The organism is Mesorhizobium sp. M0028 (assembly GCF_040323855.1).
Taxonomy (GTDB): Bacteria; Pseudomonadota; Alphaproteobacteria; order Rhizobiales; family Rhizobiaceae; genus Mesorhizobium.
Genome location: NZ_JAMYVG010000004.1, coordinates 1 through 54,819 on the forward strand (window position 1 = coordinate 1; position 54,819 = coordinate 54,819).

The following is a 54,819-nucleotide window of genomic DNA, read 5'->3' on the forward strand; positions in this document are numbered from 1 at the left end:
AGACCCAGTTCGCCGTCGTCTTCGGCGAAAGGTTCGTCAGCCAATGACGAAACCGGCCTCGCGCACAGAATTCCTGACAGTTCCCCGGTCTTGAGGTGCAAACCATCAAAGTCCCATGATCTCGGCTGTTGGCTCGGCAACTCGCCCAGAGCCGCTTTCATGGGATGAAATTATATATACCAACGTTCACGTCGCGCAACGAATAACGCTGCGCCAACTTCACGGCCGTCTTTTTACATGGACCGTAGATCGGCTCGAAAAAAAGCCAAGGTTGCCAGTCATCGGGTACCAGCCGCGACGACAGGACATCGACACAATGCAGCAGACCAAAGCGCCTTACTTCAGCGCCAACCGCGGTATTGCCGTCGGCTTCTGACCCTTTCAACACCAGATCATCTCCGAGGCTTTCATGACCTCTTCCTTAAACAGACTGCGCATTGCCGTGCTCTTTGGCGGACGTTCCGCCGAACATGACGTTTCGGTGCTTTCCGCAACCAATGTCATGCGTGCGCTGCTGCCTGCCAAATACGATGCCGTCCCAATCTTCGTCACGCGCGAGGGACGGTGGCGGCTGAGCAGCTTTCAGGATGGTAAGCTCGCGAAACCTGCAGGCGGCACGGAAGTTTGCCTGCTTCCGGGTGGGCGCGGACGGATGATGGCGATCCCGGCCGACGGCACGCCCTATGATCTGCCAACGATCGACATCCTGTTTCCCATCCTGCACGGCCCGCATGGCGAAGACGGCTCGGTACAGGGGGTGGCCGAGGTGGCTCTGGTGCCGCTTGCCGGCTGCGGCATCCTGGGTTCAGCAACCGCGCTGGACAAGGATGTCACCAAGCGGCTCCTGAAAGCGGCGGGTCTGCCAATCGCGCGCTCAGTGACGGTCCATGAAGGTGCGGCGCCCGCCCTCGCCACACTCGAAGGCGAACTCGGCCTGCCGTTCTTCATCAAACCGGCGCGTCAGGGATCGTCTGTCGGGGTCAGAAAGGTCAATGCCAGCCAGGAATTCGATGGGGCGCTTGCTGAAGCCTTCCAGCACGATTGCAAGCTGTTGGCCGAGGAATTCGTTCATGGGCGCGAGATCGAATGTAGCGTGTTGGAGGACCCGGCAGGCGACCTGTTCGTCTCGCGGCCAGGCGAGATCGTGCCGGCGGAAAGCCACGGTTTCTACAGCTACGATGCCAAATACATCGACGAGAACGGCGCGGCGCTAAAAGTGCCGGCCGAACTGCCGCCCGAGGTCGAGGCAAGCATGCGGGATGTGGCTGCAAGGGCTTTCAGAGCCGTCGGCTGTGACGGGATGGCGCGCATCGACTTTTTCCTGACACCGGACATGCAGTTCTTGGTCAATGAAATCAACACCATCCCCGGCTTCACCGATATCAGCATGTACTCCAAGGCAATGGCGGCAAGCGGCGTCAGCTATTCCGAAATCATCGACCGGCTCGTGGAACATGGACTGGCGCGGGCCGGCCGAGCAGCCTGAATGCAGCGAAGCGGCTTTCAGATCCCGGCGGATGGAACGTTGGCCTGTGTCGTATCTTACGACATGATCAGGCCGCCATCGACATTGATGGTCTGCCCGGTGATATAGGCCGCATCGTCGCTGGCGAGAAAGCTGACCAGGCCGGAGACGTCCTCGCCGCTGCCGGCGCGGCCCATCGGGATGTTCTCCACCCATTCGGCCATCAGCTCGCCGGGCTTGTAGTCGCCCATCAACTTGCCCCATGCGGCATCGTTATAGGCCCACATATCGGTGTCGATGATGCCGGGGCAGATCGCGTTGACGGTGATCTTCTCCTTCGCCACTTCCTTGGCGAGGCTCTGGGTGATGCCGACGACGCCGAATTTCGAGGCCGCATAATGCGGCGTGTAGATAAAGCCCTGCCGCGCCTGGCCGGATGCGGTGTTGATCAGCCGGCCGCCATCGCCATGCTTGCGGATGCGCGCGATCGCCTCCTGGCAGCACAGGAACACGCCCTTGGTGTTGACCGCCATCACCTTGTCCCATTCTGCCTCGGTCATCGCCTCGATCCTGGCGATGGTGATGACACCGGCATTCTGCACTGAGATGTCGACGCGGCCGAATTGTTGCTCGGCCAGGTCGTAAAGCGCGACGACCTCTTCCTTTTTGGTCACGTCCATGCGCATCCACGCAACCTTGGCGCCCGCAGTCTTCAGATCGGCGGCAACCTCTTCAACGCGCGCGTCGATGGCGCTGACGACGACCGCAGCACCTTCCACGGCGAAGCGCCTGGCCATTGCCGCGCCAATGCCGCCGCTCGCGCCGGTGATGACCGCCGTTTTTCCCTGGAATCGCTTCTGCATTTTTTCTCCTACCAGCAGACGAAGCCGCCATCGACGATCAGGTCGATGCCGGTGACGAAACTCGCGGCGCGGCTGGCCAGGAACACGGTCGGGCCGACCATCTCTTCCGGCGCCGCCATGCGGCCCATCGGCGTGTCGCGCTCGAAGATCCTGACCTGGTCGGCGACCTCCGGTCGCTTGTTCATCGGGGTCAGCGTATAGCCGGGGCTGACGACGTTGACGCGTAGACCGCGATCGGCCCATTCCATGGCGAGGCTCTTCGACATGTGGATGACCGCGGCCTTCGACGAGTTGTAATGCGCCTGGGTCAGGCCGCGGTTGACAATCGAGCCCGACATCGAGGCGATGTTGATGATCGAGCCCTTGCGCCGCGTCAGCATGGCACGGGCCTCGGCCTGGCAGGACAGGAACACGCCGCTGACATTGACGTCATAGAGCTTCTGCCACTTTTCCAGCGACAGCGTCTCTGCCGGCTCAGCTCCGGCGACGCCGGCATTGTTGACTGCGATGGTCAACGCGCCGAGTTCCTGCTCCGTACGCTCGATCGCGGCCGCGAGATCGGCCTCTGAAGTCACCGTGCCGGTCAGCACCAGTGCCTTGCGGCCGCGTGCTGTGATCTGGTGTGCGGTCTCCTCCAGCCCGCCTTTGGAGGCGTGGCCAAAGCAAGCTATGTCGGCGCCGGCCTCGGCCAGGCCGATGGCGATTGCTTGCCCGATGCCGCTGCCGGCGCCTGTCACAAGTGCCACGTCACCATGAAGATCGAATAGTTTCATCGTCGGTCCCTCTCCTCCAACCGCCGTCCTCCGGAAATAAAGGGGCGCCAACTCTGTTGCTGGCGCCCCGCGCGGTCTGGTGCCCGGGAGGATACCACCTGCTGCGCTTTGTTTCGATGGGCTGTCCTAGCTCGTGGCGAGTTCCATGACGGCGACATTGCTCGCATCACTGCGGTCGAGAATGCCGCGCTGACGGCCGCGGCTCAGCACGAGCACGCGATGCGACAGGCCGAGCACTTCCTCGAGGTCGGAACTCACCACCACCACCGCCATGCCGGAACGGGCAAGGTCGGCGATGACATCGTAAATCGCGGCGCGGGCACCAACGTCGATGCCGCGCGTCGGCTCGTCCAGGATAAACACCTTGGGCGGGCGCGACACCCATTTGGCAATGATCACCTTCTGCTGGTTGCCGCCTGAAAGCTTGCTGACCGCCTGGTTCGGCCGGCCTTTGACGCCGAGCCGGCGAATACCGGCCTCGGCGAATTTCTGCACCGCCTTCGGGAACACCCAGCCATTCGGCGCGACATGGTCGAAATTGCCGATCGCCAGATTCTCGCCGATCGTCTGGTCGAGCACCACGCCTTGCGCCTTGCGGTCTTCCGGCACCAGCACGACGCCGGCCTTGATCGCCGCCGCCGGCCCATTGAGATGCACCGGCTTGCCGGCGACGCGCACCGAGCCGGATGAGATCGGGTCGGCGCCGGCGATCGCCCTCACCAGCTCCGTGCGGCCGGCGCCGATCAGCCCGGCAATGCCGAGGATTTCGCCGGCCCGCACTGAAAAGCTGACATTTTGAAAGCTGCGTTCCGGCGAGGACAGGTTCTCGACCTCGAGCAGCGTGTCATTGCGGGGCGCCGACAAAGTCGGGAACATCCGCTCGACGCTGCGGCCGACCATCTGCTCGACGACAGTGCGCACCGGAATATCGGCGCGCTCGTGCCGCGCGACGATGCGCCCGTCGCGCATCACCACCACACGGTCGGCGATTTGGGCGATTTCGTCCAGCCGGTGGCTGATATAGATGAAGGACATGCCTTCCGCCTTGAGCTTGCGGATTTGCTGGAACAGGAGCTCCGTTTCCTCGCCGCCAAGGGCGGCCGTCGGTTCATCGAAGATCAGCAGCTCGGCATTGAGCGTCAGCGCCTTGGCAATCTCGACCTGCTGCTGGGCGGCGATACGCAGCGTGCGCACCTTGCGCTCGGGCGAGACATCGAGCCCGAGGCGCTTCAACTGGGCTGATGCCCGTGCATTCATTGCCGCGCGGTCGATGCGGCCGCCGCGCATCGGCAGGCGCCCGACATAGACGTTTTCGGCGACCGACAGATCCGGCAGCAGCTTCAACTCCTGGTGGATCATGCCGATGCCGGCGTCGATCGCCGCGGCAGGATTGGCGGGGGAATAAGCGTTCCCCCGCCAGGTGATGGTGCCGGCATCGGGCTTGGTCGACCCGGCGATGATGTTCGAGACGGTGGACTTGCCGGCGCCGTTTTCGCCAAGCAGCGCCACGACCTCGCCCGGCCGCACCTCGAAGCTCGCATCGGCCAGGACCTGCACCGGTCCGTAGCTTTTGCAGAGGCCGCTGACGACGAGACCCAGATTGGGGCTGTGCGTGTGGCGAGGTTCGGTGGACATTGTTGCGCTCGTCGACTGCCGGACTGGTCTAAATCAGGGATGCTTGGCGATGAACTGCTCGACATTGTCCTTGGTGGTCAGCGTCGCATCCTGCAGCTGTTCTGCGGGAATGGTCTCGCCGGCCACCAGCTTGATTGCCGCATCGACGGCAAGCCGGCCCATGCCCTGGGTCTGCTGCGTCGCCGTCACGTCGAAGACGCCGTCCTTCAGCGCCTTGAGCGCCGCCACGTCGCCGTCGAAGCCGGCAACCCAGACCTTGTGGCCGGGATTGGCGACCTTGACCGCCTGCGCCGCACCGAGCGCCAGCGCATCGGCCTGGCCGATGACGATCGACACGTCGGGATGCGACTGCAACAGATCCTGCGTCAGCTTGAAACCTTCGTCCTGGTGCCAGCCTTCGCTCCACAATTCGCCGACGACCTTGATGTCGGGATAGCCCTTCAGCGCTTCGCCGCAGCCCTTCGAGCGATCGACCTCGGGCGTCGTACCCTTCTGGCCGTGGATGATGATCAGCTCGCCCTTGCCGCCGGCCTGCTTGGCGATGTAGTCGCAAACCGCTTTCGCCGATGCCACGCTATTGGTGGCGATGAAGGTGTCGCCGGGCGCGCCGTCGGCGTTGCGGTCGACATTAATGACTGGGATGCTGGCAGCCTTGGCCGTCTTGGTCGGCACGGTGGCGGCGGTGGCGCCGGCCGGAATGTAGATCAGCGCATCGATATTCTGCGTGATCAGATCCTGCACCTGGCTGACCTGGGTCGCCGAATCGCCCTTGGCGTCGACGGTGACGACCTCGATGCCCTTTTCCTTGCCGTAGGCTTCGACGGACTGCTTGATCTGGTTGAAGAAGTCGGCCTGCAGATTGGCGACGGCGAGGCCGAGCTTCTTGGCTTCCTTGGCCGAGGCCATGTCGGACAGGCTAAGCAGCGGGATGATGGCCGCGGCGGCAAGCAGCAATGAACGTTTAGTCAGCATGTTATTCCTCCGTTGATGTTCAATCTGTCCTGCCCGCGCATCGCGGCGCCCCGTGGCCGAACAACTCCCAGTTTCGGATCACCGATCCGTTTTCGCCCGAATATCCGGGTGAATCTCATTGAGCCCAATTCTTCATTGTGCCCCATTTTTCATTGTGCTCTGCGCCGCCAGGTGTCGGTGGCCACCGCCAGCGCGATCACCACGCCGATAACCACTTGCTGGATGAAGGGCGAGACACCGAGCAGGTTCAGTCCGTTGCGCAGCACGCCGATGATGAGGACGCCGATGGCTGTGCCGCCGATCGAACCGACGCCGCCCGACAGGCTGGCGCCGCCGATAACCACCGCCGCGATGGTGTCGAGCTCGTAGCCAAGGCCGGAGCTCGGCTGGACGGAATCGAGCCGGGCGGCAAGCACGATGCCGGCGAGACCGGCCAGCACGGCGCAGATCGTATAGACCCAGTTTGTCAGCGACTTGACCGGTATGCCGGACAGCCGGGCGACTTCGGCGCTGCCGCCGATTGCGTAGAGGCTGCGGCCGGTGGCACGATAATTCAGGAAGATCGCGAAAATGACGGCAAGCACGATCATCAGCCCGACGGTGACCGACAGGAAGCCGAAATGGCGGATGATCGACAGGCTGGTGAACCAGTCGGGAAAGCCGACGATCTGCGAGCCGTCGGTGATCATATTGGCGAGACCGCGCGCCACCGACATCATGGCCAGCGTGGCGATGAAGGGCGGCAGCTTGGTGACCGTCACCAGCAGGCCCGAAACCAGCCCGCAAAGGCCGGCGACGACGAGGGCTGCGGCGATGCCGGCCGGCAGGCCGAGATTGAGATAGTCCGGATGGGCGACGAAGCCCATCACCATGGAAGCCAGCGCCAGCACCGAGCCAACGGACAGGTCGATGCCGCCGATCAGGATGACCAGCGTCATGCCGATCGCCATGATGCCGAGTACGGTAACCTGGTCGAGCACGTTGAGGATGTTGCGGATGGTCAGGAACGTATCGGTGGTCAGCGAGAGCGCCAGGCACAGCAGGACCAGCCCGATCAGCGGGCCCATGGTTCCGGCAAAGACAGCCGAAAACTTTGCGCCCGTCGTGGCCTGCGTACCAGAGCCTGCTTTCAACTCGCTTGCGTCGTTGCTCACAGCCACTTCGTCTCCTCCACAGCAATCCGGCGCTGCATCACCGGGCCACTTTGTTCACCAGGCCCCTCCATGTGAACAATTTATCTTTAACATGCAATTTTGTTCAGCTAAACTGTTCGTCGGAAAATTGTCAAGGCCCTGCCGTTTCATTCGACGACGGTTTGCGCTGTCCGCCGGTTTGCCTTACGCAAGGTCTCGGAAATCTTGGGCATTTCGAAGTCGCCGGATTGGAATATCATGAGCAGAGCCGGCGGCTGCGGCAAGGCAAACAGATGACGATCGTAGAGAACGAAAGAGCCTCGCGCTTTCCCGACGCCGAACTCAAGGCCCGCGCCGCCTGGCACTATTATGTCGAGGGTCTTACACAGGAGCGGATTTCCGAAATTCTCGGCGTCGGCCGCATCAAGGTACATCGCATTCTCTCCGCCGCCCGCGAAGAGGGTGTCGTCCAGTTTCGCATCCGCGACAGCGTCGTCGAATGCGTGGTTTTGGAGGAAAGCCTCAAGCAGAGGTTCGGGCTCAGCCAGGCTGTTGTGGTGCCGTCGGCTGCCGACCGAAGCAACGCACCGCTGATGATCGGCCACGCCGCCGCCGCCTATCTGGCCGACCATGTGAATGCCGGCGATGTCATTGCGCTGGGCTGGGGGCGGACGCTGAAATTCGCCATCAATGAGTTGCCAAGGCGGCCTATCGCCAGGACCACGGTGGTTTCGATGCTTGGCGGCCTGACCCATGCACAGCCGCTCAACCCGACAGAAAGCGCCTGGGATTTCGCCGAGAAGATCGGTGCGGAGTGCTTCCTGCTGCCGGTGCCGGTCTATGCCGACCGGCCGGAACAGCGCGACGCGTTCATGAGCCAGCGCAGCGTTCAGGACGTTGTCTTCCGTGCACGCCGGGCAAACATTGCCGTGCTCAGCGTCGGCTCGTTTTCCAACGACAGCCCGATCGCCAATTACGGCTTCATCAAGCCAAGCGAACTCGAGGAACTGCAGGCGGCCGGCGCCGTCGGCGATATTCTGTGTCATTTCATCGACGCCGAGGGCCGCCCGGTCGACCACGAGGTGAACCGCCGCGTCTGTGCCTATCCGCTGCAGGATCTGTCGGATATCCCGAGCATCATCCTGGTGTCGGGAGGGCAGGAAAAGATTGCCATCATGCGGGCAGCACTCGCCAACACCAAGGTATCGGTTCTGATCACCGACGAGGATGCGGCAAAGGGGCTGCTCAACCGCTAGTCGCGTTGAGAGCACTCAGCCGCACGTGGATATCGCGCGTCGCTTGATAGAGATCGCGGTAGATTGCCTTGCGGCCGCGATAGCCGGCAACAAGTCCATCGACCGGGTCGACATGCATGGTGGGAGCGGCAGCCATTGCCTTTGCGGCGGCTTCCGGCGAGGCAAACCAGCCGACCGCGGCGGCCGCCAGCATGGCGGCGCCGAGTGCGGCGGCTTCGTTGACCGGCGAAACCGAGATCGGCCGCTCGAGCACGCTTGCCATGATCTGCATGAGGAGTACGCAATTGGTGCCGCCGCCGGCGGCAATCATCGCCGCCTGTCCGCCGGCTTGGGCTTCCATGGCCTCGGTGGCAACGGCCTGCTCGAAGGCGATGCCTTCCAGGACAGCGCGGAAAAGATGCTCCGGCCGGTGGTCGAGCGACAGGCCGACAATGGCGCCACGCGCGGCACCATCCCAATAGGGGCTCATGACGCCGGCCCAATAGGGCAGGACGAGCAGGCCCTCGCTGCCAGCGGCAACCTCCAGCGCCGCTTTCTCCAGTGCTGCCGCCGACGGCGAACCGGTCGTGCGGACAATCCAGTCGACCAGTTGCATGCCCGAACGCAGCACTGTCTCCAACATGAAACCGGAACCGGTCGGCGAGACCAGCGTGCGAAAGGCGTCCGAGGTTTTCACCTTGCCGGAATAGCAGCCGCTGACCACGCCGGAGCCGAGCGAGAGATAGCTCTTGCCTTCGCCGTAGACGCCCATGCCGAGGCCCATCGCCTGGCCGTCCCCAGCGCCGGCAACGACCGGCGTGCCGGCCCTCAGGCCGGTCAGTTGCGCCGCGGTTGCGGAAAGCCCGCCGCAAATTGCGCCCGGCGCGACCAGGTCGGGCAATTGCTCCATCTGCAGTCCGGCGGCCGCAACGAGGCGGGGATGCCAGGTACCTCTCTCTACGTCGAGGAGCCCGAGCGGATCCGCACTTGCGGTGCTGGTGACCAATCGCCCGGTCAGCCGCTGGACGAAGAAACCGTGCACGTCGACCAGTGCCGCTGCCTGGTGAAGCATCTGAGGCTGGTGTTCGGCAAGCCAGGCGATGGCGTAGAGCGCCGGCGTCGGGTCCGGCGGCTTGCCGCTCCAGTCGCGGATCGCCTCGCGGCCGAGTTCGGCCGAAAGCCTGATAACCTGCGGCCGGGCGCGTTCGTCCAGCCACAGGATCGCCGGAATAAGTGGTTTGCCGGCGCTGTCGACCAGCGTGAAGGTCTCGCGCTGGTGGGCAATGGAGATCGCCGCCACGCGGAAAGCGCCGACCGCCTCAGTGACCTGCTTCAATGCGCCAAGCAGCGCCGTCCACCAATGTTTGGCGTCCTGCTCGAAATGGCTGGGCTTCGGATTTGAAAGCGGATAAGTCTCGCGTGCCTGGAACAGCTCCTCGCCGTCGCGGGTGAAGGCAATCGCCTTCACGGCCGTGGTCGAGGCGTCGATCCCGATTACGATATCGTCCATCAGGCGGAGATCCGGCGGGGTCAAGCCGCGTTGGTAGCGAACCGTCCGTCCGACTGATCGAGACGACGGCGGATCTGGGTTATCACCATCGAATCGTCGGGTACACAATTTTCATAGGTCAGGAAATCGCCGATCTTGAGCGGCTTGACCACCTTGGCCCGTTCGGCAAGGCCGAGCGGCAGCGCGCCCCGGGCGCGTGCATCTTCCCATGTCATGGCGAACCCGCGATAGTCGTTCTCGCCGATCATGCCGAGCGACTGGCCGACGCCAAGATCGCTCTTGGCAACCGCCACCGCCTCGGCGACCGGACGGTCGAGCGGCTCCATGTCGGCCCGTTTGTAGACGACGGCGCGCGCCGCCGACAGCGGCACTTCCAGGCTGGTCAGATGATAGGGCCGGAAGATCGTGAAATAGGGGCCTTTGCCGACCTTGAGGTCGATCATGCGCTCCAGCACGCGCGGATGCTGGGTCTCGATGATGCAGAACACGCCGGGCGCCACGCCCTTGCCGATCGAATAATCGACCACGCCCTTGCGATGCAGCACGCCGCCATCCTCGCGCGGGCAGAGCACGCTGGCGAGCTCCTCCAGCGTTGCGGTTGGGCCGTGCATGCCCGGCACGTCGGGCACCAGGCCGGTGGCATTGGCGATCGCCACCATTTCGATGGCCGTCTTCGAGCCGTCGACGAATTCGACCAGCATGCGCGCATTCATGTTGCGCTCGGCCGCTTCTTTCTCGTAATCGGCCGGCATGGCGTCGATCTTCAGCGGATTGTTCTTGCCCTTGCCGGCGGCGATGATGTTGAAGCCGAGGCTTTTGGCAAAGCCGATGATCTCCAGCGTGCAGGCCGGCTCGTCGCCGGCGGCACCGGTATAGACGACGCCGGCCTTGCGTGCCTCGTCCTTGAGGAAGCGGCCGATCGTGATGTCGGCCTCGACATTGAGCATGACGATGTGCTTGCCGTTCTTCATCACTTCCAGCGCGAACAGCGTGCCGATATTGGGATTGCCCGTCGCGTCGATGATGACGTCGATCCGGCCAGCCGCCGCCAGCGCGTGCAAATCTTCGGTCACCGCAATCTTGCCGGCCTCGATGGCGCGGTCGATCGCCGCCGCATTGCCGGCCTGGACGATGTCGGAACGGTCGTGGCCAGCGAGCAGCGCCGCGTCGATCGCTGCCTGCGGCCTGACCTCGGAAATAGCGCCGATCCGCATGCCCGGCATCAGTGCCACCTGGACGACGATGTCGGTGCCCATCTGACCGGCGCCGGCAAGCCCGATGGTGATCGGCCCCTGCTGTTCAGCGCGCTGCAGAAGTTCCGCTGCAAATTGCGGATGGGACATGTCGCTTCCTCCAGTTCTTGACGCGCCGCAGCGTCCAAATCAACGTTTTGAACATTCCTATTTCCAAATGAAAAATATTTCAACCTGCAATTGGGACATTCCCGCTCTGGAATGGCCGATCGCTTGGGGTCAGCTGCCGGTCAGGGCACGACCTCTGCAGGTAGCCGGACGGCGCCGACCGATGCGGGTTGCTCGACGTTGCCTTGAGGTGGCGCGGTCTCTACCTCAGCTGCCGATCTCGAAGAAGGGCGCGCCGAGCAGGTCGGGAACGACATCGATGCCAAGTCCCGGCCCGTCCGGAATGCCCATGCGGCTGCCCCAGACCGGCGGCATATTGGATGCGGTGCGCACCGTCACCCATTCGTGGAAGGCGATGGCGTGCAGCCGGCGCTCCTCGGGCGTCGACAGCGACAGATGCGCCATGGCCGATGTGTCGATCTCGGCGCCGCCAGTGTCCTCGACGGTGATCATGAAGCCGAGATCGACGGCGAGGTCGCGGATTTGGCGCGTTTTGGTCACTCCTCCGAGCCGCGAGATCTTCAGCGTCAGCCCGTCGGCAGCGCCCTTGCGGTGGATGTCGAGCATGTCGTCCAGCGAGGCGACGGATTCGTCGAGCACCATCGGTTTGTCAAGCGAGCGGCGCACCGACATGCATTCGTCGATCGTCGTGCAGGGCTGTTCGAACGTGTAGTCGATGGTGCGCGTCGCATCCACGAACTGGCGTGCCTGGTAAGGCGTCCAGCCGGCATTGGCGTCGCAGAAGATGACGGTGCCCTTCGGCACCGCGGCGGCGACGGCTGTGACGCGTTCGATGTCGTCATGGACGTTGCCGCCGACCTTGACCTGCAGTCGATGAAAGCCGTCTTTGACGATGCGCTTGGCAAGTGCAGCCATCGCGTCGACCGTGCCATGGGTGACGACCTTGTAGAGTTCGGCCGTCTCGCTCTCGCGTCCGCCAAGCAACGTAACCAGCGGCACGTCGGCGGCGCGCGCCGCGAGATCCGAGCATGCCATGTCGAGCGCCGACTTGACGTAGGGATGGCCCTTGAACACCGTATCCATGAGCCTGTTGATCCCGGCAAGCCCGCGTGGGTCATGGCCCATGAGATGCGGCGCGATCTCGACGACGCCGGCGCGCGTGCCGGCGGCGAACGCCGGCGAGTAAAAATTGCCGAGCGGCGCCATCTCGCCCCAGCCGGTGAGCCCGCTATCTGCGGTGACGGCGACGATCACAGCGTCGAACGCATCGGCGACGCGCCCCTTCGACATCCGGTAAGGTCCGTCCACAAAGGGCTGCACGACATGGTAGGCTTTGATGGTTTTGATCTGCACGTCTTCTGTCCGTTGTCTGTGTTCCGGGATGACCGCCAAACTTGTCGGGCTCAGCCGCCTTTGGGCCGATTGCGCGTTAGGCCGGCACGATCCGCGCCGGCGCCCTTTGAGCCACGCTCTTCCAACTCGCGCGCATAGGCGAGCAGTTCCTCGAAATCCAAATCGATATGCTCCTTGGCGTGGCGCTGGGCAGCGCGCATGTCGCTGCCCTGGAGCAACTGCACATAGGTTTCGTGAGCGTCTTCGGCAGGCACCGGCTCGTTGCGGGCCCGCTGGTGCAGCGCAAAATACATCTGCAGCCGGCTGGCCAGCCGCTGCCAGGTTTCCAGCAGCACCGAGTTGTCGGCCCATTCGTGGATCAGTCCATGCAGTTGCAGCGCCGTTTCGATCTGCCGCGTCGTGTCCAACTCGCGCGTCGCCTGCTTCACCGCCGCATGCCGCCGGTCGATCTCGTCGAAGAAGCGCTGGTCGCGAAGCGGCCAGGTCCGCTCGATGGCGAATTCGTCCAGCACCTTGTTGAGCGAATAGGCATCGTCGATGTCCTTGGCGGTCACCTCGATGACGAAGGTTCCGGCGTAGGGGATGCTGGTCAGGATGCCTTCCTGCACCAGTTCGCGCATCGCCTCGCGCAGCGGCGCACGGCTCACCCGCATCTGCTCGGAAATCCTAAGTTCGTTGAGCTTCTGCCCCGGTTCCAGCTGGCCGGTCAGGATCGCGCGCCGGAGCAGCGCCACGATCTCGGCCCGGCGTGTCGTATCCGCGATCGGACTGAAATCCAGCGTTGCCATCCGGCTGCTCCAGGAGACCAAAAGCAACACAGCAGATTGTCGACAATCTAACAAGAGGTAATTGCGGGTACAGGTTCTCCGCTGGCCAGCTGCTTGCGGCAGACGGGTACGTCACGGCGCGCTCTACTTGCGCCTTCATGGCTCCTGCCAAGGTCGAGTGTGCCGATGAGGCCGATCTTGCCGACCCTGCTCAGCAAAAACGGCGCCCTCGGCGTGGGAGCCGAAGGCGCCGCGGGACCGGACCTGATGGGGGTTATCAGGTGGCCGGTTTCTGGGGTAGCGGCGAGACCGGCATTCCCGGACCGATCTTCTGCAGATTGCCGGTGATCACCTGGTCGCCTTCGGCTACGCCGCTCAAGATGGCCACCTGATCGCCATTGGTCGGTCCGAGCGAAACGATGCGCTGGTCGACGGTGTTGTCCTTGCCGACGACATAGAGGTATTTGCCGAGCTGGCCTGAGCCGAGTGCCGTCTGCGGTACCATCAGCGCATCGGGCTGCTCTTTGACGTGCAGCCGGACGCGGACATACTGGCCGGGCAGCAGGGTGAACTTGCCGTTGCCGACCGTCGCCCGTGCCGTGATCGTGCCGGTCGAGCGATCGATCGTGTTGTCCATGAAGGTAAGATCGCCCTTCTGGCGCGGTTCGGTTTCACCGGGAAGCAGGACGTCGACACTGATCGGTCCCGCGGCCCGAGCTTCCTCGATCTGGGTCAGGTCCGTTTCGCTCGGATTGAAGGTGACGTAGATCGGATCGAGCTGCACCAGCGAGTTGAGCACCGTGCCGGCAACGCTGACCAGCGTTCCGACGGAAGCCTGGCTGCGTCCGATGCGTCCCGCGAATGGAGCACGGATTTCGGTATAGCTCAAATTGAGCTCGGCGGTCCGCAAGGCGGCCTGGTTCACGGCGAGCGAGGCCTGAGCCTCGCGCAAGGTGCTGGTGCGCTGGTCGAACACGTCCTTGGCGAGATAGCCGCTCTTGGCGAGCTCGCTGCCGCGCCCGAGATTGGAGCGCGCATAGTCGAGTGTTGCCGTGTCGCGCTGGATAAGCGCCTTCGCCTGCTCCAGGGCAGCCTGGAAATCCTCCGGGGCGATCTTGTAGAGAAGGTCGCCCTTTGCAACATCGCCGCCGTCGGTGGCGACCTGCTCCTGCAGATAGCCCGGCACGCGCGCCTGCAGCGTAATGCTGCGGATCGGCTCTACCCGGGCGGCGTAGTCGAGATAGATCGGGATCGTCTTCTTGACGACGCTCACCACCGGCACCGGCATGACAAAGGCTTCCGGCTTGGGTGTCGCCGCCCCGGCCGTGCCGGCGTTGAGGCTGAGACTGCCCATGTCGAGCAAGTGAACGCTCGCTATCGAAATCGCCCCAAGGGCGACGGCCGTTCCCAGCGCGATTTTCCATTTACGCATGATCGATTCTCCAGTCCTATTCAGCCGCTTCGGCCAATGGCTCGAAGGCGGGTTCGGCGGTTGGTTGTTCAGTCGTTTCGGAGACCGGTTCGCTCTCGCTGCGGCGCTCGCGCAGCTGCTCGATCACCGCATAGAAGACCGGCACGAACACCAGCGACAGGATGGTCGCCGCGACCATGCCGCCAAAGACAGTGGTGCCGATCGACTGCCGGCTCGCGGCACCTGCACCTGTAGCGAACATCAGCGGCAGCACGCCGAGGATGAAGGCGAAGGCGGTCATCAGGATCGGCCGCAGCCGCAGCCGCGCCGCTTCCATCGCGGCGTCGACGATGCTGAGGCCTTCTTCGCGCCGGCGCCGGGCAAACTCGACGATCAGAATCGCGTTCTTGGCCGCCAGTCCGATCAGCATGACGAAGCCGATCTGCGAGTAGACGTCGATCTGCATGCCGCGCAGCCACAGCACGACGAACGCACCGAACAATGCGAGCGGCACCGCCAGCAGCACCATGAACGGCATCGCCCAGCTCTCATATTGCGCGGCAAGGATGAGGAAAACGAAGACGATGGCGAGGCCGAAGACGACGGATGCGATCGATCCCGCCTTGAGCTCCTGATAGGTGATGCCGGTCCATTCGTAGCCGAAATCTCTCGGCAACGCCGTGGCAGCGGCACGTTCCATTGCCGCCACCGCCTGGCCGGACGAAAAGCCGGGGGCGGCGCCGCCATTGATCAGGGCCGACGCATTGTTGTTGTAGTGCGGCACGGTCTCGGGGCCGACGATGGGCACAAGCTTGCCCAGCGTGCTCAGCGGCACCATGCCACCCGACGCATTGCGGACATAGAGCCGCGAAATGTCGGCCGGACCGGCTCGAGAGTCCTTGTCGGCCTGGATCGTCACCCGGAAGGTGCGGCCAAACAGGTTGAAGTCGTTCACATAAAGCGAGCCGAGATAGATCTGCAGCGTGTTGAAGACGTCCGGCAGGTTGAGCCCGAGCAGCTTTGCCTTGGCGCGATCGAGATCGTAGTTGAACTGCGGCGTCGAGGTCGAGAACGACGAGAACAATTGCTGTGGGTTGAGCTCCGGCTGCTTGCGCGCCTCGGCAATCACAGCTTGCGTCGCATCGTTGAGCGCCACGCTGCCGCGGCCGGTCAGATCCTCGACCTGGAACTCGAAGCCACCGGTGGTGCCGATGCCCGGGATCGAAGGCGGGTCGAAGCTCAGCGCAAAAGCCTCCGGAATTTGCAGCAGCTTGTTGCGCACGTCGGCGACGAGCTTCGAGGCGCTCTGGTCGGGGCCGCGTTCGTCCCATGGCTTCAGGATGGCGAATTCGACCGCCGAGTTCGACTGCGCGGCACTGGTCAGGAAGTTCAAGCCGCTGATCGAGCCGACAATGTCGACGCCGGGCGTGTTCTGCAGGATATCGCGTGCCTTTTGCGCCACTGCATCGGTGCGTTCCAGCGAGGCCCCGTCGGGGAGCTGGATAACGACGAAGAAGTAGCCCTGGTCTTCGACCGGAAGGAAGGTCGAGGGCAGGCGCTGCCAGACGAAGTAGGTCGCGACAAGTCCGGCCGCGAACAGGCCAAGCATGATCCAGCGCAGACGGATGAGAATGCGCACGCCATTCGCATACGCATGCGACAGCCGTTCGAAGCCCATGTTGAACCAGCGGAACAGCACGAACTGCGTTTCAGGCCGGTGGCGCAGGAACGCCGCGCTGAGCGCCGGAGTAAGCGTAAGCGAGACAAAGGCCGAGATGCCGAAGGAGATCGCGACCGTCAGGGCAAACTGGTTGTAGAGCCGGCCGGAAACGCCGGGGATGAAGGCAACCGGCACAAACACGGCCATCAGCACGGCGGTCGTGGCGATGATCGGTCCGGTGACCTCGGCCATCGCCGTACGCGTGGCAGCCAGCGGTTTGAGGCCGGCCTCGAGCTGGCGTTCGACATTCTCGACGACGACGATCGCGTCGTCGACGACGAGGCCGATCGCCAGCACCATGCCGAGCAGGCTGAGCATGTTCAGGGAGAAGCCGAACATGTACATGACGACTAATGTCGACACCAGCGACACCGGAATCGCGATCGTCGGGATGATCGTGGTGCGCCAGCTTTGCAGGAAGATGAACACCACCGCGACGACCAGGACCAGCGCCTCGCCGAGCGTGATCAGCACGTCATGCATAGACGCCGATACGAAACGTGTCGTATCGTAATGCATGGCATAGCTGACCCCCTTCGGGAAGCGGGCCGACAGCTCCTGCATCTTGTCCTTGACGCGCTGCTGCAGATCGAGCGCGTTGGAGCCCGGCATCTGGTAGACCGCGAGCACCACCGTCGGGTCCTTGCCGAAGAAGGCCGACGACGAATATTGCAGCGCGCCGAGCTCGATGCGCGCAACGTCGCGGAGCCGCACCAACGAGCCGTTGGCGGTATTGGCCCGCACGACGATGTCGCCGAACTCCTTGGGGTCGCTCAGCCTGCCGACGGCGTTGACCTGCATCTCGAAAGCGGTGCCGGCCGGAGCCGGCGATTGCCCGATCTTGCCGGCCGCCACCTGGACGTTCTGCTCGGCGACGGCGTTCTGCACGTCGACGGCGGTGATGCCGAGATTGGCGAGCTTGTCGGGATCGAGCCAAACGCGCATCGAATAGCGCCGCTCGCCGAAGATCTGCACGTCGCCGACGCCAGGCAGGCGCTTCAGCGGATCGACCACCTGCAGGTAGGCGAGATTGCTCAAAGTGACCGGGTTGACGGAGCCGTCCGGGGAGGTGAGGTCGACGATCAGGACGAAGTTCGGGTTCTGTTTCTTGATCGTCACGCCGCCCTGGTTGACGATGGCCGGCAACGAGGAAGCCGCCTGCGAAACGCGGTTCTGGACGTCGACGGCGGCGGTGCTCAGGGAATAGCCGACCTCGAAAGTGATGGTGATCGTCGAGGAGCCGTCATTGGAGCTCGACGACGACATATAGGTCATGCCCTGAACGCCGTTGATCTGCTGTTCGAGCGGCGTCGTCACCGTGTCGGCGACAACCTGCGCGCTGGCGCCCGGGTAGTGGGCGCTGACCACGACCTGGGGCGGCGTGATGTCGGGAAACTGCGAGACGGGCAGCAGAAAATAACAAATGCCCCCGGCGAGCACCATGATGATGGCGATCGCCGACGCAAAGATCGGACGATGAATGAAGAAGTTTACCATGAGATGCACGCCTCGCCCGATGCTCTGGCCCGGCCAAAGGCCCTGGCCACCCTGGACAGTCGCCGGCTGCGCGTTGAGCCGGAATCTTCGAGAAAGCCGAAATCTTGCAGCGGGCGACGCGGCGCGTTGCGGCGCTCGGCCTGCTCGTCCGCCAGCGCACGCAGCATCGCCTCGAAAGACCGCGGATCGACGCGGTCGGCCTTCATCAGCATGCGGATCATCGGATCCTTCACGACTTCATCGATCGTCAGATCATTGCGCTGCGACATCGAAGCGGCTCCTGGTTTTTGGCGATCCGCGGCAGGCCGCGGATCGGGTGTTCTCTTGCTCGCCGGCCGAGGCCGTAAGGTGCGGTTCGTCCCCTTGCCGATTGGGCGGGGCTGATGGCCGGCACTTGCGAGTTTGACATGATGCAATGCGGGTGTTACAGGTAAGTAACATCTCTAACGTTACAGACCGGTAACACCCTAGTCAAGAGGTGCACCGAGGGAATTTCGGGAAACGCAATCACGGAGGTTTTGATGACAGACGGTGTTGTGGAGCGTGTTCGCCCCCGGGACAGGATCCTGGAGACGGCACGGGACATGTTTCACAAGCATGGCATTCGCGGCGTCGGCATCGACGCCATCACCGAGGCCGCCGGTACCAACAAGATGACGCTCTACCGGCATTTCGAGTCCAAGGACGACCTGATCATCGAATGTCTGCGGGCGACCGCCTGCAGCGCCAACGCGATGTGGGAAAAGTTCGAGGCCGAGAATCCGGGCGACAAACTGGCGCAACTGCACGCCTGGGTCCGGATGGCGGCCGATTGCCTGATGTCGGATCGTCGCGGTTGCGACATGGCCAACGCCGCCATCGAGCTGAGCGAGACCGATCATCCGGCAAGGCAAGTGATCAAGGAACTCAAGGAAGCGCAGCGCGAGCGGCTGGTCTCGCTGTGTCGCGATGCCGGCATCGGCCAGGCCGAACTTCTCGCCGACACGCTGTCGCTTCTGCTCGAGGGCGCCCGTGTCAGCCTGCAAAGCGTCGGCGCCGAAGGCCCGAGCGCGCAGTTCGTCCGCATGGCGGAAGGCCTGATCACTTCTTTCAGGGCCAGATAGTCTCGCAAGCGGCGAAACCATTGACAGCTCGTTGGTTACGAGCCGCGCCGCCGAGCGCTCTTTCGTCCCATTCGGATGTGTCGTCACCACACTTCTCCGTCTGCCGCCGCGCCATTCCTTGCGCGGCGTATTGCTTGTTGGTTGTGAGGGCAAGATAGGGCCGGCAGCGAATTGGTGAGAGTGACAAGTGTGACAGGATTCCGCCCGGAAATGCCGTGGCGATCTCAGCGAAGGCCCATCGATTCGCGGATCGGTACTCGTCCCGGTGATAGTCATGGCCCCAGCCTTGGCCGATACCTCAGAGCCGGAACGAAAAAAGCCCGCTGCCGGGAGGAGGTGGCAGCGGGCTTGATTTTCGAATGCGGTGCGGGAGGAGGTGCACCGAATTCAACGTCGGCATCGCATCTGGGAGGAGTAGATGGCCGACGCTTATGAACTTACTGGTTGCCCAATGATTCGGCAACCACAAAAGTTGCATAGCTGATGTGCAGATTTGCGGTATCAACCGAATTTTAACGATCGAGGCCGAGCGAACACCGCCCTCGCGCGGCATCACTGCACCGGGACATTTTCCTTGAAGATCAGGCGCGGCTCGATGAATTTCCGCGTCAGATAGGGCGCCGACGAGGCGATCGAGCCGAGCAGGCGAATGACCGACTGTTCGGCGATCAGCCTGGCATTCTGGTCGATGACGACGTCGAGCAGATCGTCGACGAGATAGCCGCGCGTTTCGCGCGTCAGATCATGGCAGATGAACACCGGCTTTTTCTGCGGTCTGGCTTCGAGCAACGCTTTCGCCACGCCTGATCGTCCGGCGCCGATACAGTAGATGCCGAGCAGCTCCGGCTCGTTGTGCAGCGCGTTCATGGTCGCGGTGTAACTGACCTCCGGCTCGTCGTTGATCTCGACGGCACTGGTGACGGTCAGATTGGGGAACTCCTCGCCGAGCACGGAGCGAAAGCCCATTTCGCGTTCCTCGTGGCCGCGATAGGAACGTGAGCCGACCACCATCGCCAGATGGCCTTTGCGGCCGCCGAGGAACCGTCCCATCAGCAGCGCCGCGGTGCGGCCCGCCACCCGGTTGTCGATACCGACATAGGCCGAGCGGGGCGCGCCCGGAACGTCGGACACCAGCGTGACTAGGCGGATGCCGGCCTCGACGATCTCGCGCAAGATGTTGCGCGTCCTTGGATGATCGACGGCAATGACGCCGACCCCGTTCGCCTTGAGGGAGAGGTTTTCGACGGCTGTCTGTAAGGCGCTCGGCGAAATGCCGGTGAGCTTATGGATGCGGCAGGAGGCGACCAGCGGCAGGCGCGCCGCATAATCCTCGATGTGCCTGGCCAGATCGGCCATGAAGGCATTGCTGCCGATCGGCAGGAAGAATTCGAGATGCGCCGGCCGCGAGGGCAACGCGACCTGGTCGACAACCGGCAGATAGCCGAGCTGCTTGGCCGCCTCCATTACGCGCTGCCGGTTGGCGGCACTCGCCCCCGGCCGGTTGTTGAGCACACGGTCGACCGTCGCGGTCGACAGGCCGCAGCTCCTGGCAATATCCGAAACGGTGGCTTTCATCTCGCAACCATGTGGCGATGCGATCCAGTGCCTCGGCGGTCAGCCGGCGGTCAGTCGTGCCGCTTTGTGCGCTCGACCAGCGCGTCGTGGATCTCCTTGTCCGACATGCCGGTGATGACGCGTTCGACTTCGGCGACGCTGGTCTTCTTCGGGTCGATATCGTCGGCGACCACCTTGCCGCGGCGCATGACGACGATGCGGTCGACCACCTGGAAGACGTGGTGGATGTTGTGGGCGATGAAGATGCAGGAATGGCCGGAATCGCGGGCGCTGCGCACGAAGCTTAGAACGCCTTGCGTTTCGGCGACGCCGAGATTGTTGGTCGGCTCGTCGAGGATGATGAGGTCGCTGTCGAAATGCATGGCGCGTGCAATCGCCACCGCCTGCCGCTCGCCGCCGGAGAGCGAGCCGATCGGCGTCGTCGGCGGGATGTTCTTCGAGATGCCGACCTGCTTGAGCAGGTCGCGGGCAACCACGTTCATCGCCTCCTGGTCCATGCGGTTGAGGAAACGCGGCGGCTTGATCGGCTCGCGTCCAAGGAACAGGTTGCGGGCGATCGACAGTTGCGTCACCAGCGCCGAGTCCTGATAGATCGTCTCGATGCCGTGGGCGATGGCGTCGCTGGTGCTGCGCAAATTTACCCTCTTGCCGCGGATGAAGATGTCGCCGCTGGTCAGCGGGACCGCGCCCGACAGCACCTTGATCAGCGTCGACTTGCCGGCGCCATTGTCGCCGAGCAGTCCGACGATCTCCCTTTCGTTGACATGGAAATTGGCATCAACCAGCGCCTGAACGCGGCCATAGGACTTGCGGATGTTCGTCATGCGGATCAGCGGCTCGACCATCGTCTCAAGTCCCTGCCTGATGCCGGCGTTCCAGCCAGGAGTGGAGCGCCATCATGCCGAGGATGATAGCGCCGATGAAGATGTTGTAGGCAAGGCCCGGCACGCCGATCAGCACGATGCCGTTGCGCATCACGCGCAGGATCAGGATGCCGAGCACCGTGCCGATGATGGTGCCGCGCCCGCCGGTCAGCGCCGTGCCGCCGATCACCACCATGGCGATGACTTCGAGCTCGTAGCCGGTGCCGCTGTTGGGGTTGGCCGCAGAGGTGCGCAGCGAGCTGATGACGCCGGCAAGCGAGGCCAGGATCGACGACAGGATGAACAGGCCGATCTTGACGCCGCTGACATTGACGCCGCGCGCCCTTGCGGCACTCGGGTTGCCGCCGGCCGCCTGGATCCAGTTGCCGATCCGGCTCTGCGTCAGCACGTAGCCGAGCGCGACGGCGGCCGCGATGAACCAGAACAGCGACATATAGATACGGAACGGCCCGATGAAGAAATCGCCGACCAGGGCTTCCGCCAGCCAGCTCCCCTCGGCGCTCCAGGTCCGCTGCGGAAACCCGTTGGTGACGAACAAAGCGGTGCCGCGCACCACCAGCAGCATGCCCAGCGTCACCAGGAAGGACGGGATCTTGAGCTGCGTCACGAACCAGCCATTGACCAGCCCGATGAAGGCGGCAACCACCAGGGCAACGGCGAAGGCGGCTTCGAGCGAGGTGAGACCGCTGTTGAACAGCGTCCACATCAGGACCGGCGAGAAGCCGAACACCGAGCCGACCGAGAGGTCGAATTCGCCCGATGTCATCAGCAGTGTCATCGCCAGCGCGATCAGCCCGAGTTCGACCGTGAAGGCCAGCGTGTTCGAGATGTTCTGCGGCGACAGGAAGTCGTGATTGATGCCCCAGAACACGGCAATCTCGACGACAAGCAGCACGAAAGGCCCGAACTCTGGCCGCGCGATCGAGCGTTGGATAAGGGAACGATTTTCCACCTTGGACCCGCGATAGGATTGGAACTGGCCGAGACGGCAACCGGCTTCGGCGGAATGATGAGACAGCCACGGCCGCCGGAGCGGCCGTGACCAACTCGATCGCGGATTTATTTGCCGGACAGGATCTTGTCGTAGACTGCCGCGGTGTCCTTCTCGTACAGCGCGCCGGTGGTCACGTCGAAGCCGGGCGGAATGCCGCTCGCCGCCATGTTGGCGAGCGAGAGCGCGACGTAGCTGGTCGCCTGCGGATCCTGCCACTGGCCGGCATTGACGTAGCCGTTCAGCACTTCCTGGGTGGTATCGAGCGAGTTGCCCCAGCCGACAACCGGGATTTCGCCCGGCTTGACGCCGACCTGGTCGAACACTCGCTTGATCGAACCGGTGACAAGGTCGCCGAGACCGATGACCGCCTTGACCTTGGCCCTGTTGGCGGTGAGGTAATCGACCATGCGGTTGATCACTTCGGCCTGGTCGAGCGTCGCTTCGGTGATTTCATAAGTGATGCCGAGCGGCTCGAAGACGCTCTTGATGCCTTCCTCTTCCTGGACGCCATAGGTGGCGCCGGGAATTTCGACCGGCATCCAGACGAAGTCGCCCTTCTTCACCAGGCCCTTGTCGACCAGATACTGCGCCCAATGCTTGCCGAAGGTGACGTTGTCGCCGCCGACATAGGCGTTGAAATCCGCCTTCGGGTCGGGCGTGTTGAAGTTGATGATCGGGATGTTCGCCGCCCGCGCTTCCTTGACGATCTCGACAAGGCTGCCCGGATCGGGGCTGGTGGTGGTGATGCCGTCGGCCTTGGCGGCGATTGCGGCGCGAACGGCTTCCTGCTGCGACGCCACGTCACCATTGTGGAACGAGGTGTTGACGGTATTGCCGGTGTCCGTCGCCCATTGCTTGGCGCCGGCAAGGAAGTAGGTCCAGACCGGATCGGCCGGGCCGCCATGCGAAATCCAGTAGAATGTCTTGGCCTGTGCCGCGGCCGGAATGGCCAGCGCCACCACCAAGCCAAGTACAAGCAGTCTTAGCCTCGTCAGCATTTGATTTCCTCCCATTTGAACCGAACTCCTCCTCCCACGACGATCGCGGCGAAAAACCGTGCGCGGCAAAAACCGCGATCGTATTCTGCCAGCGTCGACCTGGGTGCATCAGAGCATCCCCTTTTTCGATCGATGGCAAGCCTTCATCTGCCAGTGGTAGTTGGCGCATCCGCAGGCGCCATCAGCCCTACCATCAGATTGCATCAGTTTGCGTGATATTTTTCAGGCAGGCGATTCCTGGACTGCGTCGGCCGGATTGCTCCCGGCGCCCATCTACTCCAAACGACCATGACGTCCCTTGTCGTGGGCGCTGCGGGCCTGTTTGATACCGAAGACCTCAGATTCCGGATGTCAAGATCAGCCCTTGATCCAGGCCGGGTCGCGAAAATTGTCCCATGTGGCACCGATGCCTGCATCGACCGGAATGGCAGCGCCTGTAATGCCATTGGCTATGGGCGAGGCGACGAACGCAATCGCCGCTGCGATGTCACGCGGTGTCAGCACCCGGCCGAGCGGATGCCGCTCGGCGTAGGAGGCGAGGATCTCGTCACCATTCGGCAGCGCTGCCAGCCGTCCGGCCAGCAGCGGCGTATGGGTCACGCTCGGGCAGACGCAATTGACCGTGACCCGGTCCCGCGCCAGGTCGAGCGCCGCCGCGCGGGCAAGGTTGAGCAGCGCTCCCTTCGACACGCAGTAGGAGAACATGCCGTGCTCGGCCTGCAGCCCATCGAGGCTGGAGAGCAGCACGATGGCGCCGCTCTTTTGCTTGCGCATGCCCTTGGCCGCCTCGCGCACCACCAGGAATGAGCCTCGCACGTTGACGCCCATCACCTGCTCGAAATCCTCGACCGAGGTCTCGAACACCGGCCCGCCGACGCCGAGCACGCCGGCACAGGCCACGGCGACATCGATTTCGCCAAGCTGCTTGCGCGTCGCCGCAAAGGCATCGGCGACGGTCTTCTCATGACCGGCATCGCCTTCGAAGGCGATCGCTTTCCGACCGATGTGCTTGACCTGCCTGGCGGTGTCTGCAGCAGCGCCCGCGGTCCAGTCGAGGATGGCGACATCGGCGCCGAGATCGGCCAGTGTCAGCGCCGTCTCGCGGCCTATGCCCGAGCCGCCGCCGGTGATGAAGGCGACCTTGCCTTGATAGGAAAGTCCGGGAAACGGTTCGCGCGGGCTCATGCGCCCGCCTCCGCTGCCATTTTGATCGTGCCTTTGTAGGTCGGGGCGCCGCCGCCCGGCACTTTCAGCCGCCACAGGCGCCCGGCATAGGACGGTTTGTCGCTCGATGCCAGCACGCTGGCGTCGGTCACCCACAGCGTCTCGCCATCGAAGGCGAGATTGGTCGGCGCGCCGCCGCACTTGATGAAGCCCTTGATGGCGCCGTCGCGGGCGACGACATGGATGCCGCCGCCGACCAGATCCGTGACCAGCAGCGAACCGTCGGCGGCGATCGTCATGCCGTCGAGGATCGGGTTATCCCCCGGCATGCGGCCGAGATCCTCGATGCTGCCGTCGCCCTTCAGTCGCCTGACACGGCCGGTGTAAGATTCGTCCCAGACGATCGAGCCGTCGGCCTCGACGACGATGCCGTTCGGAAACACCGGTTCTGGGAAGGCCACCTTGATTGTCGCCTTGCCGTCCGGTGCCAGCGCAAAAATGTAGCTCGGGGCGGGACTGGCGGGATTATAGGTGCCGGGGTCGGTCCAGACCAGCGTACCATCCGGCGCAAAGACCAGATCGTTCGGGCCATTGAGTTTGACGCCCTCGACCTCGGTCACCAGAATTTCCGGCCCGGCGCCCGGCCGCACCCGCTGGATCGATGGCACGGTCATCTCAGGCGCGCGCCACGGACCGACGGTGCCGCCGTTCTGGCAGACATAGAGCGCGCCGTCGGAGCCAAGCACGCAGGAGTTCGGCGCGCCTGTGACATAGGCGAATTGCCTTGCCTTGTCGTCCTTGCCGACAATGGTCAGCTGGCTGCGGTAGCTTTCGACGAAGACCAGGCTGCCGTCCGGCATCACGGTCGGCCCTTCCGGCCATCCGAGATTGTCCGTCACCAGTTCCGGCGAAAGATCGTTCTTCATTTCACGGCCCCCGCGGTTAGTCCGCGCACGATGTAGCGCTGGACGAAAAGCGAGAAGAGGAGGATCGGGATGACGGTGACGACGCCGACCGTCGCGGCGATGTTCCAGTCGATCGGTCGCTGCGCGCTGACCAGGGTCGCGGCACCCAGCGATATGGTCTGGAAGGCACGGCTGTCGATGACGTAGAGTGCGACCAGGAACTCGTTCCAGATGAACAGCGCGCCGAACAGCGCTGCCGTCACCAGGCCCGGCCGCACGATCGGCAGCATGACGTGCCACAGCACACCGACGCGCGTGCAGCCGTCGATCATCGCCGCTTCATCGATCTCGCTCGGGATTTCGTCGAAGAAGCCGATCATGATCCACACCACGAGCGGCAGCGAAAAGGCGATATAGGGCAGGACCAGGCCCGGATAACTGTCCTGCAGGCCGGCCGTCTTGACCATCAGAAACAGCGGAATGGCGACAGCGATCGGCGGCATGAAGCGCATCGACAGGATGGTGCTTGCCAGCTGCTCGCTATGCTTGAAGCGCAGCCTTGAAAACGCATAGGCCGCCGGCGTGCCGATCAGAATCGCGGCTGCGGTTGCGATGCCGACCACGATGATGGAGTTGAGGGTGAAGGCCAGCATCCCCTGGCTGAACAGCACCTCATTGTAGTTCTTGACGATCTGCGTCCAGTTGAGGTTGAGCGTCGGTGGCACCTGCGCCAGGATCTCGATGCGCTTCTTGGTCGACAGCACCGCCAGATAGAGGAAGGGCGCGGCGCCGAAGATGCCGAGCACAATGAGGAAGAGGTAGGCGATGACCCGGCCCGGGCGGATACTCATCGCGAGTTCCCGGGCCGGATCTGGACGTATCTGAGCATCACTGTCGTGCCGACGGCGAGGATCAGAAGCATCATGTAGGCGACCGCCGCGGCATAGCCGTAATTCTGGAACTGGAAGCCGTTCTGGAACGAGAAAAAGGACAGCGTCGTCGTGCTGCGCGCTGGCCCGCCATAGCTCAGCCCGTAGATCAGGTCGAACGAACGGAAAGCATCGACGGCGCGGAACACGGCGGCGAAGACGATGGCCGGCGTCAGCATCGGCAGCGTGATGCGCCGGAAGGTGACGAATGGGCCGGCGCCGTCGACCTGGGCGGCTTCGAAGACGTCCTGCGACAGCGCCTGCAGGCGCGCAAAGACGATGATGAAGACGAATGGCGTCCATTGCCAGCAGTCGACGAGGATCACCGTGACCATCGACATGCCGACCGAGCCCAGCCAGTCGGGTGGCGTCAGTCCGATCTGCTTTATCGCCCAGTTGACCAGCCCCCAGTCCGGATTGAGCAGGGCGCGCCACATCACCCCGACGATGATCGGCGTCATCAGCATCGGCAGCAACAGGATGCCGCGCACGATCCAGGCGCCCTTCAGCTGCAGGTTGAAGAACATCGCCAGTGCGACGCCGAGCACGACCTGGATGGAAACCGAGAAAAACACCATGATGGCGCTGTTCATGGCGGCGTTCCAAAACAGCGGATCGACCAGCAGGGCACGGTAATTGGCGAGGCCGACGAAATTGCCGGTGCCGGTCGCGGCGGTCAAATCTGTAAGCGACAGGCGCAGGCTGTGGAACAGCGGATAAATGCTGAAGACGATCAGGTAAAGCAGGCACGGGCCGAGGAGCAGCCACACGGCTCTCCCCGGCTCGTCACGTGTGCCGAAGACGAATTTCGTCTGGGTGGCGGCGGTTGTCGCAAGGCTCATCGAAAATCACATCCACAGCGATCCGCGCGGGCACCGATCAGGCAAGGTGGCCTGCCTTCCGCAAGATCGCCTCCCACTGGGTCTGCACTTTTTCACAGGCAGTCTTGGCATCTTGCGTGCCGATCAGCGCCGCGTTGAACTCGACGTTCATGACATCGTTGAGTTGAAAGAATTCCGGGATCAGCGACGTCGGTATGGTGTCGGCCGTCTCGATCGCCGTCAGCGCGTCCTTGAGGTAGGGGAACTTCGCCACCAGCTCGGGATCTGTGAAAGCCGAGGTGCGGTTCGCATCGATGTTGTATTTCTCGATGGAATAGCGGTTCACCGCCTTGCTGGTGATCCAGGTCAGCGCCAGCCAGGCGGCGTCCTTCTTCGCCGGGTCGATATTCTTCGGGATGCCGACCCCCCAGCCGCCTTGGATTGCCCGCGGCGACTTGCCGTCGCCGGAAGGAACCGGGGTGGTCGCGGTGGTCTCGGCGACCATGGAATTCTCGCTGTTCAGGATCGGCCCGGCAATTGTAGACCAGAAGATCATCTGCGCGATCTTGCCGGTGGAGAAGCCGTCGACGTTTTCGGCAAAGCCGTATTTGGTCACATTCTTCGGCGCATAGGGCAGCAGGTCGATCAGCATCTGCAAGGCGCCGATGCCTTCCTTGGAATTGACCTGCGGCTTAAAATTCTTCTCCTTGGCGCTGCCGGTCATCAGCACGCCGCCAGTGGTGATGAAGCGAGTGTACCAGTCGACCGCGGCGAGCGAGAAATCGTTGGCGCCGATGAAGGAGCAACCGGCCACGTCGTCGGTGTTGAGCTTCTCGGCGGCAGCCTTGAACTCGTCCCAGGTCTTGGCCGGCTGCAGGCCTGCCGCGTCGAACAGGTCCTTGCGATAGAAATAGATGACCGACCCGGAATGCAGGCCGGGTATGCCGTAGACGTCCTTGCCTTTGCCGACCGTGCCGGAGGCCATGTCGAAAATGCCGACATTCTTCATCGCCGCCGGGATGAGATCGGCGAAATCCCAGTCCGGCGGCGTTTTTGCGGGATCGTCGATATAGGCGTTGAGCTGCTCGTAATAGCCGCCGCCAACCTGCTGGGTCGTCAGGAACCCAAGATACTCGATCAATTCGAACGAGGATTTGTCTGCCTTGAGGTTCTGCAATGTCTTTTCGATCAGCGCGCCGAGTGCCGGCGAGGTGATCTCCAGTTCCATGCCGGTCTCCTCGACGAATTTCGGCAGCATGTCGGCGAGCGCGCGATGGTCGTTCTCATCGCCGGTCATCAGGATGTTGATTTTGGTGCCGGCGAACTTCTTCATGTCGAAACCGGCGGCGTAGAGCGGCACGGTGCCGCCAAGTCCTCCAAACGCCGTTGCCAGGCCCAGCATGCCGGCGCGCTGCATCAGGTCGCGGCGCGTCAGGCCGCCTGTATCCACGGCGGCGTTTTCGCCGGGCCGCGGGTGATCCGTCTGCTCTTTTCCGCTCATGTCTCACTCCCCAGTTTCTTCTTTGTTCTGCCGACGGGACTGCATCGGTCCGGACGGCAGATTGCATCCGGCGATCTAAATAGTCAATCGATTGCTTAATGATCGCTCAAACGATTGCTTGAACAAACACGTCGTGTTATCGATGCCGTGCTCTATGGGTGAAAATTGTCTCGGGCGCAGGCGCTTGACAGCTGTCGCGCACGGCCTCTACACGCTGGCAAACAACAATGTGCCAGGCGACTGAATGGCGGCCTTCCAGCGCATCCGAAGCCCGAACCGACAGGGAGGTCGTCGATGAGCCTGGGAAGCGTTGTCGTGACAGGTGCGGGCGACGGCATAGGACGCGCCATAGCGATCCGATTGGCCGCCGACGGCTGGAATGTCGTCGGCCTCGAACTTGACCGGGCGGCAGCCGAGGCGCTTGGCAAGACGCTTGGCAACGGCCATCATGCGGTGTGCGGCGACGCATCCGACCGCTCGGTGCTGAAAGCCGCCCGCGAGGCGGCGGAACAACTCGCGCCGTTGCGCGGATGGGTCAACAATGTCGGCATCGCCTTGATGGGCAATCTGCATGAACCCAATGAGCCCGAGGTCGAGCGTTTGTTCGCCGTCAACCTGATGTCGCATTTCTGGGGCTCGTCCGAAGCCATCCGGACGTGGGTTCGAGACCGGGCGACCGGTTCGATCGTCAATGTCTCCTCGGTGCATGGCCGCTCGGCCTTCAACATGTGGGCGGCCTATGATGTGGCCAAGGCCGGCATCGATGCGCTGACCCGCTATATCGCGGTCGAATACGGGCCGATCGGCATCCGCGCCAATGCGGTCGCGCCCGGCGCCGTCCGTACGGCGCTGGTGCAACGCGTGATCCGCGACAGCCCCGACAGCGCGGTGGCTGAAAAGGAAATGTCGATTCAGCATCCGCTCGAGCGCATCGGCGAGCCGGAGGAGATCGCGGCCGCCGTCTCGTGGCTGATTTCGTCCGAGGCCTCGTTCGTCACCGGCCAGTCGCTGGCCGTCGATGGCGGCTTGACCTCGCGCTGCTACCGCTATGCGCCCGACGCGCAACTGCTCGCCATGTACGGAAAGGGCTGAAGCCTTTGAAGCCAATCAGCCCGCCGGGGCGCGCCACGCTGAAGGACATTGCCCGCACTGTCGGCGTCGACGTTTCCACCGTTTCCAAGGTGCTCAACGACGGCGGCATCAGCGTGCGGCCGCAGACGCGCCAAGCAATCATCGACGAGGCAAGCCGGGTCAACTATCGCCCACATGCGCTTGCTCGCAACCTGCGCACCCAGCGCACCGGCGCACTCGGCATTCTGCTGCCCGACCTCACCAATCCAATCTATGCCGAGACGGTGCATGGTGCGATGCGCCAGGCCGAACGGTCCGGCTACGTCATGCTCATTGCCGAGGTTGCGGACGAGCGCACCTCCGCCGCCGCCTATATGCGGTTGGTCAGCGAACGCCGCATCGACGGGCTGATCATCGCCGTCAGCGCCGAAACCAGCGAGATGATCGCTGCCATCGAGAACAATCCGGTGCCGCACGTCTTCGTCAACCGCCGTTCCAGCATCGGCCGCAGCGTCACCGTCGACGACCAGGCTTCGGGACGGCTTGCCGCGCAGACCCTGATCGAGGCCGGCCATCGGCGCCTCGGCTTCATCGGCGCGTTGCCCGAACTCGACACCTCGCGACGCCGGCGCCATGGCTTCGTCGAAGTCTGCCAGGCTGCCGGCCTGCCGGCCGTCGTCGAAATCGCCGGCCCGGTCTCGCGCCGCGGTGGCTACGATGCCTTGCACAGGCTGCTCGATGAGGCGCAACGCCCGACCGGCGTCTTCGCCTTCAACATGCTGGTCGGCATCGGTGCGCTGGCGGCGGCCCGTGTGCGCGGCGTGCGCGTGCCGGACGATCTTTCGGTGGTCACGCTCGACGGCGAGGACGCCATCTTTACCGCGCCGCCGCTGACCGCCATCATTACCCCGCTCGCCGAAATGGGCGCGCGCGCCGTAGTCGAGCTCGAAGCCATGATCCAGGGGCGCGAACCGCAGGATGTCGTCATCGATATCCCGCCGAAGCTGGTTTACCGCGAATCCGTGGCGCCGCCGCCTCGCTAAAGCGGTTCATCGTTTCACGGAAACGCCGAACCGCTCTATCTCTTTGTTTCTACGCAATTCCGGACGGAAAACCGTTTCACACCTTTCCTGGAATTGCGCTAAAGCTTCGCGGCTCAAGCCGTCGCCGGACCGGCGACGATGCCGCGGTCGTGCAGGCTTCCGATCTCGCCGTCGCTCAACCCCAGTTCGGTCAGGATCTCGTCGGTGTGCTCGCCAAGTACGGGCGCGCGGACTGCAGGAAGCCGTTCCACCGAGGAGAAATCCAGTGGCGAAGTCGGGGTCAGCAGCGATCCGAGACCGGGGTGATCGACCTTTGCGAACATCGGGTTGTCCGTCGAGCAGCGCGGATCCTCGACCAACAATTGCCGGAATGTCTGGTAAGGCCCCCACGAGACGCCGGATGCCGTGAAGATGCGCCGCACGTCGGCGAAGCTCCGTGCCGAAAACCACGGCGCCAGTAGGGCGGCGATCGCCTCGCGCGCCGCATAACGCCCGCCTTCGCTGTCGAGGTCGGCGCCGCTTGTTGCCGCGAGCTTTGCCGTGTCCAGCCCGGTCGCCTGCAGCAGTACGGCCCATTGCCGGCCGGTCAGCGCCATCACCATGACGCGGCGGTCGTCGGCGGTGAGGAAATCCCGCCCGAACGCACCATAGAGATAGTTGCCGTCCTTTTCGGCACTGCCTCCAAGTTCGGCCTGCGCCAGCCGACCGAGATTGCCGATCATGGCCAGCGCTACGTCCGATAGCGCCAGTTTCACCAATGACCCGTTGCCGGTGCGGCTGCGGTGGCGGTCGGCGGCAAGCACGCCCACCGCCGCCATCTCGCCCATCGCGATGTCCCAGGCCGGCAGCACGCTATTGGTAGGCTCCGTGGCGCCGCGCGCGCCGGTGATTTCGGCAAAGCCGGTTGCCGCGTTGACGGTATAGTCGACCTCGCTGGTTCCATCATTGTTGCCGGTCAGCGCGATCATGATGACGTCGTTGCGCCGGTGCTTCAGGGCCTCGTAGGAGAGGGCGCCGCGCGCCGCAAAATTGGTCAGGAAGATGCCGTTGCCCGGCCCCGGTCTCGCGATCAGACTGGCCACGACGTCCTGCCCTTCGGGCGACTGCAGGTTGATCTGGATCGAACGCTTGCCCTTGTTCATGCCGGCCCAGAACAGGCTCTGGCCGTTGTCCGCCACTGGCCACCGGCCATGGTCGAGCCCACCGCCGATCTGGTCGTAGCGGATCACGTCGGCCCCCAATTGTGCCAGCGTCATGCCGCCGAGCGGTGCCGCCACGAAGGCCGAGCCCTCGACGATGCTAAGGCCGGCGAGAATGCCGCCGCTCATGCGAACAGCCCCACTGATCGCCAGTCGAGCACGTCGGAAATCCCGCCATCGGAAGCGGTCGCCCGCACCAGTGAGCGCAAATGCACCAGCCCACCGCCGCCGGGCAGAGGCTCGCAGTGCCCGATGCCGATTTCGGAGTGCAGCGTGTCGCCCTCGTGCACCGGCCCCAGATGATCGCAGTCCTGCCAGCCCAAAAAGGTGACCAGCGACGGCAGTGCACGGGTCAACTGTGCCGCTGCCAGCCCGATCGTATGGCCGCCATAGACGAGGCGCTGCCCCGTCTGGGTGCGGTCATGGTGGATCGTCGCCAGGTTCATCGTCAGCCGCGCCAGCTCCGGCGCGCTGCTCACCACATCGCCGCCGGCAAGGCGATGGATGGTGCCGGCGCTGAGATCGTTGAAATGCGGGCCAGGCACCGCCTTGCGGTAAACGTCGAGGTTCCATCCGCCGATCGCCGCCGGCGCTCCCGTGAACTCGGATCGCGGCGGATCGGTTTCGCCCTGCGCGGCACCATCCCCTGCCTGTCTGGCCGGTAGTAGCGCGCACCGGCAGAAATCGAGTACCGGTCGGTCCTCCTGATCGCTGGTGGCGATCCGCATGGTGACCAGGCCGCGCGACGCACGCCCCGGCCTGGCGGCGGCGGACCGCAGCCCGATGATGGTGGTGACGGTCTTCAAACTGTCGCCGATCGCCGGCGCCCGGCGAAAGATCAGACCGCGGTAGAAGAGGTTGGCGATCGCCCGCTGCGTCACCAGCGTCGACTGGCCGATCGCCACGTCCCAGACCAGCGCCGGCGCGGCAAAAGGCTGCTTTAGTCCGGTCACGGATGCCGACAGTGCCGCATCGAAGGCCAGCCTCAGCCTGCCGCCGACGATTGCATGGTGGGCAGCGGCAAGGCCATCGCTCAGCCGCATCACCGGCGCTCCGTCGAAGCGGTCGCCGATGCGGAGATCCTCGTAGAACGGACCGTCGATGCCTGTTGCGGGGGGAGACGTGATCACGCTGCTGAACCTTCGTCAGCTTCGGCCCGGATCAGAAGGATGCGCTGCCAGCGGCCGCACCACCACCTTCAGCCAGGGGTAGAACGGCAGCGACGCGATCGCCTCATGCAGCGCGGTCGCGTCCGGCGCCTCCCAGATGCCGAAATTCGCCCATCGGCCCGGCTGACGCCACAGCCGGCGCACGATGCCGGCCGCGGCCAGTTCCTTGGCGCGACGGCCTTCTGCCGCGATCAGCTCCGCCTTTTGCAGGGGGTCGCCGTCGGGCGGGAAATTTACCTCTATTTCGACCAGAAATTCCATCTCTGGTCCCCTCCAGCCGAATGGGCGCCGACATGCGCCAGGATTTCGCCGAGATCCGGCGCCGGTGAGTCCAGCACCTCCATTGTCGCCCGCTCCACGGCATCGCTTATGTCGGCCTTAAGCTGGTCGAGACCGCCCGGCGCCAATATTTTTTCGCCGGCCAGCCGCTCTGCCAGGATGTCGATCGGGTCACGCTTCAGCCAGGCATCGAGCTCGCCGGCCGGCCGATAGGTCGCCGGGTCCGAACGTGAATGGCCGGAATAGCGATAGGTCTTCATTTCGATCAGTGTCGGCCCTTCGCCGCGGCGGGCGCGGGCGACGGCGGTCGCCATCGCCTCCGCCACCTTGTCGACATCCTGCCCGTCGGCGACGACGCCCGGCATATTGTAGCTCGCTGCACGTATGGCGATGTCCTCGACCGGGGTCGACAGCTGGATACGGGTGTATTCGCCGTAGAGATTGTTCTCGCAGACGAAGACCACCGGCAGCTTGCGGATCGCCGCGAAATTGAGCGACTCGTGGAAGGCGCCGATATTGGCCGAGCCGTCGCCGAAAATGGATACGGCGATGCGGTCCTTGCCGCGGGCGCGTGCCGCCATCGCCGCGCCGCAGGCGATCGGCAGGCCGGCGCCGACAATGGCGGCGGTCGGCAGCAGCCCGACCTCTGGCTCGACCAGATGCATGGAACCGCCGAGGCCACCGGCGCAACCGATGACGCGGCCGCAGATCTCGCCGATAACCGCCGTTGGCGACACGCCGAGCGCCAACGCGTGGCCATGGCCGCGATAGGTGCAGGTCACGATGTCGTCGGGATCGATCGAGCGCGCGATGCCGACCGAGACGGCCTCCTGTCCACAGGCAAGATGTGTGCTGCCGCGGACATGTCCTTCGGCGAAGAGTTTCTGGATGCGCTCCTCGACCGCGCGGATCTCGACCATGCGCGTGAGCTGCTCCAGCCTGTTCTTCAAGGCCTCGCGCCGCACGATCGGCACATTCGAATTGGAGAGCGTCATGCTGCGTTCCTCCACCACGGCAGGGGTGGCTTGTTGGTCGAGACAAGCGTCGCGATCTGCTCGGCCACATAGGCTGGGCTCGGCAGGAAACGGGCTTCCAGCGCGCCGCTATAAGGTACGGGCGCTTCGGGAAGAGTGATACGATGCGGCGGCGCCTTCAGCCGGCCGAACGCTTCGATGGCGATCGACGAGACGACATCGCCGCCCCAGCCGCTGCCGGCCGGCGCCTCCTCGAGTGTCACTAGGCGGCCTGTGCGCGCAACCGATTCGGCAACACTCCGGCGGTCCCATGGCCACAGCGTCAGAAGGTCGACGACCTCGATATTGGCGTGGCTGGTTTCCGCTGCCGCGAGCGCCACCCGCCGCATCGCGCCGCAGGTGACGAGCGTCACGTCGCTGCCGGGCCGCGCGATCTCGGCCTGGCCGAGCGGAATGCGGTAGTTGCGGTCGAATTCGTATTCCTCGCGCTCGGCGTAAAGCACACGCGGTTCGAGCACCACCACCGGATCCGGATCTTCGATCGCCGACCGCAGCAGGCCATAGGTCGTGCGTGCATTGCTGGTCACCGCGACCTTGAGGCCGGGCGTGCCGCGGAACCAGTGGTCGAGCATCTGCGAATGCTGGCAGCCAAACCCCTGGCCGGCGCCGGCTGACGCGCGCACGACGAGCGGCGTCGTCAGCCGGCCGCGCGACAGATAGCGCATCGTTGCCGCCTGCGTCGTCAACTGGTCGAGCGCGACGCCGATGAATTCGATGAACATCATCTCGACCACCGGCTTCAGGCCGCAGACGGCAGCACCGACCGCGGCACCCATGAACGCCATTTCCGAAATCGGTGTGTCGATCACCCGTTCGGGGCCGTGCGTGGCAAGCAGCCCCTCGGTCACCTTGAACGGACCGCCGGCGGCGGCGATGTCTTCACCCATGACGATGACGCTGGGGTCATCCGTCATTGCATCGTCAAGCGCCCGCAGAACCGCTTGCCGTATCCAGATTTTAGCCAAGGTTCAGACCTCCCAATGCACTGCTCGGATCGTCGATAGCGTCGGCGAAATCATCGCAGCGGAAAAGATTTGGAAACGTTTTTATCGGCACTGGCGTCATTCCGGTTTGTAGCTGCCGAAGGCTTGGGCACTTTCGATGAGCTCGACGCGGAAGCCGTCCGGGTCGATCAGGTAAACCGCCTTGCCGCCCTTGTTCGGCCCGATCGTCGGTGTCACCGGCGGCGACACGGATTTGACGCCCATCGCCGTCAGTTTTTCGTAGAACGACATGAGGTCATCGACGTTGAAGGCGATGTGGCCATTGCCGACATTGCCGTTATGCATGTCGACGGGAATCTGCTCGACATTGCGGTATTCCAGAAGCTCGAGGCAGACGTCGGTACCGGGCAGGCGCAGGATGGCGCTGTGCAGGTCGACTTCTGGATAGCCGACCAATTCGCCGATATAGGGCGCACGCGGGTTCCATTGGAACGCCAGCTCGAATCCGAGCACGTCGCGATAGAACGCGATCGAGCGGTCGAGCGAGCGCACGGTGAAGCCGGTGTGATGGGCTTTCGTGATCCTGGCCATTCCGTCTGCGCTCCTTTGGTCAGGCGTTCAGATAGCCGTCGTCGCACATGACGACATGGCCGGTGACCAGTTCCGAGGCGTCGCTGGCGAGGAACACCGCCGTGCCGATCAGTTCGCGCGGCAAGCCGAGTCGCGGCCGCGGCATACGCGCCTTGATGAAATCGGCGGTGATCGAGCTTGTCGCTCCCGCCGCCCTGGTCAGCGGCGATTCCATCAGTGTCGGCCCGATGCCGTTGACCCTGACGCCGCGGTCGCGCCACTCGAGCGCCAGTGCGCGGGTGACCTGCAGGACGCCGCCCTTCGACGCGAGATAGGCGCTCGCCCAGGGATAGGCTTTGAACGAGCCGATCGAGGCGATGTTGATGATCGAGCCCTTGTTCTGGCCGAGCATCACTCCGCCAAAGGCCTGGCAGCAGAAATACGTGCCCTTCAGGTTGAGGTCGAGGATGAAGTTGAATTTGTCCTCGGGGAACTCCTCGGCCGGGCTGCGGAAGGCCGAGCCGGCGCTGTTGACCAGTATGTCGACATGCCCGTGACCGCGCTTGACCGCCTCGGCCAAGGCGAAGCACTGGTCGCGCTTGGTGACATCGAGGCTGGCGACCTCGGCTTTGCCACCCTGTTCGGCGATCGTTGCGCGCGTCGCTTCGGCGCCGGCCATGTTGATGTCGGCAACGATGACGGTGACGCCCAATTGCGCGTAGCCGATCGCGATCGCGGCACCCAGCCCGCTGCCGCCGCCGGTGACGACGGCGACGCGGCCGGAGAGGTCGAAGAGGCCCGCTGCATAATTGGCGGGAACGGTCTGGTCGTCGGTCATCGCTATGCCCGTGTCTAGGCCGCTCCACGGCGGCTTTGGTCAGTCGAGAATGTGGTCGGGATCCTGGTGCGGTTGGCTCAGCGCCCATTCCCGGTTGATCATGTCGCCGAAGCCAGGTTTGGCAGGAAGCGGCTTCATCAGCCCGCCCTTGATGATTTCGGGTTGCACCAGGCTGTCCGCATAGGGGTCGACGCCGCTCCACGGCACGCCCCATTCGACCGGCTTGTCGGAAAAGCCCCAGGCGCTGAACACCTGGCTGTGCACATGCGCGAACATGTGCGGACCGAAATCGACGCCCGCGGCAAGGCACTCGTCGATGATGGCGCGGCCGCCGGTAATCCCACCCATGCAGGTCAGGTCGACGCGCACGCGGTCGACGGAGCCGGCCATGATTAGCGCTTCGGGATAGTAGGAGCCGCCCTGTTCGTCGCCTTGCCAGATCGGCATCGGCACGCGTTTGCGCAGTTCGGCGAGCTTCCTGGCGTTTCCCGGCGGGAAGATGTCTTCGATGCAGCCCATATTGAGATCGGCGAGGCGGTTGGCATAGGCGGCAGCCGCGTCGACGTCCGAGAACATCCAGACCAGATCGGTGCCGAGCCAGGCGTCCGGCGCGTTCCTGCGCGCGGCGCGCAGCCGCGCTTCGGATTCATCCAGCGTGACGCCCATTGGCGCCTTGAACCGGCGCCAGCCCGCGGTATAGAGCCCTTTCACCTGCTCGCCGATCTGCTGCGGGTTCATCAGCGCCGGCGGGTAGCCGACGATCGCGGTTGCCGGCATTGGCGCGGTTGTTCCGCCGAGGAACTCGGCGATCGACTTGTCCGCTATCTTTGCTGCCGCGTCCCATGCGGCGAGGTCGACCTGCGACAGCGCGCGCAAGCCGACACCGGCGCTGTGCGAACCGTAGCTGCGCCCCTTGGCTGTCTTGAAGGTCTTCACGCGGTCGCCAACGTCGGTACCGATATAAACTGGGGCGATGCTCTTGCGGATCTGCTCGGCGCAGGCGCCATCCCGCGTCAGCGTGAACGACCAGCCCTCATGGCCGGACTGCGTGCGCAGCCGCACGACCACGAATTCCCTTTGCTTCATCACCCAGTCGCCAAAGATCACCGGCGCCGGCAATTGGCCCTGTATGGCGGCGACCCTGATATCGACGATAGTTGAAGGACCAGGCATTCCATCCCCTCCCAAGGACCCCGGCCGACCCGGGAAAGCGGAGCAACCATAGCCCCGCGAGGCGGTTTGGTCAACCGATTGATCTGGTCTGGTCAAACGATTGACATAGATTCTCGAATTGCCTAGTCTCGCGCCACAATTTCTGGTGCGGGACCGCTTTTGTCGGCAGTCGCCAACGGTGCGAAATGCGCTCCTGCATCGCCCGCGCCTGGCTGCTTGCAGGCCGTTGCGCAGGGAAGGGTGTTGATGGGATCGATCAGCCTGCAGAAGGTCGGCAAGCTCTATGGCGCCGTTTCGGCGGTCCATGGCGTCGACCTTGAGGTCGAGGACGGCGAGTTCGTCGTCTTCGTCGGCCCGTCCGGCTGCGGCAAGTCGACATTATTGCGCATGATCGCTGGGCTGGAATCCATCACCACCGGCAAGATCAGCATCAATGGCAAGGTGATGAACGAGGTGTCGCCGCGCGATCGCGACATTGCCATGGTCTTCCAGAACTATGCGCTCTACCCGCAAATGACGGTGCACGAGAACATCGCCTTCGCGCTGCAGTTGCGTAAATTTGCCAGGGCCGAGATCGACCGCCGCGTCAGCGAAGCGGCGCGCATTCTCGACCTCACCGATCTGCTTGAGCGTAAGCCGCGCGAGCTCTCCGGCGGCCAGCGGCAGCGTGTCGCCATGGGCCGCGCCATTGTGCGCGATCCGGAGGCTTTTTTGCTCGACGAGCCGCTCTCCAATCTTGACGCGAAATTGCGCGTCCAGCTACGCGCCGAGCTCAGCCGCCTGCATGCGCGGCTCGGCGTCACCACAATCCATGTCACCCACGATCAGGTCGAAGCGATGACGCTCGGCAGCCGCGTCGCCGTCTTTTCGCGCGGCGCGCTGCAGCAGTACGACACGCCGCACGCGCTCTATCACGCGCCGTCCAACATTTTCGTTGCCGGTTTCATCGGCAGCCCGGCGATGAATTTCCTGGAGGCAACGGTAGTCGATGCCGGGCGCGGCAAGATGGTCGTGTCCATCGGCGACGGTCGGCTGGTTGTGACACCGAAGTCGGATGCCCACGACCTCCCGGCCGGCAGAACATTGCTGGTCGGCCTCCGGCCGGAGCACCTGTCATGGCGGCCTGCAGGCGAAGCTTCGGCCGGCGGGGGGGCAGCAAGCTGTCTGGCCGCCCGTGTCGAGCTGGTCGAACAGCTCGAACCTGAATCCTTCATCGCGGTGGCTCCAGCCAATCCCCAGGTCGTCATCCGCACCGCTGATGATTATTCGATCGGCACTCCCGCCGATCCGGCCGAGCTGGTGCGCCGGGATGCCCGCCTGATCGTGCTTCGCGTCAGCGCCGACAAGGTGCCGCGCCGCGACACGATGCTGGAACTCGTCATCGATGGTAGCCGCGCGCATCTCTTCGACGGCACCACGGGCAAGGCGCTGTGATGAGAACGCGTGCCGCCTCGAATTTCACCGAAGTCTTTGCGCTCGATCTTGGCGGGGGTCTTGTCGTCTGGCAACGAAGAAGTGGGTGTTTTCAAGCGCCCATCCGCTGTGAGGCCTGGCTGGCAGCCGGCGGACTTCCTTCAATCCTCGCCTTACGGACGGAGAACTGACGATGCGTTCCACACTCAAGATGCCCAAAGTCGGCGATGCCGTCGATGAAGTCGTCATCAGCGAAATCCAGGCCAGCATCGGTGCCAAGATCACCGAGGGGCAAACCCTGTTCACGGTGGAGACCGACAAAACCCAGGTCGAGGTTCCCGCACCCTTCGCCGGAACCGTCATCGAGATATTGATCGCTGTCGGCGATGACGTGAGGACCGGCGCCCCGACCCTGGTGCTCGAGGTCTGACATGCCGAGGGTTCATTCGGCCCGCGACGAAAGGTTTGGCTCGTATCTCGACGACTACGAGATCGGCGACGTGTTCAAGCACTGGCCGGGCAAGACCGTTACCGAGGCCGATGACCACCTGTTTTGCCTGCTGACCATGGCGGCCAGCCCGCTCCACATCGACCGCCATTTCGCCGAGACCGAAATGGCGCAAGGCCGCAATGTCGTCGTCGGCACCTATGTCTACTCGCTGCTTCTCGGCATGAGCGTACCCGACATTTCCGGACGCGCGGTCGCCAATCTCGGCCTCAGCGAGCTGCGCCATCTCGCTCCGTTGTTCCATGGCGATACGCTCTATGGCGAGACCGAAATACTGGCGCAGCGTCCATCCGCCTCCAGGCAGGGCGAGGGGGTTTTGACCGTTCGCACGGATGGGTTCAACCAGGACCGGCTCAAAGTCTGCACATTCACGCGCTCGGTCCTGCTGCCGCTGCGCCCCGGGAAGGACGCGTGATGGACAAGCCGGCTCCGCCAGCGACCAAGACCGTGCCGAAGGCCGAAGCGTCGGGGCCGCTCGACGGCGTCCGCGTCATCGAGCTGGCCACCGTCGTAGCCGGGCCGGGTGCCGGCCGTTATCTTGCTGATTTCGGCGCGGAGGTCATCAAGGTCGAGGGGCCGGGTGGCGACCCGACCCGCCGCATGGGGTGGACCGGTCCGGGGGAAACGGATTCCTATTTCTGGAAACTGGTCAACCGCAACAAGCAGGTCATTGCGCTCGACCTCAAGACCGATACCGGCAAGGAAAATCTCTGGTCGCTGCTGCTCGACGCCAACGTACTGATCGAGAACATGCGGCCGGGCAAGCTCGAGGCGCTGGGTTTTGCGCCGGACGAACTGCTGCGCCGCAATCCCAGGCTGGTGATCCTGCGCATCACCGGTTTCGGCCAGGATGGTCCCTATGCCATGCATCCGGGCTTCGCCACGATTGCCGAGGCGATGAGTGGGTTTTCCGGGCTCCTCGGCGAGGCCGGGGGCCCGCCGCTTCTGCCGCCGATCGCCATGACCGACGAAGTCACCGCCCTTGTCGGCGCCTTTGCGGCACTGGCGGCGCTGCGTCATGCCGAGCGGACAGGCGAAGGCCAGACAGTCGACGTCAATCTGCTCAACTCGATGTTCCAGATCATGGGGCCGTTACCGTCCGCCTATGCCCATCTCGGCTATCTGCAGCCGCGGCTCGGCTCCGGCATCCCCTACACCGTCCCGCGCGGCACCTATCGCTGCGCCGATGGCGTGTGGGTGGCGATTTCGAGCTCGTCCGATTCAGTCGCCCGCCGCGTCCTGGCCTTGATCGGTCACGGTGACGATCCCCGCTTTGCCGGCTTCCAGGCCCGCAGCCAGAACCGCGAGGCATTGGAGGCCTATGTCGCCGCCTGGGTCGCCGGCCGGCCATCCGAGGAGGTGCTGCGCGAGTTCCGCCGCGTCGATGCGGCAATCGCCAAGGTCCTTGACATGAAGGACATCTTTGACGACGAGCATTTCCGCGCCCGCGGTATGATCGCCGAAGTGGACGGCGTGGTGATGCAGAATGTCGTTGCCGGCATGTCGAAGACACCCGGCCGCCTGCGTCATCAGGGCCGTCCGTTCGACGCCGATACCGAGGCGGTGCTCGCCCGCTTCGCTGGGGGTCGGGGAGCCGCAAAGAAGCCGACGCAGAAGACCTGAACCACTTCAGTCCGGCGCGAGATTTCGGCGCAGCAATTTGCCGTTGGCGCTGCGCGGCAGGCTCGGCATGAAGAACACCTGTTTCGGCCGTTTGTAGGCGGCGAGCCTTTGCCCCGCCAGGGCGACGATATCTTCGGCGCTGACGCTGACGCCTGCCTTGCGCACGACATAGGCCGCGATGACCGAGACATCGTCGCGCACCCGGTGTTCGGCAACGGCGATCTCGGCGACGCCGGGGCAGGGCGCAAGCGCTGCCTCGACTTCCAGCGGCGAGACGCGGAAGTCGCCAGCATTCATCATGTCGCGTTCGATTTTCAGTTTCGCGACATGGAAAACCCGGATTCTGGCGGCGACAATACGCGACGTGGCGCGCGTTTCCGGCGTGTCCGTCGGAACCGTTTCACGGAGCTTGAACGCGCCTGAGACTGTCAGGCCGGAGACGTTGGGGAAGGTACGCGCTGCAATCCAGTCGCTCGGCTTCCAGCCCGATTCGCGCGCCCAGAACATGCGCCGTCGAAACACCATGACGGTTGGTTTCGTGATCGACGACATTGCCAATCCCTGGCATGCCAGTTGCTTCAAGGCGGTGGACGCGGAAATGCGCCAGCGCGGCTATTCGCTTTACCTGATGAGCACCAACGGCCGGGCCACCGAGGAGGCGGCGGCGATCGGCATGCTGCAGCATGGGCGGGCCGACGGCATGATCATGACCATCAACAACGAACAGGATGCGCGCACCATCAAGCGCTTGAAGGAGTTGCGGATTCCATCAGTACTGCTCGATCGCGACGTTCCGCTCGAGATCGACGCGGTGCTGACCGAGCACGCCGCCGGGTTACGGCAGGCGACAAGCTATCTGATCGAACTCGGGCACCGTCGCATTGCCATCATCACGGCCGGCAGCGACATCAGGCCGGGCCGTGAACGGGGTGCGCGGCTTCGTCGAGGCGTTCCAGCGCAGCGGCCTGCCGGTGCCGCAGGACCTGATCCGCTCGCAAAGCCTCTCGGTGGACTTCGGTTTCCGCGAGGCCACCGCCCTGTTCCAGATGAAGGAGCGTCCAACCGCCATCATCGCCGCCGGCAACCGCATTCTGGTCGGCGTGCTGCGCGCCATCCAGCAGCAAGGCGTTTCGGTCCCGGGCGATATCTCGCTGATCGGCTGCGACAGGTCGGACGTCGCGCTGCTTTATCCCGGCCCGATCACGCTCATCGACCGGGCCGTCGAGGAGATCGGCCGCACCGCAGCACAGCTTCTGCTGGAGCGGCTCGGCCGCCAGAGCGAGCGGCCGGCGCAACGCATCGCCTTTCCGACCCATCTGATCCTCGGCGGCTCCTGCTTGCCCGTCCCGAAATAGAGGCGGTTCACGGCCTGGTTACTGCCGAATTGGATCGTTCTCTATTCAGATCAGGTCGGCTCTGGCGAGGTCGCGCATCAGATGGCTGGCGCCATAGGTCCAGTGCGGGCAGTCGGGTGACAGCCGCACGCGGTTGACCAAGGCGCCGAACTTGTCCGACGAGATGGTGACGATGTCGCTGACCTTGTGGGTAAAACCCTTGCCTTTTTCGCCGCGATCCTTCGACGGCACGAACATCGTGCCGAGATAGAGCGCGAGCCCGTCCGGGTACTGGTGGTGCGGCCCCATGGCGGCTGCGACCAGCTCTTCCGGCGAACGGCTGATCTCGGCCATCGAACTGGCGCCCTCCAGCGAGAACCCGTCCTCGCCCTCGACCTTCAGCCGTACGACCGCCTTCTTCACGTCGCCGATGGAAAATGTCTCGTCGAACAGCCGGATAAAGGGGCCAAGTGCTGCCGAAGCGTTGTTGTCCTTGGCTTTGCCGAGCAGGAGCGCCGAGCGTCCCTCGACGTCGCGCAGATTGACGTCGTTGCCGATCGTCGCCCCGACAATCCTGCCGCTGCTGGCGGCAATCATGGCGATCTCCGGCTCCGGATTGTTCCATGTCGAAACCGGATGCAGGCCAACATCGGCGCCGAAGCCGACCGAGGCCATCGGCTGGCATTTGGTGAAGATCTCGGCATCGGGCCCGATGCCGACTTCCAGATATTGCGACCAGGCGCCGCGCGCGATCAGCTTGGCCTTGATCTCCATCGCTTCCGGCGAGCCGGGTTTGAGCTTCGACAGATCGTGGCCGATCAGCCCGGCGATGTCGGCTCGAATGGCGTCCGCCTTCTCCGCCGAGCCGCGCGCCTGTTCCTCGATGACGCGCTCGAGCAGGCTGACGACAAAGGTAACGCCAGACGCCTTGATCGCCTGCAGGTCGACGGGGGACAGTAGGTACGGCGTTCCCGGATCGCGCGCTGTCTCGAAACTGTTGGCGGCAATGGCTTCGAGCGGGCCGATCGGCCGCCCCTTGGCCGAGCGGACGTGTCCTGCCGGATCCGGCAATTCGCAAATGTCGCGTACGGTCGGTGCCACATTTGACGTGATGTCGAAGACCGTGCCGTCGCGCACCGTGACCACCAGCGGATGGGAAGCATCGCTCGTCCGGGCGCGGCCTACGAAGAGGCCCTCGGCGGGCAAATGTGTGGCGTTCGTCATGACTTACGTTTCCTGTTGTCTTGTCCTTGGGCCGCGGCACTTTCAACAAATTCCCGCCAAACGTCTATCCCGCTTCCAGGGTGAGCTTTGTCAATTCTTTCCAGCGGTCTTCGCATCGCTGGACCTTGATCGAGCCTGACGTGCGCCAATGGCCATGGAAAACGCTCTTTCAAAATAATGAAATCGTCGCTAGGGTTTTCACTTACTGAAATCTCCAGGTGACGCTTGCGCTTACGGTTTTCCGATCCAATCTGGCAAAAGCCGCGGACAGCAACCGCGTTCCAGTCGCTTTTTCCAGCCGGCCGACGCGTCGATGTCGTCATCGTCGGCGGCGGCATCATGGGGCTGTCGACGGCCTTGCACGCCGCCCGGCTCGGTCTTGCCGTCCAGGTGCTGGACGCCGGCGAAATCGGCAATGGCGCATCCGGCCTGAACGGCGGTCAGGTCATTCCCGGCCTGAAATACGATCCGGACTGGCTGCTGGAGCATTTTGGTCTGGAGCGCGGCGAAGCGCTCGTCAACTTTGCCGCCTCGACCGCTGACACCGTCTTCGAATTGATCCGCGACGAAGGACTGGCGGTGCCGTTCGTCCGTAATGGCTGGATCCAGGCGGCGCATACCGGGACCGCGCTAAAAGCGGCGGCAAACCGGGATCGGCAGTGGCGCGCCCGCGGCGCCGATGTCCGGCTGCTGAGCGCGACGGAGATTGCGACGATGACCGGCGCGCAAGGCTATCTCGGCGGCTGGCTCGATCGCCGCGCCGGTGTCATCGATCCGCTCGCCTACACGTCGGAACTGGCGCGCGTCGCTGCCGCGGCGGGCGTGAAGATCGCCGAACGCCAGAACGTGATGCAGATCAGCAAGGATGCTGGCATTTGGCACGTTTCGGCGGAAAGCGGCGCCGAACTGAAGGCCAAGGTGGTCGTTCTGGCGACCAACGCCTATACCGGCGGCCTGCTCCCCGGCCTCGCCGAGACGATCGTTCCGCTGCATTCCTTCCAGATCGCGACAGCGCCGCTATCGTCCAATCTCGCTGCGGCGATCCTGCCGGAAGGGCAGGCGGTTTCGGATTCGCGCCGCATCCTCGTCTATTACCGCAAGAGTGCCGACGGCCGGCTGGTGCTCGGCGGGCGCGGCCGCATGGCTTTGCCGAACGGCCCGGCCGACTGGGCGCATCTTGAACGCGCTCTGCTGCGGCTTTATCCGGCGCTGTCAGACATTGCCATTGAAAAGCGGTGGTTCGGCAGGGTGGCAATGACGCCGGACCATCTCCCGCATATCCACGAGCCAGAGAAGGGTCTCCTGGCGGTCGTCGGCTGCCAGGGCCGCGGCATCGGCCTGATGACCGCGCTTGGCGAGCGCATCGCCTCCTATCTGTCGAGCGGCGACACCAGGCAATTGCCGTTCCCGATATCGCCGATCCGGCCGATCCCTTTTCACGCGTTTCGGCAGGTCGGCGTTGCCGCGACCATCGCCTGGTACCGGATGCTGGACGCGTTCGAACGCTGACTTTCATTCCCAAGCGTGAAACAGCTTGACAGTTTCACCAATATGAAAAAAGCTTAGTCGATTTCAAATTTCGACGGACAGTCAATGTCGACCATTGCCGCAACGCAGCCGCTGCCGGAAACCCGGTCTTCGCCAGGCTTCCGTTTCGCTATGCTGCTGCCCGGCGGGCTGGTCACCTTTCTGCTGATCCTTTTCGCCCTTGGCTTGGTGTTCTTCCTTGCCTTCCGCGGCAATGACGGCTCGCTGCTGGGGGCTGGTTTTACCCTTGCGAATTTCGTCACTGTGGCCACCGATCCACTGTACTGGACGGTGACGCTGCGCTCGCTGGGCATCGCCGGCCTGGTCACGCTCGCAACCGTCGTCACCGCCTATCCCGTCGCCTATTATCTGGCTTTCCATGCCGGGCGGCGGCGTGGGCTGCTGCTGTTCCTGCTGACCCTGCCGTTCTGGACCAGCTATCTCCTGCGCGTCTTCGCCTGGAAGATAGTGCTTGCCTATAATGGCGTGCTGAACTCGGCGCTGATTGAAAGCGGCATCTGGTCGGAGCCGACATTGGCGTTCTTGAATACGCCGGCAGCAGTCGTCGTCACGCTCGCCCACGCTTATGCGCCATTCGCTATCCTGCCCATCTACGTGGCGCTAGACACGATCCCGAAATCGCTGCTCGAAGCCGCTTCCGATCTCGGCGCAAAACCGTTCACCAGCTTCCGCCGCGTCGTGCTGCCCAATTCGATGCCTGGCGTGCTGGCTGCGGCCCTCGTCGTTTTTGTGCCGACCGTCGGCGACTACGTCACCCCGGCGCTGGTCGGCGGCCCTGCCAGCACGATGATCGGCACACTGATCCAGGCCGAGTTCGGCAAGGCCAATGACTGGCCGTTCGGCGCCGCACTCGCCGTCGCCGTCATGCTGGTCATTCTCGCCGTGGTGCTGGTGGTGCGCTTCGCCGACCGCCGATACAGCAGCCGCACATGAACGGGACGCGTATCGATGCAAGGCAGGGCGGCGGCTGGCTCGGTGCCTATGTCCTTGCCTATCTGGTGTTCCTGTATTTGCCGATATTGCTGATCCCGCTGTTTTCCTTCAACAATTCCGTCCAGGCGGCATTTCCCCTGCAAGGCTTTACGCTTGAATGGTACGGCACGCTGTTAGGCAATTCGGCGCTGTCCGGTGCGCTCGCCAACAGCCTCGTCATCGGCGCCATTGCCGCCACCGGCGCCACGCTCTGTGGCATCACGGTGTCCTATATGGACCTCTACGGACGCTCGCCGCTGGCCGCCACCATCAGTGCCATAGCGCGGCTGCCGATCCTGATCCCAGGCGTCATCGTCGGCATATCGCTGCTCATCCTGGTCAACCTCGCCGGCTTTGGGCCGTCGCGCATTGCCATTGTGCTCGGCCACATATTGGTGGCGCTGCCGGCGACGGTGGTGGTCATGCGCAGCCGCTTCGCCGTCATTCCGAAGACCATCCGTGAGGCAGCACTCGACCTGGGCGCCTCCGACTGGACGACCTTCAGGCGGGTGATGCTGCCACTCAGCCTGCCCGCCATTATTTCGGCGTTCATGCTGGCCTTCCTGAGCTCGTTCGACGAGTTCATCGTCGCCTTCTTCCTTGCCGGCACCGAGCCGACGCTGCCGCTTTATATCTGGAGCCAGCTGCGCTTCCCAAAATCGCTGCCGACCGTCATGGCGCTGGGCACGGCGATCCTGGCCGTGTCCTTCGTCACCGCCGCACTCGCCGAAATCCTGCGCCATCGCGGGCTCGCTGCCACCCGGCGGTCAGCGCCCGCCAGCCTGTCAAAACCAGAAGAAACCGAAAGAGGAGAACTGCAATGGCATTCGACCTGAAATCGATAACGACAAAGGCAGCGAAAACCGGACTGGCCGCCTTCGCACTGGCGCTTGCGTCGACTGTCGCCTTTGCCGGCGACAAGCTGCAATATTTCACCTGGTCGGGCTATGAGCTGCCCGACTTCAACAAGAGCTTCCTCGCCGTGCACCCCGATGGTGTCGAAGCCTCGATGTTCGGCGACGACGATGACGCCTTCACCAAGGTCAAGGCCGGCTTCCGCCCCGATGTCGCGCACCCATGCTATGACAAGGTGGCGCGCTGGAACAAGGAAGGCCTGCTGCAGCCGATCGACACCAAGCGCATCAAGAACTGGGATTCGATCTTCCCGGTCTTCAAGAACCTGCCCGACCTGCAGGCCGGCGACGGCAAGGTCTGGATGGTGCCGTGGGACTGGGGCAACACCTCGATTCTCTACCGCACCGATCTGGTGAAGAACCCGGAAGCGAGCTGGAACCTGCTCTGGGACAAGCAATATGCCGGGCGCATGGCGACCATCGATGCCGTCCACGATACTCCGGTGGTGGCGGCCCTTCTTGCCGGCGTCAATCCATTCGACATGACGGCGGAACAGATGGACAAGGTTGCGGAGAAACTGCGCGAGCAGCGCCCGCTGCTCTCGAACTACACCACCGACATGACATCGGTTGAACAGGCGCTGGCGAGCGGGCAGTTGGTCGCCGCCATGACCTGGAACGCATCGGCCACGTCGCTGAAGAAGCAAGGCGTGCCTGTCGAGTTCATGAAGCCGAAGGAAGGCATGCTTACCTGGGCTTGTGGTTTCGTCATGCTCAAGGATGCAAAGAACGTCGACCTCGCCTATGACTTCATCAACAGCCGGCTGGAAACGGACTCAGGCAAATACCTGATCCAGGCCTACGGCTATGGCAGCTCGACCAGGTCGGCTTTCGCTGCCGTGCCGAAGGAGGAGCTGGAGAAATTGCAGCTGCCGTCCGATCCGGAAGTGATGCTGAAGACCACCATCTTCACCGGGCCGATGAAACAGAATGATGAACTCGCCAAGATGTTCGAGAAGGTCAAGGCGGGCGGCTGAGCCTGCTTCTTCCTTCTCCCCTTGGGGAGAAGGTGTCGCCGAAGGCGACGGATGAGGGGTGTTCCAGATGGCACCGACGGCACTCCGCCCAACACCCCTCATCCGTTTCGGCGCTTCGCGCCTATCCACCTCCTCCCACAAGGGGAGAAGGGGAAACCTTACCAAACAAGGACGAACGAATGGACATGCTGGACGAAGCGGCTGAGAAGCCGAAGGACGACGCCGACGTCAGGGTCGGCCGGCGCGTGCGGGCGCTAAGGCTGGAGCGTAATCTCTCGCTGGCCGAACTTGCAGCCAAAGCCGGCGTCTCGATCGGAGCGCTGAGCCAGATCGAGCGCGGCATGTCGTCATTGCGGGTCCGAGTGATCTGGCCGCTCGCCGCCGCCCTCGACATCGAGCCGTCCGCGCTGATCGCCGACGGCAACGACGCCGGCAACGATCTTTATTGTGTGCGCGCCAACAGCCGGCGGCAGATCCCGGTCAAGTCGGAAGGCATTGCCAAGGCACTGCTGTCGCCGCCGGCCGCTACGCTGACCGGCATGCTGGTGACGGTGGAGGCCGGTGGCGGCACCGCCGAAGCCTACGCCCATGCAGGCCATGAATTCGGGTTCGTCCTTTCGGGCGAGGTCGAGCTGGTGGTCGATTCGACCAGATACGGCCTGAAGGCCGGCGACAGCTTCGCCTTCAAGAGCACCTTGCTGCATGCCTTCCGCAATCCGGGCAGCGAGCGCTGCCAGATCCTGTGGGTCAACACGACCAAACCGTCCGAGGTTCGCGATGGCGCCTGATCCGCTCGTCCGGCTGGACAAGGTCTCCAAGATATTCCCCGGCAGCATCGTCGGGCTCGATGCCGTCGATCTCGATATTTCGCGCGGCGAGTTCCTGACCCTGCTCGGACCATCCGGCTGCGGCAAGACCACCAGCCTGCGGGTCATCGCCGGCTTCGAAAGCCCGTCGAGCGGCAAGGTTCTGCTCGAAGGCCGCGACATCAGTGCGCTCAGGCCCTTCGACCGTCCGGTCAATACCGTATTCCAGGACTACGCGCTGTTCCCGCACATGAACGTCGCCGAAAATGTCGGCTTCGGCTTGTCGCTGCGCAAGCTCTCCGGTGCCGAACAGGCAAAGCGCGTCGGCGCAGCGCTCGACATGGTCGGCCTTGCTGAAAAGCTCGGCGCCCGCGTGTCCGAATTGTCGGGTGGCCAGCGCCAGCGCGTCGCGCTTGCCCGCGCCATCGTCTGCGAACCGCGCGTGCTGCTGCTCGACGAGCCGTTGTCGGCGCTCGATGCGCATCTGCGCGAACAGATGCAGGTCGAATTGAAGCGACTGCAGTCGCGCCTCGGCACCACTTTCGTCATGGTCACGCACGACCAGACCGAGGCGCTGTCGATCTCTGATCGCATCGTCGTCATGAACAAAGGCCGCATCGAGCAGATTGCGCCGCCGGCGACCCTCTACGACCGGCCCGCCACCAAATTCGTTGCCAGCTTCATCGGCACGATGAACCTTCTGCAGTCGCGCTTCGTCGGCCGTGACGGCGAGCGCTTGCGGTTCGCCGCCGGCGCCCTGCCGCTGGAAGCGGTTTCGGAGACGGGCGAACTGCCTGGCGAGGGCACGGTGCGCACCATCGGCGTGCGTCCGGAGGACCTTTTGGCGACGACAGAGGCCGCGGCCGGTACTGCACCGGTGCGGGTGAACAGCATCGTCTTTCACGGCCGCACCTTGCGCCTTCATGCAGAGCTGGGGCAGGGGACACAGGTGGTGATCGACGCGCCGCGCCGGGCGGAGGGTTTTCAATTCAGCGTCGGCGACGTGGCGCATATCAGCCTGCGCCGTGGCGCCAACTGCCCTATGCTGTCCAGCTAGGCAACGGCCGCGAATACGCCGACCGGGCGATCCACGATTTCCTCGAGATCAAGGGCATCATCGGCTACGGCGCCTGAGCCATCAACATACGGCCGACCGAAATGTGGTTGCGAGCATTGATGCTGCCAGCACCAGCGCTCGTATCATTTCCGTTGATTTGTTCTCTTTTTGTTCTATTCTGCTTGGCTGGGCGGGAATGGCTTTTTAGAGGAGCAATGACATGAATGAGCTGCCCGCATTCAGGATCACCGAAAACGGCCAAGCCGTTTTCAACTGGCAGGAACTGGATCGGCGCTGGAACGACCGACTGTTCTTCGCCATTCTTCTTGAAAGCACGATCGCCGTGCCGCTTGCACGCCGGGCAGCCGTCTGGCGGCGAGAATCGGGACTGCGAGGGCAAGCGTTTCCGGCAGAACGCCTGCACATCTCGCTTGTTGGGCTCGGCGATTATGATGGACTGCCGGAGGAATTGGTCGAAATCGCCCGCCACGTCGCCTCGATGGTCCAGGCGAAACCTTTTGAAGTGTCGTTCGATCGGTTGTCGGCTTTCGGTGGCGGTGTTGGTGCTGCGTGGCAGCGATGGCGTCCCGCCTCTGCAAGCGTTCTGGCGCAATCTTACCGCCCTGATCGCCGACAGCCCGCTGAAGCCCTTCGTGGGGAGCTCCTTTGAAGCTCATGTTACATTGCTTCGTGACAAATTGCGGGTTCAAAGGGTTCGCGAACGGGCGATCGAACCGATCAACTGGACCGTACGTGACTTTGTGCTCATCCGCAGTCTGATCCGGCAAGGCCGGTACGACGAGCTCGGACGCTGGCGGTTGAACGGCCACGACGATTCCGTGGCCGCAATGTGAGTGCGAAGCAGGGTCGCCTCAGATCGTCTTGAGATAGCCGGCCAACTGATCCGCCACCGTGCCCCAGCCGTCGTAAAAGCCCATCTCCTCGTGGCTGTTACGCGTGGCTTCGTCGCGGTGGATAGCGGTCGCGGTGTAGCGCGTCGCCTCGCCCTGCGATTGCAGCGATATGACCGCTGTGATGAATGGGTCGCCTGACGGCCGGTAGCCGGGCAGCAGCGCATCGGTCCACACCAGCCGCTCGTTCTGGACGATCTCGAGGTAGCAGCAACGCCTGTCGTTGACCTCCTTGCCGTCGGGCGACTGCATGCGGGTGCGGAACAGACCGCCGGGCCGCAGGTCGATCTCGCAATCGGTGATGATCCACGGCTTCGGCGTGAACCATTGGCGGACATGCTCGGGCTTCGTCAAGGCCGTCCACAGCAGTTCTCGTGGCGCCTCGATCGTCCGTTCGAGCACGAGGTCGAGCTTCGGATCGGGTTGAAAAAACGCGACCATATTCATCTGTCTGTCTCCTTGAGTTTCAGCACGTAGTCGTCGAACTGGTCGAGACGGCGCTCCCACAGCGCCCGCTGGTCGGCCAACCAGTTTTCCGCGAGCTTCAACGGCTCCGGCGCGAGCCGGTAGGTCCTGACGCGGCCTGCCTTCTCCGAATGCACCAGCCCGCAGCCTTCCAAAACCCGGAGATGCTCGATGAAGGATGGCAGGGCCATCTCGAACGGCTGCGCAAGCTCGCTGACCGAGGCGGGGCTTCGGTTCAGTCGCTCGACCACGCGTCGCCGGGTCGGATCGGCGAGCGCCCGGAAAATGCCGTCGATCGGCGGGGGGCTTTCGGTCTGCAGGCTCGTCATGGTCATTTCCTTGCCTCGGCCATTCCGCGTGACCAGAGTTGGCTTAGAAAACACTTAGGGAAAGTCCTTACTATTGGCAAGCGCCAAAATCGCGGAGCCCGGCGAGGCCGCTGGAAAAGTGAGAGGCGCGGTTTTAGGGTGCCGTCAGATTCGACTGGTCCGAGGACGCGTTTTGACGATCACAATGTACGGCATCACCAATTGCGATACGGTCAAGAAGGCGCGTTCCTGGCTGGCGAGCCACGATGTTGCCTATCGCTTTCACGACTACAGGGCAGACGGGCTTGACGCGGATCGGCTGAACGGCTGGTCAGGCAAGGTCGGCTGGGAAATCCTGCTCAACAAGGCGAGCACGACGTTCCGTGAACTGTCGGACCAGGACAGGATGGGTCTGGATGAAAAGAAGGCCAAGGCGCTGATGCTGGCCAAGCCGACGATGATCAAGCGTCCGGTGCTGGAACTTGGCGAGCGCATCCTGGTCGGCTTCAAGCCTGATGTTTATCAGCAGGCGGTGCGTGGGAAATAGGACCGACCCGCCGCGATCCGTCGCGCCCCCCTCTGTCCTGCCGGACATCTCCCTCTCTAGTGGGGAGATTGGATGTCACTTCGGCTTTCGCTAGTCTCCAAAGAAGGGCGCTTTCGGCGAAGCTGCCAATCTCCCCCCTTGAGGGGGAGATGTCCGGCAGGACAGAGAGGGGTGCTGTCCCGCCGGCATGCCGAATTGAGCGCTTCTACTCACGCAAATAGCTCGCCAGTGCCACCGCGTTATTGTGCTTCTCGTCATGCGCGCCGTAGAGCAGCGTCACCCGGCCTTCACGGAGCAAGGCGCGCAGTTCCGCAACCGCCTCGCCGTTCCGGTCGAGCTCATCGCGGTATCGCCGCTGGAACTCCGACCAGCGCGCCGGCTCATGGCCGAACCATTTGCGCAACGCATTGGTTGGCGCGATGTCCTTCAGCCATAGCGTCAGCGCCGCGTCCTGCTTGGCGATGCCGCGCGGCCATATGCGATCCACCAGCACCCGCTGCCCATCATCGGGCGCCGGCTGCTCATAAATGCGCTTGACCGCGAGCTCCATTGCCAACTCCGCTGGGCCAGCAGGCGCCGCTGCTTGCTGGCCTTCGCTTAGAGATCCCGGGCCTAAACCCACTCGCCCTTGCGCATCACCGGCACGCGGCTGTCGTCCTTATGGACGCCGTCTATGTCGATCTTATCCGAGCCGATCATCCAGTCGATGTGGATGAAGCTCTTGTTGCCGCCGCGCGCCGCGATCTCCTCCTGGCTGAGCGAGGCGCCGTCGACGAAGCACTTAGAGTAGCACTGGCCAAGCGCGATGTGGCAGGCGGCGTTCTCGTCGAACAGCGTGTTGAAAAACAAGAGCCCGCTCTTGGCGATCGGCGAGGAATGCGGCACCAGCGCCACCTCGCCAAGACGGCGCGAGCCTTCATCGGTGTCGAGCACCTTCTGCAGCACATCCTCGCCCTTCGTGGCGTTGGCCTCGACAATGCGCCCCGCCTCGAAACGAACCGCAATGCCGTCGATCAGGGTACCCTGATAGGACAGCGGCTTGGTGCTGGTGACATGGCCTTCGACGCGCCTTGCATGCGGCGTGGTGAAAACCTCTTCGGTCGGGATGTTGGGGTTGCAGGTGATGCCGTTCTTGGCGGTCGAGGCGCCGCCCATCCACTCGTGGCCATTGGCCAGCCCGACGGTCAGGTCAGTGCCGGGGCCGGTGAAATGCAGCGCGTGGAAATTGTGGCCGTTCAGCCATTCGGTGCGGCTCTTCAGCGCCGCATTGTGCGCCGTCCAGTTGCCGATCGGGTCTTCGACGTCCACCCGCGAGGCGGCAAAGATGGCGTCGGCAAGCTTGGCCACGGCGACGTCTTCGGCGTCGTCCGGGAATACCTGCTTGGCCCAGGCCTGATCGGGATAGGCGACGATGTTCCAGTTGATGTCGAAGCCGGTGATCTTCTCCAGCGCCGGCTGGTAAGCCATCGAATTCGCCTTGTTGGCACGCGCCACCTTTGCCGGGTCCTGAGAAGAAAGCAGCGACGGATCCTCGCCGCGCACGGCAAGCCTCGCCGCATTATTGGCGAAGGCTTTTGCCATGCCTTCAAAGAGCCAGCCGGCGGCGCGGTCGAAGCCGGCGTCGGCGCCGTAGCGGAAGCGCGCCAGCGTGATCTCGTCATCGTTGAAGATCGGCGTCACCAGGCCCGCACCTGCCTTGTAGGCGTGCTCGACGATCCGCCGCGTCAGAGGCAGCGCGGCGATAGACGAGGTCAGCACCAGATCCTGCCCCGGCTGCAATTGCAGCCCGACCTTGACGGCGACCTCCGCCAGCCTGTCGAGCTTCACCGGGTCGATGCTTGCGGAAACGCCGCGCGAATGTGTGGTCATGATCCTGCCTGCCGTGATTGGGGACTGTGTCTTACATAGACCGGCGCTACCGACCTTTCCACTCTGATGACGCCGGCAGCCCTAGGCCGTGAACTCATAAATTGGGGGACTGGGATCGGTGGGAAACGGACGCTCCGGACTTCCTGTACTGGGCGGCTTGGATAGGTGCCATGGTCGTCGAGGTCTGACGACCCTTATTTCAACCGCACTCAGTCGCGGTAGCGCAGCGTTTCCAGCACGAGTGCGAAAGCCGGCGAGTGTTGGCGCCGGCTTGGATAATACAGGTGATATCCCGGCCGAAGGGGGCACCAGTCCTCAAGAACACGCACCAGGCGACCCTGTTCGAGTGGGTAGGTCACCAGATCCTCGGGCAGATAGGCGAGCCCGAGTCCTTCAAGGCTGGCCTGACAGATCATCGCGAGGGTGTTGAACGCGGCGTGTCCTTGAACGCGCACCTTGAACTCCCGCCCCTCCTTGCGAAACTCCCACGGTG

The 54,819-nt window shown here is 63.7% G+C and carries 57 protein-coding genes and 1 pseudogene (1 of these 58 only partly in view); 20 read left to right on the plus strand and 38 right to left on the minus strand.

The window, feature by feature from the left end:
• Positions 1-157: 157 nt before the first annotated feature.
• Positions 158-388 (minus strand): hypothetical protein, encoded by a 231-nt coding sequence (locus NKJ93_RS10390; RefSeq protein WP_352588893.1) that lies wholly within the window; start codon positions 386-388, stop codon positions 158-160.
• Positions 389-409: 21 nt separating this feature from the next.
• Between NKJ93_RS10390 and NKJ93_RS10395 the strand changes: the two genes are divergently transcribed.
• Positions 410-1,486: a D-alanine--D-alanine ligase family protein gene (locus NKJ93_RS10395; RefSeq protein WP_352588896.1), complete on the plus strand. Its 1,077-nt coding sequence runs from the start codon at positions 410-412 to the stop codon at positions 1,484-1,486.
• A gap of 56 nt (positions 1,487-1,542) precedes the next feature.
• Here the strand turns inward: NKJ93_RS10395 and NKJ93_RS10400 are convergent, their stop codons facing one another.
• The 5 genes from NKJ93_RS10400 to NKJ93_RS10420 all read right to left on the minus strand — a co-directional run bounded on the left by NKJ93_RS10400 (position 1,543) and on the right by NKJ93_RS10420 (position 6,841).
• Positions 1,543-2,328: an SDR family oxidoreductase gene (locus NKJ93_RS10400; protein WP_352484100.1), complete on the minus strand. Its 786-nt coding sequence runs from the start codon at positions 2,326-2,328 to the stop codon at positions 1,543-1,545.
• 8 nt (positions 2,329-2,336) lie between these two features.
• Positions 2,337-3,101, minus strand: a complete 765-nt coding sequence (locus tag NKJ93_RS10405; protein ID WP_352493993.1) for an SDR family oxidoreductase — start codon at positions 3,099-3,101, stop codon at positions 2,337-2,339.
• Positions 3,102-3,227: 126 nt separating this feature from the next.
• The gene (locus tag NKJ93_RS10410; protein WP_023716792.1) at positions 3,228-4,736 is read right to left on the minus strand and encodes a sugar ABC transporter ATP-binding protein; all 1,509 of its coding nucleotides are present in this window, start codon (positions 4,734-4,736) and stop codon (positions 3,228-3,230) included.
• Between the two features lie 33 nt (positions 4,737-4,769).
• The gene (locus NKJ93_RS10415; RefSeq protein ID WP_352484098.1) at positions 4,770-5,708 is read right to left on the minus strand and encodes a sugar ABC transporter substrate-binding protein; all 939 of its coding nucleotides are present in this window, start codon (positions 5,706-5,708) and stop codon (positions 4,770-4,772) included.
• Positions 5,709-5,857: 149 nt separating this feature from the next.
• The gene (locus tag NKJ93_RS10420) at positions 5,858-6,841 is read right to left on the minus strand and encodes an ABC transporter permease (protein WP_502895879.1); all 984 of its coding nucleotides are present in this window, start codon (positions 6,839-6,841) and stop codon (positions 5,858-5,860) included.
• Between the two features lie 293 nt (positions 6,842-7,134).
• On the opposite strand from NKJ93_RS10420, the gene NKJ93_RS10425 reads away from it, so the two are divergent.
• On the plus strand, positions 7,135-8,097 hold the full coding sequence (locus NKJ93_RS10425; RefSeq protein ID WP_031193335.1) for a sugar-binding transcriptional regulator: 963 nt from the start codon (positions 7,135-7,137) through the stop codon (positions 8,095-8,097).
• On the opposite strand, the gene NKJ93_RS10430 is transcribed toward NKJ93_RS10425, so the two are convergent.
• From NKJ93_RS10430 to NKJ93_RS10460, 7 genes are all read right to left on the minus strand, one after another.
• Complete coding sequence (locus NKJ93_RS10430; protein WP_352588899.1) at positions 8,087-9,586, minus strand: xylulokinase; 1,500 nt, start codon at positions 9,584-9,586, stop codon at positions 8,087-8,089. The two genes, NKJ93_RS10425 and NKJ93_RS10430, sit on opposite strands and share 11 nt — an antisense overlap.
• A gap of 20 nt (positions 9,587-9,606) precedes the next feature.
• Positions 9,607-10,929 carry an NAD(P)H-dependent oxidoreductase gene (locus NKJ93_RS10435; RefSeq protein ID WP_023716797.1) on the minus strand — a complete coding sequence of 441 codons (1,323 nt, stop codon included), beginning with the start codon at positions 10,927-10,929 and terminating at the stop codon, positions 9,607-9,609.
• A 225-nt stretch (positions 10,930-11,154) separates the two neighbouring features.
• Positions 11,155-12,261: a mandelate racemase/muconate lactonizing enzyme family protein gene (locus tag NKJ93_RS10440; protein ID WP_352548714.1), complete on the minus strand. Its 1,107-nt coding sequence runs from the start codon at positions 12,259-12,261 to the stop codon at positions 11,155-11,157.
• Positions 12,262-12,311: 50 nt separating this feature from the next.
• Entirely contained in the window at positions 12,312-13,049 is a 738-nt protein-coding gene (locus NKJ93_RS10445) for a GntR family transcriptional regulator (protein ID WP_352588902.1), read from the minus strand.
• A gap of 256 nt (positions 13,050-13,305) precedes the next feature.
• Positions 13,306-14,460 (minus strand): efflux RND transporter periplasmic adaptor subunit, encoded by a 1,155-nt coding sequence (locus NKJ93_RS10450; RefSeq protein ID WP_023716800.1) that lies wholly within the window; start codon positions 14,458-14,460, stop codon positions 13,306-13,308.
• A gap of 16 nt (positions 14,461-14,476) precedes the next feature.
• Positions 14,477-17,656, minus strand: a complete 3,180-nt coding sequence (locus NKJ93_RS10455; protein ID WP_023716801.1) for an efflux RND transporter permease subunit — start codon at positions 17,654-17,656, stop codon at positions 14,477-14,479.
• Positions 17,650-17,925 carry a hypothetical protein gene (locus tag NKJ93_RS10460; RefSeq protein WP_023716802.1) on the minus strand — a complete coding sequence of 92 codons (276 nt, stop codon included), beginning with the start codon at positions 17,923-17,925 and terminating at the stop codon, positions 17,650-17,652. Before NKJ93_RS10460 ends, NKJ93_RS10455 begins: the two co-directional genes overlap by 7 nt.
• A gap of 252 nt (positions 17,926-18,177) precedes the next feature.
• Here NKJ93_RS10460 and NKJ93_RS10465 point away from each other — a divergent pair, with 252 nt between their 5' ends.
• Positions 18,178-18,759: a TetR/AcrR family transcriptional regulator gene (locus NKJ93_RS10465; RefSeq protein WP_023716803.1), complete on the plus strand. Its 582-nt coding sequence runs from the start codon at positions 18,178-18,180 to the stop codon at positions 18,757-18,759.
• 552 nt (positions 18,760-19,311) lie between these two features.
• On the opposite strand, the gene NKJ93_RS10470 is transcribed toward NKJ93_RS10465, so the two are convergent.
• The 9 genes from NKJ93_RS10470 to NKJ93_RS10510 all read right to left on the minus strand — a co-directional run bounded on the left by NKJ93_RS10470 (position 19,312) and on the right by NKJ93_RS10510 (position 28,530).
• Complete coding sequence (locus tag NKJ93_RS10470; protein ID WP_352588905.1) at positions 19,312-20,334, minus strand: LacI family DNA-binding transcriptional regulator; 1,023 nt, start codon at positions 20,332-20,334, stop codon at positions 19,312-19,314.
• Positions 20,335-20,384: 50 nt separating this feature from the next.
• Positions 20,385-21,179, minus strand: a complete 795-nt coding sequence (locus NKJ93_RS10475; protein ID WP_023716805.1) for an ATP-binding cassette domain-containing protein — start codon at positions 21,177-21,179, stop codon at positions 20,385-20,387.
• A 4-nt stretch (positions 21,180-21,183) separates the two neighbouring features.
• Positions 21,184-22,170, minus strand: coding sequence for an ABC transporter permease (locus NKJ93_RS10480; protein WP_352493998.1), 987 nt, complete (start codon positions 22,168-22,170; stop codon positions 21,184-21,186).
• 107 nt (positions 22,171-22,277) lie between these two features.
• Entirely contained in the window at positions 22,278-23,210 is a 933-nt protein-coding gene (locus tag NKJ93_RS10485; RefSeq protein WP_352588908.1) for a substrate-binding domain-containing protein, read from the minus strand.
• 357 nt (positions 23,211-23,567) lie between these two features.
• Complete coding sequence (locus NKJ93_RS10490) at positions 23,568-24,395, minus strand: SDR family NAD(P)-dependent oxidoreductase (protein WP_352588911.1); 828 nt, start codon at positions 24,393-24,395, stop codon at positions 23,568-23,570.
• Positions 24,392-25,300, minus strand: a complete 909-nt coding sequence (locus NKJ93_RS10495) for an SMP-30/gluconolactonase/LRE family protein (protein WP_352588914.1) — start codon at positions 25,298-25,300, stop codon at positions 24,392-24,394. The genes NKJ93_RS10490 and NKJ93_RS10495 overlap by 4 nt, the downstream gene beginning before the upstream one ends.
• Complete coding sequence (locus NKJ93_RS10500) at positions 25,297-26,130, minus strand: carbohydrate ABC transporter permease (protein ID WP_352588917.1); 834 nt, start codon at positions 26,128-26,130, stop codon at positions 25,297-25,299. Before NKJ93_RS10500 ends, NKJ93_RS10495 begins: the two co-directional genes overlap by 4 nt.
• Positions 26,127-27,050 (minus strand): carbohydrate ABC transporter permease, encoded by a 924-nt coding sequence (locus NKJ93_RS10505; protein WP_352484091.1) that lies wholly within the window; start codon positions 27,048-27,050, stop codon positions 26,127-26,129. Before NKJ93_RS10505 ends, NKJ93_RS10500 begins: the two co-directional genes overlap by 4 nt.
• Before the next feature lie 37 nt (positions 27,051-27,087).
• A complete protein-coding gene (locus tag NKJ93_RS10510) occupies positions 27,088-28,530 on the minus strand; it encodes an extracellular solute-binding protein (RefSeq protein WP_352494002.1) in 1,443 nt (480 codons plus the stop codon).
• Between the two features lie 294 nt (positions 28,531-28,824).
• Between NKJ93_RS10510 and NKJ93_RS10515 the strand changes: the two genes are divergently transcribed.
• Both NKJ93_RS10515 and NKJ93_RS10520 read left to right on the plus strand, forming a co-directional pair.
• Positions 28,825-29,622 carry an SDR family NAD(P)-dependent oxidoreductase gene (locus NKJ93_RS10515; RefSeq protein WP_023716813.1) on the plus strand — a complete coding sequence of 266 codons (798 nt, stop codon included), beginning with the start codon at positions 28,825-28,827 and terminating at the stop codon, positions 29,620-29,622.
• 5 nt (positions 29,623-29,627) lie between these two features.
• Entirely contained in the window at positions 29,628-30,644 is a 1,017-nt protein-coding gene (locus NKJ93_RS10520; protein WP_352484090.1) for a LacI family DNA-binding transcriptional regulator, read from the plus strand.
• A 113-nt stretch (positions 30,645-30,757) separates the two neighbouring features.
• Here NKJ93_RS10520 and NKJ93_RS10525 read toward each other — a convergent pair whose 3' ends face one another.
• From NKJ93_RS10525 to NKJ93_RS10560, 8 genes are all read right to left on the minus strand, one after another.
• Entirely contained in the window at positions 30,758-31,972 is a 1,215-nt protein-coding gene (locus tag NKJ93_RS10525) for a CoA transferase (RefSeq protein ID WP_352588920.1), read from the minus strand.
• Positions 31,969-32,973 carry a MaoC family dehydratase gene (locus tag NKJ93_RS10530; RefSeq protein WP_352588923.1) on the minus strand — a complete coding sequence of 335 codons (1,005 nt, stop codon included), beginning with the start codon at positions 32,971-32,973 and terminating at the stop codon, positions 31,969-31,971. The genes NKJ93_RS10525 and NKJ93_RS10530 overlap by 4 nt, the downstream gene beginning before the upstream one ends.
• 15 nt (positions 32,974-32,988) lie before the next feature.
• On the minus strand, positions 32,989-33,273 hold the full coding sequence (locus NKJ93_RS10535) for a muconolactone Delta-isomerase family protein (RefSeq protein WP_352494005.1): 285 nt from the start codon (positions 33,271-33,273) through the stop codon (positions 32,989-32,991).
• Positions 33,252-34,286 (minus strand): thiamine pyrophosphate-dependent dehydrogenase E1 component subunit alpha, encoded by a 1,035-nt coding sequence (locus NKJ93_RS10540; protein WP_352494006.1) that lies wholly within the window; start codon positions 34,284-34,286, stop codon positions 33,252-33,254. The genes NKJ93_RS10535 and NKJ93_RS10540 overlap by 22 nt, the downstream gene beginning before the upstream one ends.
• A complete protein-coding gene (locus tag NKJ93_RS10545; RefSeq protein ID WP_352588926.1) occupies positions 34,283-35,290 on the minus strand; it encodes an alpha-ketoacid dehydrogenase subunit beta in 1,008 nt (335 codons plus the stop codon). Before NKJ93_RS10545 ends, NKJ93_RS10540 begins: the two co-directional genes overlap by 4 nt.
• Before the next feature lie 96 nt (positions 35,291-35,386).
• The gene (locus NKJ93_RS10550) at positions 35,387-35,860 is read right to left on the minus strand and encodes a VOC family protein (RefSeq protein WP_352588929.1); all 474 of its coding nucleotides are present in this window, start codon (positions 35,858-35,860) and stop codon (positions 35,387-35,389) included.
• A 19-nt stretch (positions 35,861-35,879) separates the two neighbouring features.
• Positions 35,880-36,677, minus strand: a complete 798-nt coding sequence (locus tag NKJ93_RS10555; RefSeq protein ID WP_352494009.1) for an SDR family NAD(P)-dependent oxidoreductase — start codon at positions 36,675-36,677, stop codon at positions 35,880-35,882.
• Between the two features lie 39 nt (positions 36,678-36,716).
• A complete protein-coding gene (locus tag NKJ93_RS10560; RefSeq protein WP_352588932.1) occupies positions 36,717-37,850 on the minus strand; it encodes an enolase C-terminal domain-like protein in 1,134 nt (377 codons plus the stop codon).
• A gap of 246 nt (positions 37,851-38,096) precedes the next feature.
• Here NKJ93_RS10560 and NKJ93_RS10565 point away from each other — a divergent pair, with 246 nt between their 5' ends.
• The 4 genes from NKJ93_RS10565 to NKJ93_RS10580 all read left to right on the plus strand — a co-directional run bounded on the left by NKJ93_RS10565 (position 38,097) and on the right by NKJ93_RS10580 (position 41,394).
• On the plus strand, positions 38,097-39,284 hold the full coding sequence (locus NKJ93_RS10565; RefSeq protein ID WP_352588935.1) for an ABC transporter ATP-binding protein: 1,188 nt from the start codon (positions 38,097-38,099) through the stop codon (positions 39,282-39,284).
• 172 nt (positions 39,285-39,456) lie between these two features.
• A complete protein-coding gene (locus NKJ93_RS10570; protein ID WP_023716824.1) occupies positions 39,457-39,693 on the plus strand; it encodes a biotin/lipoyl-containing protein in 237 nt (78 codons plus the stop codon).
• Between the two features lies 1 nt (position 39,694).
• Entirely contained in the window at positions 39,695-40,186 is a 492-nt protein-coding gene (locus NKJ93_RS10575; protein WP_023716825.1) for a MaoC family dehydratase, read from the plus strand.
• Complete coding sequence (locus tag NKJ93_RS10580) at positions 40,186-41,394, plus strand: CaiB/BaiF CoA transferase family protein (RefSeq protein WP_352588938.1); 1,209 nt, start codon at positions 40,186-40,188, stop codon at positions 41,392-41,394. Before NKJ93_RS10575 ends, NKJ93_RS10580 begins: the two co-directional genes overlap by 1 nt.
• A 6-nt stretch (positions 41,395-41,400) precedes the next feature.
• On the opposite strand, the gene NKJ93_RS10585 is transcribed toward NKJ93_RS10580, so the two are convergent.
• Positions 41,401-41,694 (minus strand): AMP-binding enzyme, encoded by a 294-nt coding sequence (locus NKJ93_RS10585; protein ID WP_084642413.1) that lies wholly within the window; start codon positions 41,692-41,694, stop codon positions 41,401-41,403.
• On the opposite strand from NKJ93_RS10585, the pseudogene NKJ93_RS10590 reads away from it, so the two are divergent.
• Both NKJ93_RS10590 and NKJ93_RS10595 read left to right on the plus strand, forming a co-directional pair.
• Positions 41,693-42,229 (plus strand): annotated as a pseudogene (locus NKJ93_RS10590) (LacI family DNA-binding transcriptional regulator); the annotation flags it as partial. The gene NKJ93_RS10585 and the pseudogene NKJ93_RS10590 overlap by 2 nt on opposite strands.
• Before the next feature lie 85 nt (positions 42,230-42,314).
• A complete protein-coding gene (locus tag NKJ93_RS10595; RefSeq protein ID WP_352494013.1) occupies positions 42,315-42,749 on the plus strand; it encodes a substrate-binding domain-containing protein in 435 nt (144 codons plus the stop codon).
• Between the two features lie 45 nt (positions 42,750-42,794).
• Here NKJ93_RS10595 and NKJ93_RS10600 read toward each other — a convergent pair whose 3' ends face one another.
• Complete coding sequence (locus NKJ93_RS10600) at positions 42,795-43,952, minus strand: fumarylacetoacetate hydrolase family protein (RefSeq protein WP_352588941.1); 1,158 nt, start codon at positions 43,950-43,952, stop codon at positions 42,795-42,797.
• Positions 43,953-44,177: 225 nt separating this feature from the next.
• On the opposite strand from NKJ93_RS10600, the gene NKJ93_RS10605 reads away from it, so the two are divergent.
• From NKJ93_RS10605 to NKJ93_RS10630, 6 genes are all read left to right on the plus strand, one after another.
• Entirely contained in the window at positions 44,178-45,461 is a 1,284-nt protein-coding gene (locus NKJ93_RS10605; RefSeq protein WP_352588943.1) for an NAD(P)/FAD-dependent oxidoreductase, read from the plus strand.
• A gap of 84 nt (positions 45,462-45,545) precedes the next feature.
• Positions 45,546-46,433, plus strand: coding sequence for an ABC transporter permease (locus NKJ93_RS10610; protein WP_352548697.1), 888 nt, complete (start codon positions 45,546-45,548; stop codon positions 46,431-46,433).
• Positions 46,430-47,308, plus strand: coding sequence for an ABC transporter permease (locus NKJ93_RS10615; RefSeq protein ID WP_352548695.1), 879 nt, complete (start codon positions 46,430-46,432; stop codon positions 47,306-47,308). Before NKJ93_RS10610 ends, NKJ93_RS10615 begins: the two co-directional genes overlap by 4 nt.
• Entirely contained in the window at positions 47,293-48,363 is a 1,071-nt protein-coding gene (locus NKJ93_RS10620; RefSeq protein WP_352588946.1) for an ABC transporter substrate-binding protein, read from the plus strand. Before NKJ93_RS10615 ends, NKJ93_RS10620 begins: the two co-directional genes overlap by 16 nt.
• Positions 48,364-48,542: 179 nt before the next feature.
• Positions 48,543-49,151: a cupin domain-containing protein gene (locus tag NKJ93_RS10625; protein ID WP_352548691.1), complete on the plus strand. Its 609-nt coding sequence runs from the start codon at positions 48,543-48,545 to the stop codon at positions 49,149-49,151.
• Positions 49,141-50,226, plus strand: coding sequence for an ABC transporter ATP-binding protein (locus tag NKJ93_RS10630; protein WP_352548690.1), 1,086 nt, complete (start codon positions 49,141-49,143; stop codon positions 50,224-50,226). Before NKJ93_RS10625 ends, NKJ93_RS10630 begins: the two co-directional genes overlap by 11 nt.
• A 64-nt stretch (positions 50,227-50,290) precedes the next feature.
• Here NKJ93_RS10630 and NKJ93_RS10635 read toward each other — a convergent pair whose 3' ends face one another.
• A complete protein-coding gene (locus tag NKJ93_RS10635) occupies positions 50,291-50,716 on the minus strand; it encodes a hypothetical protein (RefSeq protein WP_352548751.1) in 426 nt (141 codons plus the stop codon).
• Here NKJ93_RS10635 and NKJ93_RS10640 point away from each other — a divergent pair.
• Both NKJ93_RS10640 and NKJ93_RS10645 read left to right on the plus strand, forming a co-directional pair.
• Positions 50,615-50,896 (plus strand): 2'-5' RNA ligase family protein, encoded by a 282-nt coding sequence (locus NKJ93_RS10640; RefSeq protein ID WP_352589237.1) that lies wholly within the window; start codon positions 50,615-50,617, stop codon positions 50,894-50,896. The genes NKJ93_RS10635 and NKJ93_RS10640 overlap by 102 nt on opposite strands.
• Entirely contained in the window at positions 50,790-51,080 is a 291-nt protein-coding gene (locus tag NKJ93_RS10645; protein WP_352589270.1) for a 2'-5' RNA ligase family protein, read from the plus strand. The genes NKJ93_RS10640 and NKJ93_RS10645 overlap by 107 nt, the downstream gene beginning before the upstream one ends.
• An 18-nt stretch (positions 51,081-51,098) precedes the next feature.
• On the opposite strand, the gene NKJ93_RS10650 is transcribed toward NKJ93_RS10645, so the two are convergent.
• Positions 51,099-51,578 carry an SRPBCC family protein gene (locus NKJ93_RS10650; RefSeq protein WP_352589240.1) on the minus strand — a complete coding sequence of 160 codons (480 nt, stop codon included), beginning with the start codon at positions 51,576-51,578 and terminating at the stop codon, positions 51,099-51,101.
• Between the two features lie 2 nt (positions 51,579-51,580).
• Positions 51,581-51,931 carry an ArsR/SmtB family transcription factor gene (locus NKJ93_RS10655; RefSeq protein WP_352588949.1) on the minus strand — a complete coding sequence of 117 codons (351 nt, stop codon included), beginning with the start codon at positions 51,929-51,931 and terminating at the stop codon, positions 51,581-51,583.
• 172 nt (positions 51,932-52,103) lie between these two features.
• Between NKJ93_RS10655 and NKJ93_RS10660 the strand changes: the two genes are divergently transcribed.
• Positions 52,104-52,457, plus strand: a complete 354-nt coding sequence (locus NKJ93_RS10660; protein WP_352588952.1) for an ArsC family reductase — start codon at positions 52,104-52,106, stop codon at positions 52,455-52,457.
• Between the two features lie 205 nt (positions 52,458-52,662).
• Here NKJ93_RS10660 and NKJ93_RS10665 read toward each other — a convergent pair whose 3' ends face one another.
• The 3 genes from NKJ93_RS10665 to NKJ93_RS10675 all read right to left on the minus strand — a co-directional run.
• A complete protein-coding gene (locus NKJ93_RS10665; RefSeq protein ID WP_352588955.1) occupies positions 52,663-53,013 on the minus strand; it encodes a DUF488 domain-containing protein in 351 nt (116 codons plus the stop codon).
• Positions 53,014-53,069: 56 nt separating this feature from the next.
• Entirely contained in the window at positions 53,070-54,326 is a 1,257-nt protein-coding gene (locus NKJ93_RS10670) for an aminopeptidase (RefSeq protein WP_352588957.1), read from the minus strand.
• Positions 54,327-54,535: 209 nt separating this feature from the next.
• Positions 54,536-54,819 carry the 3' portion of a LysR family transcriptional regulator gene (locus tag NKJ93_RS10675; RefSeq protein WP_352588959.1) on the minus strand. It continues 607 nt past the right edge of the window, so 284 of the gene's 891 nt are visible here — the last part of the coding sequence; the start codon falls outside the window, past its right edge — the gene reads right to left on this strand; the stop codon is at positions 54,536-54,538.

Excerpts from the sequence above, each read along its gene's own strand:
- NKJ93_RS10650 (WP_352589240.1), bottom strand. The coding sequence starts at position 51,578 with ATGGTCGCGTTTTTTCAACCCGATCCGAAGCTCGACCTCGTGCTCGAA.
- NKJ93_RS10450 (WP_023716800.1), bottom strand. The coding sequence starts at position 14,460 with ATGCGTAAATGGAAAATCGCGCTGGGAACGGCCGTCGCCCTTGGGGCG.
- NKJ93_RS10500 (WP_352588917.1), bottom strand. The coding sequence starts at position 26,130 with ATGAGTATCCGCCCGGGCCGGGTCATCGCCTACCTCTTCCTCATTGTG.
- NKJ93_RS10470 (WP_352588905.1), bottom strand. The coding sequence starts at position 20,334 with ATGAAAGCCACCGTTTCGGATATTGCCAGGAGCTGCGGCCTGTCGACC.
- NKJ93_RS10570 (WP_023716824.1), top strand. The coding sequence starts at position 39,457 with ATGCGTTCCACACTCAAGATGCCCAAAGTCGGCGATGCCGTCGATGAA.
- NKJ93_RS10425 (WP_031193335.1), top strand. The coding sequence starts at position 7,135 with ATGACGATCGTAGAGAACGAAAGAGCCTCGCGCTTTCCCGACGCCGAA.
- NKJ93_RS10540 (WP_352494006.1), bottom strand. The coding sequence starts at position 34,286 with ATGACGCTCTCCAATTCGAATGTGCCGATCGTGCGGCGCGAGGCCTTG.
- NKJ93_RS10525 (WP_352588920.1), bottom strand. The coding sequence starts at position 31,972 with ATGAGCGGCGGCATTCTCGCCGGCCTTAGCATCGTCGAGGGCTCGGCC.
- NKJ93_RS10610 (WP_352548697.1), top strand. The coding sequence starts at position 45,546 with ATGTCGACCATTGCCGCAACGCAGCCGCTGCCGGAAACCCGGTCTTCG.
- NKJ93_RS10565 (WP_352588935.1), top strand. The coding sequence starts at position 38,097 with ATGGGATCGATCAGCCTGCAGAAGGTCGGCAAGCTCTATGGCGCCGTT.
- NKJ93_RS10435 (WP_023716797.1), bottom strand. The coding sequence starts at position 10,929 with ATGTCCCATCCGCAATTTGCAGCGGAACTTCTGCAGCGCGCTGAACAG.
- NKJ93_RS10600 (WP_352588941.1), bottom strand. The coding sequence starts at position 43,952 with ATGACGAACGCCACACATTTGCCCGCCGAGGGCCTCTTCGTAGGCCGC.
- NKJ93_RS10405 (WP_352493993.1), bottom strand. The coding sequence starts at position 3,101 with ATGAAACTATTCGATCTTCATGGTGACGTGGCACTTGTGACAGGCGCC.
- NKJ93_RS10670 (WP_352588957.1), bottom strand. The coding sequence starts at position 54,326 with ATGACCACACATTCGCGCGGCGTTTCCGCAAGCATCGACCCGGTGAAG.
- NKJ93_RS10475 (WP_023716805.1), bottom strand. The coding sequence starts at position 21,179 with ATGGTCGAGCCGCTGATCCGCATGACGAACATCCGCAAGTCCTATGGC.
- NKJ93_RS10560 (WP_352588932.1), bottom strand. The coding sequence starts at position 37,850 with ATGCCTGGTCCTTCAACTATCGTCGATATCAGGGTCGCCGCCATACAG.
- NKJ93_RS10575 (WP_023716825.1), top strand. The coding sequence starts at position 39,695 with ATGCCGAGGGTTCATTCGGCCCGCGACGAAAGGTTTGGCTCGTATCTC.
- NKJ93_RS10455 (WP_023716801.1), bottom strand. The coding sequence starts at position 17,656 with ATGGTAAACTTCTTCATTCATCGTCCGATCTTTGCGTCGGCGATCGCC.
- NKJ93_RS10445 (WP_352588902.1), bottom strand. The coding sequence starts at position 13,049 with ATGGCAACGCTGGATTTCAGTCCGATCGCGGATACGACACGCCGGGCC.
- NKJ93_RS10615 (WP_352548695.1), top strand. The coding sequence starts at position 46,430 with ATGAACGGGACGCGTATCGATGCAAGGCAGGGCGGCGGCTGGCTCGGT.
- NKJ93_RS10510 (WP_352494002.1), bottom strand. The coding sequence starts at position 28,530 with ATGAGCGGAAAAGAGCAGACGGATCACCCGCGGCCCGGCGAAAACGCC.
- NKJ93_RS10410 (WP_023716792.1), bottom strand. The coding sequence starts at position 4,736 with ATGTCCACCGAACCTCGCCACACGCACAGCCCCAATCTGGGTCTCGTC.
- NKJ93_RS10395 (WP_352588896.1), top strand. The coding sequence starts at position 410 with ATGACCTCTTCCTTAAACAGACTGCGCATTGCCGTGCTCTTTGGCGGA.
- NKJ93_RS10630 (WP_352548690.1), top strand. The coding sequence starts at position 49,141 with ATGGCGCCTGATCCGCTCGTCCGGCTGGACAAGGTCTCCAAGATATTC.
- NKJ93_RS10555 (WP_352494009.1), bottom strand. The coding sequence starts at position 36,677 with ATGACCGACGACCAGACCGTTCCCGCCAATTATGCAGCGGGCCTCTTC.
- NKJ93_RS10505 (WP_352484091.1), bottom strand. The coding sequence starts at position 27,050 with ATGAGCCTTGCGACAACCGCCGCCACCCAGACGAAATTCGTCTTCGGC.
- NKJ93_RS10580 (WP_352588938.1), top strand. The coding sequence starts at position 40,186 with ATGGACAAGCCGGCTCCGCCAGCGACCAAGACCGTGCCGAAGGCCGAA.
- NKJ93_RS10655 (WP_352588949.1), bottom strand. The coding sequence starts at position 51,931 with ATGACGAGCCTGCAGACCGAAAGCCCCCCGCCGATCGACGGCATTTTC.
- NKJ93_RS10515 (WP_023716813.1), top strand. The coding sequence starts at position 28,825 with ATGAGCCTGGGAAGCGTTGTCGTGACAGGTGCGGGCGACGGCATAGGA.
- NKJ93_RS10490 (WP_352588911.1), bottom strand. The coding sequence starts at position 24,395 with ATGAGCCCGCGCGAACCGTTTCCCGGACTTTCCTATCAAGGCAAGGTC.
- NKJ93_RS10620 (WP_352588946.1), top strand. The coding sequence starts at position 47,293 with ATGGCATTCGACCTGAAATCGATAACGACAAAGGCAGCGAAAACCGGA.
- NKJ93_RS10460 (WP_023716802.1), bottom strand. The coding sequence starts at position 17,925 with ATGTCGCAGCGCAATGATCTGACGATCGATGAAGTCGTGAAGGATCCG.
- NKJ93_RS10535 (WP_352494005.1), bottom strand. The coding sequence starts at position 33,273 with ATGGAATTTCTGGTCGAAATAGAGGTAAATTTCCCGCCCGACGGCGAC.
- NKJ93_RS10430 (WP_352588899.1), bottom strand. The coding sequence starts at position 9,586 with ATGGACGATATCGTAATCGGGATCGACGCCTCGACCACGGCCGTGAAG.
- NKJ93_RS10400 (WP_352484100.1), bottom strand. The coding sequence starts at position 2,328 with ATGCAGAAGCGATTCCAGGGAAAAACGGCGGTCATCACCGGCGCGAGC.
- NKJ93_RS10465 (WP_023716803.1), top strand. The coding sequence starts at position 18,178 with ATGACAGACGGTGTTGTGGAGCGTGTTCGCCCCCGGGACAGGATCCTG.
- NKJ93_RS10415 (WP_352484098.1), bottom strand. The coding sequence starts at position 5,708 with ATGCTGACTAAACGTTCATTGCTGCTTGCCGCCGCGGCCATCATCCCG.
- NKJ93_RS10495 (WP_352588914.1), bottom strand. The coding sequence starts at position 25,300 with ATGAAGAACGATCTTTCGCCGGAACTGGTGACGGACAATCTCGGATGG.
- NKJ93_RS10625 (WP_352548691.1), top strand. The coding sequence starts at position 48,543 with ATGGACATGCTGGACGAAGCGGCTGAGAAGCCGAAGGACGACGCCGAC.
- NKJ93_RS10585 (WP_084642413.1), bottom strand. The coding sequence starts at position 41,694 with ATGATGAATGCTGGCGACTTCCGCGTCTCGCCGCTGGAAGTCGAGGCA.
- NKJ93_RS10485 (WP_352588908.1), bottom strand. The coding sequence starts at position 23,210 with ATGCTGACGAGGCTAAGACTGCTTGTACTTGGCTTGGTGGTGGCGCTG.
- NKJ93_RS10550 (WP_352588929.1), bottom strand. The coding sequence starts at position 35,860 with ATGGCCAGGATCACGAAAGCCCATCACACCGGCTTCACCGTGCGCTCG.